The sequence below is a fragment of the candidate division KSB1 bacterium genome (assembly GCA_024655945.1).
Lineage (GTDB): Bacteria > Zhuqueibacterota > Zhuqueibacteria > JANLFK01 > Oleimicrobiaceae > Oleimicrobium.
The window spans coordinates 1-57,671 of record JANLFK010000009.1; the positions used below are offsets into that span (position 1 = coordinate 1).

A 57,671-nucleotide genomic window follows, 5' to 3' on the forward strand; every position below is an offset into this window, starting at 1 on the left:
AAATTCTCCTCCGCGACGGCAAGGGCGCAAAAGACCGGATAGCCATGCTGCCGGAGTCGCTGAAGAAACCCCTGCAAGACCACCTGCAAAAGGTCAAGGCGATTCAGGAGAAAGACTTGCGTGACGGCTACGGCCGGGTTGCATTGCCCGATGCACTTGATCGCAAGTACCCGAACGCCTCTCGCGGGTGGCGCTGGCAATGGGTCTTCCCGCAAGAGCATTGCTGGACGAATCCCAAGACCGGGCAGCAAGGGCGGCATCACGTCCATGAAGCCATCCTCCAGAAGGCGGTGGCGCAAGCGGTGAGGGAGGCTGGACTGACCAAGCGGGCGACGTGCCACACCTTCCGCCACTCTTTTGCTACGCATCTGCTGGCCGGTGGGTATGACATCCGCACTGTCCCGGAGCTTCTCGAGCACAAGGACGTGAAAACGGCGATCAGCTATACCCATGTACTGAACCGAGGTGGGAAAGGCGTTAAAAGCCCAGTTGACGAGCCGTGAGCGTAGCGTTGTGCGTGTTAGATGGAAACCATATAACATGACAGGCTCCTCACGCGAATTTGTGCACGAATGTGGGCGTCTTGAGGCCACCGAGACAGTGGAGCAACAGGGTAGAAAAGACCACCGGGGATCGGTAGCCCCGTGCCCTGATGCTGATCGCCTTGGCACTGGCATTGATTGCCTCCACAAGGCCATTGTCAATGGGAAGCTCAAAGTAGGCGAGCACCCCCTCGCGATGCCTGCTGAGCAGGGAGGCGAACTCGTGCAACGGGCGCAGTTGGGACTCCATGGCCATGGTGATGCAGTGCTCCAGGAACGCGGCTGCGTCATGGCGACTGCGTTGCTGCCAGAGATGACGGAACTGCTCCTTGAGCAGATAGGCGCGACTGATGCGGAGATTCAATCCCTCTAAGTAGCTCAGGCGTTGTCGCCCCGGCGACCAGGAGCGCTCCGGGGGACTCGGCCGTGAGGGGTCTTTCAACCAGAGGTAGCGTGTCCCCCTCAACAGCTCCGGATTGCTCTTGCGCGACGGTGTGCCTCCTGGCGTCTCACCTGGTCGACGGCATGCATGAGATGACGCACAAGATGGAACCGGTCAAAGACCAGCGGGGCGGAGGGGACCGCCTGCCTGGGGACACCAAACAGGCGTCTACTCCGCCTATGGCCAACAAGCGTCCCCACTCGGCCAACGCCAGAGTGAGCGGGTACGACAACGAGCTCTTCCCCTGGCTCTGCGGGACAGACGGTGGCGCACTGGGCGGCGGCTGCCGCAACGGGCACATTCCCGATGCCGGCCGGGGTTGAGCCCAAGGTGAATGGTCAGTCCCTTGAGGTCACCGGTGACGCTTGCGACAAAATGATCCTTGATTCCCAAAGTCCACTTTACCATCTTTTCAATCGGCATGAGAGACCTCTTCGTAGCTCTGGGTATTGCGTATTGCCCCAAAAGTCACGAATATCCCTCATGCCTTTCAAGTAGTTACCTCCACCACACCGTGCACAAATTCTGGAGAGGAGCAAGAAAAAAGGAGGACAGGAGATGAAAAACTTCCATTATGGCCTAGCTTTTTTACTGGGGCTGCTTCTGGCTCTTTGGTCTCTTGAACCAGGGATGGCACAACCCCTCCAGCATCGCCTTTTGATTGCCACATCCCGTGACTGACTTGTCTGGCAAAAGCAATCCTTGGTGGCGTGTGATTCGGCCGATGTGCCTGATGCCGTCGTTACAGCCGAAGGCAAGGTCTATCTCTATTTTTAAGGCTTGACGAAGCAAATCAAGAACGGGATGTTGGCAGATCAGGATGTCATCAAGGTGGGCATCTCGGCGGACGGGTTTCAGGATTGGACATTTCACAAAGTTGACATTCCCGGCAGTGAGAATTTTCTTGGCCGACGACCATGCGATCCAGATGTCATCTTCAAAGGGGGCCTCTTACGGCTCTATTTTACCGCTTCTCCATCCGACGCTATTCTTCCCAGAACCTATTCTGCCGTTTCTCAGGATGGCATTCATTTTACTTTGGAGGATGGGTTTCGCTTTGGCGTAAACGGACAAGCTGTTCTTGACCCTTCCTTGTTATGGACGGGCGACACCTTGCGCTATTTCGCCGGTGGGGCGCGCGATTTTGAGAACTGGTGCGCCTACTCGTTCGATGGTCTTACTTTTTTCCAACGGCCCAATCTTGATGCCAACGGGATTATGATGGCCAATGGTATCGCCCTCCCCGGAGGAGGCTATCGGTTTTATGGCTTCTCGAATAGAGCTCCCCGAGAAGGCATCTATTCTCTGTATTCTTCTGATGGAAACCAATGGACTCTGGAAGAAGGCGTCCGTCTCCCCTATGACCCGTCCTCGGAACTGGAATACGTAGAGGTCAAAGATCCGGCGATCGTCTGGATGGATTCGCTCTTCATAATGTATTATGTGACGGAAAAAAGGATGACCGGTGTGAAACCAGAGCCTCAGATACCCAAACAGATGCGATTGTACCAAAACGCCCCCAATCCTTTCAATGGTCAGACCAGGATTATTTTCTTTTTGCCCAAAAGGGATATGGTCCGACTGTCCGTTTACGACCTACAGGGCCATGAGGTGGTGGTGTTAGTCCATCCACAATGCGAGGCGGGCGAGCATTCCGTTACCCTTGATGCTGGCGATCTTCCGTCCGGCATTTACCTCTATTCCCTACGCGCCGGTTCTGCTGTTCAATCGAAGAAATTCGCGTTACTCCGCTGAAACGGCGTTGGTAAGAATCGGGGCTCCTCACCCGAATTTGTGCACGGATGTGAACCTCTTGAGGCTGCCGAGGGAGTGGAGCAATGGGCCAGAAAAGAGCGCCGTCGATCGCCGCCCCCTGGGTCTGATGCTCATGGTCTTCACACTGGCATTCATAGCTTCCACAAAGCCGTTGTCAACGGGAACCAGGGGATAGGTCAACACCTTATCGCCGAGCCTGCTCTGAAAGCAGCCGAGTTCGAGCATCGGTGCAGTGGAACCTCCACGGCTATGGTGCTTCAATGCTTCATCCATAAGCGCCGGTGCTTGAGGGCGGCTCTGTCGCCACAGGTGGCTTGGGGGCTCTCCCCGTGACGAGCCTGGTCACGCGGTGCCTTTAGATGGCCGATGCGCTATTGCTTCGGCGGGCCGCGTCGCTCTGTAGGGTAGTGCCTGGATGGCTCTTTCCTCACTCCAGGTCGGTTGGCTTGCCTTATGGGCTGGGAACGTCTTTCACGGGCTGTCTTCTTCGCGCCTCGCCCAGCTGACTGCACGCATGAGATGACCTGCAAAATGGCTCCTTTCGCAGAAGCAGCGAGGCGCAGGGTCGCCCTCTGGCAAAGGGCCTCACGAGTAGCAGCTCGGCCAGCGCACAACTGTTCAGGATGCTTTGGCTCGGAGTTGCTGCGGTGGGGTGCTGCGCGGCGGCTTCAACGGAGGCTTGAGGCGCAAAGGGTTAACCTCCGGGATGTTTTCGCAGGCGCAGCGGACGAGCGCGTCGGCAAGCGAAACCGGTGGACCAACCTCCCACGAGGTCTTTGGCGAAAATCGACGAGGGGCGAACCTCCGGGAGGTTTTTGCAGGGCGCGCAGATGGGCACGGGGCGAGCGAACGTCGCAGGCCAACCTCCCGGAGGTTTTGGGTCTCGCGAAAAAATTACTTGACTTTTGGCGATTTTTTTCGTAACATACGGCGCTTTTTGGAAGGGCTTCCAGGCCCTGCGGCAGTGCGTCTCAGCAAACGCTCGCTCAATCGCCGACGAGACCAGTCATGCCGGTGACTATCTACGATGTGGCCAGGCGCGCCGGAGTCGGCATCGGCACCGTGTCGCGCGCCATCAACGATAGCCCGCTCATCGCAGCCACCACCAAGGCTCGGGTCCTGAAGGCCATTCAGGAACTGAACTATCGCCCCCATGCCCTCGCCCAAGGTCTGGCCCGCAACAAGACCGACATGATCGCCATCATCCTGCCCATTTTCACGGGCTATTTTTTTGTCGAGCTGCTGCGCGGCGTGCAGGAAGAGGCTATCCGCCATCACTACGACTTGATCCTCTACAGCGTTCATCAGACCGACAAGTTGGAGCTCTTTTTGGAGCGCACCCTGCGTGAGCGCCGCGTCGACGGCGTGTTGCTCATCTCGCTGCCCATATCTGATCGTTACGCCCGCAAATTCGTAAGTGCCAGAGTGCCCATCGTCCTGGTGGACAGCTTCCATCCAGCCTTGGATTCCATCACTGTGGAGAATCGGGAAGGCGCGTATCAGGCGACACGTCACCTGCTGCAACTTGGCCATCGGCGCGTGGGCATGATTGTCGGCCATCTGCGCAGCTTGCCGGCGCGGGTGCGGCTGCAGGGGTATCGTCAGGCCTTGGCTGACTCAGGCGTTCCGGTGGACGAACGCTACGTGGTGGTGGTCGACTCGATCCCTGGCCAGGACGGGTTCTGCAGGGAAGCAGGTTACCGGGCCATGAGGCAACTTCTCGCCTTGGGTGATGAGCGCCCCACCGCAGTGTTCGTCTCAAGTGACGTCCAGGCAGAAGGGGCGATGCGTGCAGCCAGCGAGGCAGGCGTGCGAGTGCCTGAGGATATAGCCATTGTCGGTTTTGACGACATCGAGATTGCCGAGCTGCTCGGTTTGACCACAATGCACCAGCCCATGCTGGAGATGGGGCGCCTGGCCGTGGACAGGCTGGCGGAGCGCATCAGGCAACCGCAGGCGCCGCGCTTTGCGCGCACCTTTGCCACCAGCCTGGTGGTGCGGCGCAGTTGTGGGACACATGCTTCTGTCGAGGGCCAGGTGACCATCGCCTGAGGGGAGAAGAGTCAACCTCCGCGACAGTGGGAGAAATGTGGAGTGGCATGCAATGAGAATGGTGCACCGCTGTGTGCGTAATGCTGCGGTCGGCCTCGTGCTGATGACTCTGCCAAGTCTCGTCGGGGCAGGCACCACCGGCAAGATCGCAGGCATGGTTCTGGACGCCGAGACCGGCGAGCCCCTGCCTGGGGCAAACATCACCTTGGAAGGGACCACAATGGGGGCCGCCACCGACGGCACCGGGCGGTACGTGGTGCTCTTTGTGCCGCCTGGCACTTATACCTTGCGCGCCAGCATGATAGGCTACTCGCCGATGCGCGTGGAGAACGTGCGCGTCTCCATCGATCTGACCACAGAGATCAACTTCAAGCTGCGGAGCACGGTTCTGGAATTAGGCGAGGCGGTCACGGTGGTAGCCGAGCGGCCCATGGTGGTCAAGGACTTGACCGCGAGCACGGCCGTCATGGGATCTGAGGAGATCAAGGCCCTGCCGGTGACCGAGGTGCACGAGGCGTTGGCGCTGACTGCCGGGTTGGTGCGCGATGCCGGCGGCGGGCTGCACATCCGCGGCGGCCGCTCCGGCGAGATAAGCTACTGGATCGACGGCATCCCGGTCACTGACGTCTACGACGGGGGCACGGTCGTTGACGTGAACAAGAACATGGTGCAAGAGCTGCAGGTGGTAAGCGGGGCCTTCAATGCTGAGTACGGACAGGCCATGTCGGGGATTGTCAACATCTCCACCAAGGAAGGTGGGAATACGTTTGGCGGCTCCTTTACCACCTACCTTGGCGATCACCTGAGCACGCACGACAATATCTTTCCGCACATCAAGAACATCAACCCGGTGGCCATTCGCAACGTGGAGGGCAGCTTGGAAGGGCCCATATGGCGCGACAAACTCTCCTACTTTGTGAACGCGCGCTACATCTACTTTGACGGCTGGCTGTTCGGACAGCGCCGCTACCGGCCGCATGCGGTGACCGCCAGTGTCGTCCTGCCGGAGCAGGTGGTGGAGCAGGTGTTCCCAGAGTTTTTGGAGGAAAGCAGGGTGGTGGGACCTGGCCAGCGGGGCTTCCAGTACGTCCTGGGCACGAATGTCCTGCTGGACTCGGTCCTGACGCAGAATGAGCTCCGCGCGCGCAACATCAGTGCCGACTCGTTTGCGGTCTATTACCAGAAGCTGCGTGCCTCCCACCAGGGTGCGCGCGGCGATGGCGCCTTTGTGCCCATGAACTGGAACCGCAAACTCTACTTGCAGGGCAAGCTCATGTACAAACCGGTGCCCTGGCTGCAGCTGGCGTACAATGTGATCCTGGACGATGTCGACTACCAGGACTATCAGCGCGATTACAAGTGCAACCCCGACGGTCAGTTGCAGCGGTTTAGAACAGGACTGACCAACATCGTCAAGGTCACCCATCTCGTCTCCTCGAAAACTTTTTATACGCTCGGCCTCTCGCAGTTCAGCAAGGCGTACAAGAGCTGGACCTACGAAGACCCCCATGACCCGCGCTATGTCCATCCCGACATCGGTTTGCAAGGGGCCTACAGCTTCAAGACGGGTGGCACCGACAACGCGCGCTTCGAGCGGCGGACGGATACCTACTTAGCAAAATTCGATCTCACCAGCCAGGTGACCGCCACCCACCAGCTCAAAGGGGGGCTCGAATTCCGCAAGCACAAGGTCTACCAGCGAGACGTGACCCTGCAACCGGTTCTCACGCAGTCAGCCATCGATCCGCTCTTCGAGAGTCCTTTCATCGCCACCCGCGTTCTGCCTGATTCGACTATCTACGCCAGCCAGTACACGCATCGCCCCACCGAGTTTTCCGCCTATCTGCAGGACAAGATGGAGTTCAAGAACTTTATCGTCAACGTGGGCGTGCGCATGGACTACTTCGAGCCGGATGGCGTGGTGCTGACTGATGAGACCGACCCGACCATCTACAATCCCATCAAGCCGCAGAACCGCTATCACGACTGGGGGAGCGATGGCCGGCCAGGAACGCACGACTTGGACGGCACCGAGGGGAACGGCATCTGGGACGCCGGCGAGCCGGCCGTCACGCTGGCGGAGCGGCAGCAGTATTGGTACAAGAAGGCCAGCGCCAAGGTGCAGGTGAGCCCAAGGCTCGGAGTGTCTTTCCCTATCACGGACAGGGGTGTGATTCACTTCTCCTACGGGCATTTTTTCCAGATTCCCCGGTTCGAGCGCTTGTACCAGAACCCGGATTTTGAGTTGGGAACCGGCACAGGGAACCTGGGGGTGATCGGCAACGCCGACCTGAAGCCTGAGCAGACGGTGAGCGGCGAGATCGGCCTGCAGCAGCAACTGACCGAGGACCTGTCGCTGCATGTGACCGGCTACTTCCGCGACGTCCGCAATTTGGCCGGGACCCAGGCCCAAGAGATTGTGCTGTTCGGCGGGTTTGGGCGGTATAGCAAGCTGGTCAACAGCGACTTTGGCTTCATTAGAGGCATCATCGTGTCGCTGAACAAGCGTTTCTCGGGTGGCCTGGCCGCCTCGCTGGACTACACCATGCAGATTGCCAAGGGGACCAACTCCGACCCGGAGCAGGCACGCAACGCCCTGAGCGGCGGTGCATTGCCGGAGGTACAGCTCACCCCATTGGACTGGGATCAGCGGCACACCTTGAATGGCACGGTCTCATATGCTGGGCGAGGGTACGGGGCAAGCCTCATCGGGCAACTGGGGAGCGGCCTGCCCTACACGCCTCGCTCTACTGCCGACATCTCGACCCTGCTGACCAACAGCCAGCGCAAGCCGGGTAACCTGAACATCGACTTGCGAGCGTACAAGGAGTTCCGGCTGCGGCCCGGGGTGCTCACCCTGTTCGTGCGGGTGTTCAACGTTCTGGACAGGCTCAATGAAGTGAATGTTTACAACGACACCGGACGTGCGGGCTTTACCTATGACGAAGCGGTAGCCAGGTCAAGCAACCCTCTGCAGCTGGTGAACACCCTGGAGGACTGGTTTACCAATCCCACGCATTATTCGGAACCCCGCAGGGTAGAGGTAGGGCTGACCTTCGACTTTGGCCAGGCGCGTTAGGAAAGCGGTTTAGCGCGGAGAGTGATTATGAGGAGCCGATTCGGCATAGTGGCAGCGCTGCTGGTGGTAGGAGCGCTGGCAATGGCGGACAGGGCGCAGGCGCAGAGCGGCCGTCAGTACCGTCGCGACGCGGTGATGCGCGGCAACCTGGTGAAGACGGTCTTTGGCAATTGGGGCGTCATCGGACAGCCGGCGCAAAGAGGGAAACGCGGGGCCTGGATCTACGACGACAACGGCTATATCGGTGACGTGAGCCCGTTGGTGGGCGCCGAGGTTGTTGCCCAGGGCAAGACGTTCCATTCGGTGGTCGTCTGTCCAGTGGACCGGCCCACCACGCAACACGAGCTATCGCCTTCCGGCACCTACTGGGGGTTCGAGCCGGTGGCCGGGTACTTCAACGAGTACTCGCAAGGTGTCGCGCTCTACAGCGACCCCCGCTCGTGGCCGCCGGTGTGGCCAGACAAAATGAATGACCCCTTCGACCCCGGCTGGCCAGGCTCGTGGAACGGTTTTTTTGGCAAGACAACCACGGCCTCGGAAGAGTGCTTCTTTGTGCTGGATGACCAGAACGACGAGGAGTTCAACGTCGCGCAGTACAACCGCTGGGGCGTGGCCTTCAAGCCGGACGCGCGCAACCCCAATCGCAACGGCCTGGGCCTGCAGGTGAAAGTGCGCGGCATGCAGTGGTCGGACTTTTTGGCCCAGGACTGTATCTTTTGGCTCTACGAGATTACCAACACCAGCACCACCGACTACAGCAAGGTCGTCTTCGGCATGTTGGTGGGCACTTATGTGGGCGTCACTTCAACAGAAGATTATCGCGAATATGATGACGACTACTCGTTCTTCGATGTGGAGAAGGACCTCACCTACACGGCGGACTTTGATGATGATTGCAGCCGAAACCCACGTTGGACCGGGCCGGTGGGAGTGGTCGGCTATGCTTTTCTCGAAAGCCCAGGCAACGGATACGACGGCATCGACAACGACGGTGACGCCGACCAGCATCCGTTCATCCCAGCCACTGGGCCGTTCTTTGTGCAGGCCGACTTTCAAAAGCGCGTCATCCGCGCGGGCGACAAGGTGGTGGTGATCGACGACGACTACCATCGCACGGTGGTAACGGTACCCCCGCGCGATACCACCTTCGTCACACGCGGCGCCGCCAGAGGGGTGCCCTACCTGGTGCAGGTCAAGCCAGGCGTGACCGAGCTGGTGGAAGGCAATGTGGTCATCCAGGACGGCTTGGAGGTGGTCAACCCAAATGCCTACGATGGCATTGACAACGACCTCGATGGGCTGATCGACGAGAACTACTACCTACACTACTACCAGATTCGCAAGGATCGCACGGGCAAGGTGCTCATCGACCGCTTCAATCCGGTGCGGCACAAAGACTACATCACCGGCTTGGGCCTGAACGACCCCCTCATCGATGAGAAGCGGGACGATGGCATCGACAACGATGGCGATTGGAATGCCGAATATGACGATGTAGGAGCCGATGGGGTACCAGGCACTAACGATCCGGGCGAGGGCGATGGCCGGCCGACTCCTGGCGAGCCGAATTTCGACCAGACCGACGTGGATGAGTCTGACCAGATCGGCCTGACGAGCTTTGAGTACTTCACGCCTGCCCGTGCTTTCTCCATGGCTGACGACGAGGACCTCTGGCGGCGCCTGGCACCCGGCTATTTTGAAGTCCCCTCCTCGATCGTGAACAACAAACCGGAGCGGGGCGAAGACGGCGACTTTATCTACGGCTCCGGCTACTTCCCCCTGCGCGCGGGTGAGACGCAGCGTTTCTCACTGGCGCTGGTCTACGGAGAGGGAGGCGGCCCGCAGGTGGACATCGCTGACCTGCTGAAGAACCGCGAGACGGTGCAAAAGATCTACAACAGCGACTACCGTTTTCCGCCGCCACCGGAGAAGCCCATGCTCACCGTGGTCCCAGGCGACGGGAAAGTCACCCTCTACTGGGACCGGCGCGCCGAAGAGTCCGTAGACCCGGTGCTAAAGGTGAAGGACTTTGAGGGGTACAAGATCTACCGCGCCACCGACCACAACTTCAACGAGGTGTTCGGCGTCACCGATGCGGACGGCCGACCCATCCAGTACAAGCCCATTGCGCAGTTTGACCTGAAGAACGGCATCAAAGGCTACTTCCGCGGAAGTGCAGAGCTCTTCCAGCAGAGCCATGGCGCCTCCTTCTACCTGGGCAACGATACCGGCCTCGAGCACAGCTACGTGGACTATGACGTGGAAAACGGGCGGCGCTACTTCTACGCCGTGGTGGCCTACGACCGGGGCGATGAGACTTTAGACATCTTCCCGAAAGAGAACGACAAACGCATCGATGTGTTGCCCTCCGGTGAGGTGCGGACCTATCGCAACACGGCGGTGGCCATCCCCAATGCAGCGGTGGCAGGCTATGTTCCCCCGCAGGGGAGTATGCTGGTGCCGCCGCTGTCCAGCGTCGGTACTGGCAAGCTCTTCTACGTGGTCGTCGACGAGCAGGCACAGACCGGGCACACCTACCGCGTTGAGTTCCTGGACACGGGGAACGACGGCGTCGACAACGATGGCGACTGGAATGCGCTCACCGATGATGTGGGTTCCGACGGCAAGCCGAACACCGACGATCCCGATGGCACAGAGGGCAATGGGCTGCCTGACCCGGGCGAACCTAATGTCGACGCCCGGGACCCCGAAGAGTATTTCGTGCCCACCACCACCTTCTACTCGGTGCAGAAGGTGACTCCCGTGACGAGCACCTTTGTGGCGCGCGACACGTTCTCGGTGGCGTTGCCCAACACGCACCTTGTTGCCGGGACGATTGTGGTCAAGGACGGCAGCGGCAGGGAGGTCGCACCATCGAAGTACGAGCTGGACCTTGTACGCGGCCGCATTCGTGGACGCCAGTCAGGCGACTTGCTTTATGGAGAAGCCTATTCTGTTACCTACCAGTACCATCCGGTCTATCGCAGCCCGTTCATCGAGGGCAGCCCGTGGGTCGGCGAGACCAAGGACACCGACATCTTCGACGGCGTGCGCTTAGCGTTCAACAATGATTGGAGGGTGAGGCTGGACACGCTCGCTTCCCGCTGGAGTCACCCGGAGAAGGGATACAACTTCAAGCTGACCATTGTCGACACCTACTTTGGGGTGGAGAGGCTCATGGGCTACTGGCACCCGGCGGACTACCGCATCGAGTTCGCCGATGGGGTAATTGACACCTCGCTGGGTATCCCCAAGTATTACGTCGATCCCATCCCGGTGAACTTTAAGGTGTACAACCTCACCGATGGGCGCTACATCGACTTTGTGTTTGTCGACATGAACGGCGACGGCAAACTGACGCCCTTTGACGAGCTTATCCTTGTCGAAAACGGCCTGCAGGGGGAACAGCTGTACACTTACGACATCACCTTCACGAGCCGCACCGGCCAGGCTTTCGTCTACGGCGCCGGGGACACACTGACCATCGTGACCAGGAAGCCATTCCGGGCAGGAGATGTTTTCGAGTTCACCACGGAACGGCCCGAGCTGAGTGCTGAGCAGGCGGCGCGGGAGTTGGAACGGGTGAAGGTGGTGCCAAACCCGTACGTGGTCGCCACTGCCCATGAGCTTCCCTTGCCGCCGGCAGTGGTCAGTGGGCGCGGTGAGCGGAAGATGGACTTTATCCACTTGCCGGCGCGGGCCAAGGTGCACATCTTCACCTCCCGTGGTGAGCACGTGGTCACGTTGGAGCACGACGGCAACATCCACGATGGGGCCGTGTCGTGGAATCTCAAGACCAAGGAGAACCTGGACGTAGCCGCGGGCATCTACTTTTACGTGGTCGAGTCCCCTGTTGGCAAAAAGACGGGCAAGATTGCGATTATCAAGTAGCGCCCATTCACTCTGGTCATAAGCAGGAGTGAACAATGCGAGTGGCACGTAGTGCGTGGTTGATAGGCGTGGCAGCCCTGGCGTTGGCTGCGACAGGTACGACATGGGCCCAGACGAAAGTGGGGACCACTGCGGTGCCCTTCTTGGGCATCAGTGTGGGCCCGCGGGCGACCGGGATGGGTGGCGCCTTTGCCGCCGTGAGCAACGATGCGACAGGCCTGCACTACAACCCCGGCGCCCTTTCCCAAATGCCCAATTCGCAACTGGTGGTGGCGCACACCCGCTGGCTATTGGGCACCAACCTCAATTGGGTAGGCCTGAGCCTCAAGCTGGATGCCGACAATGCCATTGGCCTGAGCTTCACCCATCTCGACTACGGAGAGGAGGAGGTGACCACGGTCTACCTGCCGGAGGGGACAGGCGAGCGCTGGGGGGCAACCGACATGGCTGCCGCACTGAGCTACTGCCGGAACCTCACCGATCGCTTTTCCATTGGCGGCAGCGTGAAGTACATCCAGCAGAAGCTGTGGAACGAAACGGCCAGCGCGCTCGCCTTGGATGTAGGGCTCCTGTTTGTCACGCAGTTCAAAGACCTCAGGCTGGGGATGAGCATCAGCAACTTTGGCACGGATATGCGCCACGACGGCCGCGACCTCCTGCACAGGGTTGACCTGGACCCCGAGCACATCGGACACAACGAAACCATCGTGGGCAAGCTCAAGACCGAGAGTTGGCCTCTGCCGCTGTTTTTCCGCGTCGGTCTGGCCATGGACGTGCTTCGCCAACAGAACTACCGTCTCACCGTGGCGGCCGATGCCTTCAGGCCGAGCGACAACACCGAAACGGTGAACGTGGGCGCGGAGTTCGAGCTGTTCAGGCTGCTGACCGTGCGCGGCGGTTACAAATCCCTGTTCAGAAGCAGCAGCGAAGAGGGGTTGACTGCCGGCGTGGGGGTGCGCCTGGCGCTGGACCCAAGGCTGGCCTGGCAGTTTGACTACACCTTCGCGGACTTTGGGCTTTTTGAGCCGGTGCACATGGTTGGCGCCTCGGTCACCTTCTAAGGGGGGGCGATCTCACGAAGGACAGAATGACGGGGTATCTGGCCGAGGGAGGAGCAGTAAGGCGACGGGAAAGGAGGTGATGCAGGGGGGGCGTGGGGTGACATTGGTTGGGCTTCTTGAAGACGCACACGCGCGGCCCTTTGTGAAGGCGGCGTTGTGTGTCGGCAGACGCGGTGTGCGCTCGGGTTATTCCCCGGGCACGAAGGATGGAAAAAGCAAAGAGGTGGAACATGACACGTAGCAGAACGCTTGCCTTGTTGGCGCTGGCGGTAGTGTTGCCGTTGGTGAGTGGTTGCTTCACCATTCTCAGCGTTGACCAGGTCACAACGGCCACCACTGGCTCCAAGATTGTGGCCACCATCGAGGTGCGTACCGAGGGCACCGATGCCAATCCGCATCATGGCATCTTTGCGGTGTTGGTGCCCAACGACTGGACCGTTGACTCGGTGTACTATTCTGGCGACTTTGGTCCCGACTATGCGACCTATCTACCCGCAGATGTAGCTGACGGCGACCCGGGTGGCCAAGTGGACTACTGGGAGCCGGCTCTTGAGCAAAACTTCCCAAGCGGGCCGGATATGAAGTGGGTGGTTTACCAGGGGAACAACGCCTATCCGTCGAACCTGGACACCGGGTATGTCGACGTGACGGTGGAAATGACCGTCGGCAGGAGCTCTGGTAACTTCAACATTGGCTACTTCGTCACCAATGCGGCGCTTGACTTTTCCGACCGCAGCTACTATGACATCAAGCTGGATAACCCCATCCGGGTGACAAGCGGCGGCCCTGTGCGTGTCACTTTTGTGGCGAACACGGCGACGGTGCCGGACACGTTGGGGCCGAGCTCGACGGTGCAGGTGCGAGGCAGTGGTGGGCCGTTGACGTGGAGTGGGGCATCGCCGGTGTTTTTGCAGAATGTGGGTGGCGACTACTGGAAGGGGACGGCGGAGTTCACTCCTGGGGAGCGGGTGGAGTTTAAGTTTTACACCAATGCGCACGACACGGTGTATGGGGGAGCGGAGTGGGAGCACCAGGGTTGGGAGGGGGATGTGGCGACCGGCAATCGGGTGTTGGTGGTGGGGGATGCGGACACGACCTTGCCGTTGCAGTTTGTGAATGGCTGGTTGTGGGGTGCGGAGCAGTATGCGCGGCCGTGGGTAGAGGAGCCGAACAGTTTTGTGGTATGGGTGCGGGTGAATGTGCAGGGGTGGGAGGATTTCAACCCGGCGGCGCAGGTGATAGGGTTGCGGGGTTCGAACAATGTGGATTGGGGTCAGACGGGTGAGATTTCGTGGGGGCGGACGTATCCGTTGGTGCGGGAGAGCGACCATGTGAACATGGGTTCTCGGCAGTACAGTGGGGGGTATTTCTACAGTGGTGCGGTGCATGTGCCGGATCAGTATGCGGGGCATGGGATAGAGTTCAAGGTGGTGGTGCACCGTGCGGGTGCGGCGTTGGATGAGGATTGGGGCAATTTGGTGTACAATCCGAGTTTGCAGAATCACGTGGACTTGAGTGGGGTGGACACGACGGTGCACTGGTTTTGGTTTGACAACAAGCGGCCGCGCGCGGTGGAGCATCGGGATCAGGTGGTGGTGACGTGGGTAGCGGATTTGGGGCAGGCGATTGCGAATTTTGGTTTTGCGCATGGGGACACGTTGTTGGTGCGCTCGGGGTATTTTGGCACGGCGGCGGGGGTGCGCACGGTGCAGATGCGGCGGCTTGGGTTTACCTCGCGCTACACGGCCACCGACACGGTGGTGGCCACGATAGGGGGGAAGTTGGACTACCAGTACTACAAGGTGAAGAAGGGGATAGAGTATCGTGAGATTTACTATAACTTTTACTATGCTGGGGAGACGGTGGGGGAGGCGGAGCGGCGGGTGGTGGATCCGATAGGGGGGGCGGTCATCACGGTGGAGGATGTGGTGGCCAGCAAGTCGGACATACACCGGATGCCGTTGTTCCGGAACACGGCGGTGGTGGCGCGGCCGGTGACGGTGACGTTCACCTGTGATGCGCGGCCTGCGGTGTACCAGGTGTTGGCGGGGAGCACGTTGCGGGACATTCAGGGGACCTTGCATGTGACCTCAGCCGATCAGGTGGTGGCGTGGGGTTTGGCGATGAACGGGCCGGCCACGGGAGACTGGGGTACCTGGGGTGCGGGCTTGATGGCGGATCCGGCGCACCGCATGTACGATGACGGCACGCATGGTGACCTGGTGGCGGGGGACACGGTGTACACGTTGGTGTGCTTTTACTCGCCTGATTCGAACGATGTGGTGGGTCAGGAGTTCAAGTTTGGGGTAGGGGGAGGCGACAATGAGGGTGGTTATGGGAACAACCACATCGAGAACATCGACGACAGTGTGCCGGCTTCCATGGTTGCGTCGCAGTTTGGCAGCATTGATCCGGTGTTTTACAGTGCGTGGGATTATGACAATCAGCGGCCGAGGACGGGGGTGGAGGTGGTGAGTCGGGAGGTGCCGAGGGAGTATCGGTTGGGCAACTACCCGAACCCGTTCAATCCGGAGACGGAGGTGCGGTACGAGGTGGCACGGGCGGGGCGCGTGCGGGTGGAGGTGTACAACCTGCTTGGGGTGCGGATAGCGCGTTTGGTGGATGAGGAGCAGATGCCCGGGACCTACCGTGTGCGGTGGGACGGCCGCGATGAGCTGGGACGCCAGGTGGTTTCCGGGGTGTATGTGTGTCGGCTGGTGGCTGGTGAGGTGGTGAAGACGGCCAAGATGGTGTTGGTGCGCTAAGGGGCCGCTGCTCACCAGCAACGCATGAAGACCCGAGGGGAGAAGGCCCATGGCTTTCTCCCCTGGGCCTGGTTGAGTGTGTCGCTGGGGGCATCGTCCGCGCTTTCCGAACGAATTCCGATATGCATCCTCGGGGCGCGGTCAGGCCGTGAGAGCAAGAATCGTACTTGACAATTCAGGGGAATGTGGCTATATTGAAGGCGGGCGTTATCGCGCTGCGGCATGACATCGAAGTGAGCGCTTGATTTTTGGGAGCAGTCTCAGTTTTTCTGGAGGAACCATGAGGGTGCGGAGGCGTTTGCTGTGTGTCCTGTGCTTGGCGATAGCCTCGCAGCTCCTGGCCGGCACGACGGGAAAGGTCACCGGCGTGGTGAGGGACAAGGCCAGCGGCTTGCCCCTTGCGGGCGCAAGCGTGCTCGTCGAAGGAACCATGCTGGGCGCGGCCACTGGTTCAGATGGCACCTTCTTCATCATCAACGTGCCGCCAGGGAGCTATTCGCTGACCGCGCAGATGATGGGCTACAGCCGCACCACCGTCGCTGGGGTGCGGGTAAACGCCGATCTCACGACCAGGGTTGACTTTGCGCTGCCGGAGACCACCATAACTCTGCCGGAGGTCGTGGTCACGGCGGAGAGGCCTTTCATCCAGAGGGATGTGACCAGCAGCATCGCGGTGGTTGACCAGGAACGCATAGACGCCCTGCCGGTGCAGAGCTTCACCGAGGTGCTGGCCACGCAAGCCGGAGTAATCGCCCGAGGAAGTAGCCTCCACATTCGCGGTGGGCGCGGCAACGAGGTCGGGTACCTGGTCGACGGCATGTATGTGGAAGATCCGCTGTTCGGGGGTCTGGGTACCAGGGTCAACAACGACGCCATCAAGGAGCTCACCCTTCTGAGCGGCACCTTCAGCGCAGAGTACGGGGACGCACTGAGCGGCATTGTCAACATCGTCACCAGGGAGGGCTCTGATGTTGTTTCCGGCAGTATAGAGACGCGAACGAGCCAGTTCGGGATAGCCCCTTATCATGACTACGGCGAGTGGCGTACCAACGGCTACGTGAGCGGCCCGCTGCTGAAGAGCAAGCTCTCCTATTTTCTTTCCGGCGAACAGAATCAGCGAGACAGCTGGTTGCCTTTTGGCTATCGGCGAGAGGCAACGGGCTTTGCCAAGCTGACAGCGCGCCCGGCCCCTTGGCTGAAAGTCGCCATAAGCGGTCGCTACAGCGAGACCAAGAGCCAGCCGTACAACCACCTCTGGAAATACATCCCTGAACAGTACACCCGCACGCGGTCACATAGTCGACAGGCCATCTTGTCTTTGACACATTCGGTCTCTGCCCGGATGTTCTACGATGTGCGGCTGTCGGTGTTCAGTCAAGACTACTACAGCGGGGTTGACAAGGACACCTCGGAGTATGTGCCTCCTGCAGTGCGGCAGTATGTGCCGTGGGCTGGCAACGGCTACGAGTTCTACAGCAAGGCGGATCCCTTGCAGCTCACCAAGAGCAAGACGCACACCCTCGACCTGAAGAGCGATTTCGTGTGGCAGATCGGCCAGCGCAACGAGCTAAAGTCGGGCTTCGAGGTCAAGCAACACCATCTCCGCCTATTCGACATCTATGACCCCACCAGGGATTTTCCGTACATCAACGACTACAATCAGAAACCGCTGGAGGGCTCGGCGTACCTGCAGGACAAGATCGAGTACCCCTACCTGACGGTGAACATCGGCCTGCGTTTTGACTATGCCAATGCGCGCACCAAGTTCCGCGCTAGCCCGTTAGACCCTGCCAGCGAGCAGAAGGTCAAGCCCAAATGGCAGCTCAGTCCGCGTATCGGCATCGCTCATCCGGTGAGCGAGCGCACCAAACTACACTTTGCCTATGGGCACTTTTTCCAGAATCCGGAATACCAGTACTTCTACGAAAACCGGCAATACGATTTGAACGTGCGTGAGCCTCTCTTCGGGCAGCCGGACCTTGATGCCGAAAAGACGGTGGCCTACGAGACCGGGCTCGCCCACCAGTTCAGCAATGCGTTGGCCGCCCACGTGACCGCCTATTACAAGGACGTGACCGGACTGATTGGCACGCACTACTACATGCCCTACTTCTCCGGCAGATATGTGGGATACACGCTGTACGTGAACGAGGATTACGCGAACATCAAGGGTTTTGAGGTCAATGTGGAGTACCGGCCAAAGCCGGCAGTGCAAGGCTCGTTGACTTACACCTACTCGGTGGCCAAAGGGAGTGCCTCTTCCGAGACAGAGCAATATCCTGGCACGCAGGAATCCACGCTGCTCTACTTTTTGGACTTTGACAAGACACACGTGCTCAATGCCTCTCTCAGTGCCCGCTTTGGTACAGGAGAGGGCCCAGAACTCCTGGGGGTCTACCCCTTGGCCCATACTGATTGGAGTTTCATGCTGAGCGCCAGCAGCGGTTTCCCTTACACGCCTTCCGGGCGCGATGTGGGTTTCGTGATCAGGAATTCGGCGCGCATGCCCTCCAACTACACGCTGGACTGCGAGGTCGGGCGAACGTTTCCCCTGATGGGCGTGAAGGTGCGGCTCTTTGTCGAGACGCTAAACCTGACCAACTTCAAGAACGTCGTCTACGTCTATCCTGATACCGGAGAACCGGATTTTACGCGCCAGGGAAATCATTCCCTGGAATATATGCGCGACCCAAGCAACTATGGGCCACCGCGCCGCCTGCGTATCGGACTTGGCGTGCGGTTGTGAGGTCGCATTGGGTGCGTCAGCAGTGGCTCGGCCTACGAGGAACCATGCCATGCGAAGAACCCTTCTCTTTGTTCTGCTTTCGATCTTGGTGAGTGCCTCGCTTGCTGGGGCGCAACAGCTTTCCGGAGGGAAAGACAAAGACAGGGAAGCTGCAAACGACTTGGCAAAGCCTTTGGGTATCAAGGATCGGGCTGCCGGCATTCACAACGCCAGCAACATCGGCCTGTTTTTCGAGAACCGAGGCAAGCTCTACCCAAGGCGGTTGAGCCAGGGTCCCAGCGGCGAGTACCCCTACGGCAGCGGACGGCACTACATCTACCGCATCAACCCGTTCGTCGGTATTCCTGGCAATGTGATTCAAGGACGCTTCACCACCAACGAGGAGTGGGAAGCCGTAGGTGGCTACCATAACCCGGCGTTCGCAAAAGTGGCGATGAGCGACGACCCATCGTCGTGGCCGGCGACAGGTTGGCCGGTGCGGGACGCCGCCGGCAACCCCATCATCAAGTCTGACCAGGACGCTTTCTGTGTCTACAGTGACAGCAATAACACGGTGAAGCGGCTCGGGGTACATATCGCCCAGACCAGCTACGCCTTCGGTCTGAAGTCCTTAGAGGACATGATCTTTTTTGCTTTTGACGTAATCAACAAGGGCGAATCTGACTTAGATTCGCTCTATTTCGCCCTCTATGTGGACATCGACGTCGGCAACGTCTCTGGCGGCGACCCGGAGTACGCAGACGACCACGTGGCCTTTGAGGAGTCGTTGAACCTGCTTTACTTCTACGACGATGGCTACACCTCGGAATGGGTGGGCAATACTACCGGCTACTTCGGCTGCGCCTTCTTGAAGACTCCGGTGGTGGATGGGAAGCAGCTGGGAGTGACCGATTGGCACTACAACCTCTATGATGATGACATGGACCTGGACACGGTACAGTACCGTATCATGAGCTCGGATCCGCGGCTGTTTAGTTCTCCATTGGGCAACCGGTATTTCCACGTGGGCAACCTGCCGACCTTGCACTACGACGATCCAAACACAATTCCCGCCAGTGGGCTGGACGTCGTCGCCACCATGAGTTCTGGGCCGTACACGCTCAAGGTGGGAGATACGCTCACCTTCATGACGGCCATCGTCGCCGGGAAAGATCTGGGGCAGCTGCTCTCCAATACGCTCATGGCGCTGAAAGCGGCAGAACTCAATTTCGAGATGGCAAAGCCCCCTTCGCCGCCCGCGCTTACTGCCGTTGCTGGCGATGGCCGCGTGACGCTCTACTGGGACAATCGGCCGGAAAGCGAGCGGGATCCGTTTTCCAACCGGCTCGATTTTCAGGGCTATCGGCTCTACAAGTCCATCGACGGCGGGGTGCATTGGGACCAGATCGACCGCAACGAGAACCCCAATGTAGGCCCCGACCCCGTACCTCTCGCTGAGTTTGATGTGATAGACGGTATCGGGCTCGACACGGGCCTGCAGTACAGCTACGTGGACACCAACGTCGTCAACGGTTTCGAGTATTGGTACACGATCACCAGCTATGACCAGGGCGACTCCACGGTGGAGAGCCTGGAATCGCCGCGGGGCAACACCTTGGCGGCCATCAACACGGTGGCGGCCACGCCGCGCAGCGAGCCTTTGGACCTGGTACCAGGCGCTGTGGGCTCGATAGAGCACGCTGGGCCTTCGGACTTTTTCCTGGCGGTGAGCTTGGCAGATGCGCGGCAATGTGGCGGATTTCAGTATGAGGTGAGCTTCCCCCCGGTGGCGAGAATTGTCAGGGGCAATCTCAATACGCAGGCCTTGGTGACCGTGGTGGATGCAGCGCTCGTTTCCGGCGACGTTTACGGCGTTACCTTTGACGATGCAGGGCGGCTCCGTATACGCAACCAGACGCAGGGGCGCGATGTTATCGTGGGACATGCCTATGTCTCCGGGGAGACTGTCCAGTTCGAAGGCCTGGCCTTGACCCTTGTTGACCCGGATCCGGACGCACCGCCCACGCTGGTGCCGGAGCCGGGGGACTCGTTGGTCATTCAGACGGGTATCCGCGCCCAGCGTTCGGATGGAACGGAGGTACTCTCGCCCCGCATCGTGGAGTGGAAGCGCTGGCTGGCCACCACGGATGGCCTGCTCCTGCAAGTCATTCCCTCGGGGTACTTCGACCCCGTAGCCCGCGTCAGTGGAGCCGCCATGGTGGAGCTCACCCCGACAGTGGTGGACAAGTCGAAGATCATCGAGATGATTTACACCCTGAGCTTTGCCGATCCGGTGACGAGTGCGGGTGGCAAGCAGCGTGCGGTCCTTCAGGTGACCAACTGGAGCGGGCAGGTTGTGGCGCGGAGTGATTCGCTGCCCAGCGGAGGGAGCGTGGCCTTCGGAGGAATCGCTGTGCGCATCGTCTTTGACGAAAAGAGTGCACCGGGGGCAGGCAATGTCTTCCGCATTCGCACAAACATTCCCGATCCACCGCGCGCCAGCGACCGCTACACGTTTGCGGTGCAGGCGCCTTCGACTGGAGGCCGGCTGCGCGACGAGGACCTGGCGAAGGTCAAAGTGGTGCCCAATCCCTACGTGGTTTCGTCGCTATTTGAACCAGAGTTTGGCGAGCTGCGGCGCGAGCCCCTTCGCCAGATCCAGTTCATTCACCTGCCCGCAGAGTGTACCATCCATGTCTTTACCCTGGATGGCGATTTGATCAAGACGATCCACCACACCAACGGCACTGGGACGGAGAGCTGGGATCTACGGGCTGAGGGGGGACGAGAACTGAGTTCCGGTGTGTACCTGTACATGGTGAGCACCAAGACGGCACGGCATGTCAGCCGTTTCGCGGTGATAAAGTAGACAACAGAGGAGTTCATGCGCATGCAGAGGACTCTTACCCTATTTGCGGCGGTGAGCGTTGCGGCAATGCTCGCGCTCGCCCTGCCTGGCCCCGCGCAGGCCCAGAATCCTAATTTGGGCACCGCTGGGGCGCAGTTTCTGCAGATTCCGGTCGGAGCACAGGCGGTGGGCATGGCAGGGGCTTACCTGGGGATGGCCGAGGACGCTGTGGCCCTGTTCTGGAATCCGGCGGGCATCACCTACGTGGAGCGGCAGGCGGTCCACTTCTCGCACCTGCAGTGGTTCGCAACCGTCCACATGACCTCTGTGGCCTATGTGCTCAACCTTGAGCGCTGGGGAGTCTTTGGTGTCTCCGCAAACTCCTTAGGCATGGACAAGATGGAGGTGACCACCGAGCTGCAGCCAGAAGGGAGCGGCGAGTTCTGGGATGCGCAGGACGTCTCGTTGGGGGTGACGTACGCCCGCGGATTGACCGACCGCATGTCGGTGGGCGTGACCGCCAAGTACGTGCGCCAGAGGATCTGGCACGAGAGCGCCAGCGGCGTGGCCTTCGATGTGGGTACGCAGTACCGGCTGGACTTCCGCCAGCTGGTTATCGCCATGGCTATGACGAACTTTGGCGCCGACCTGCGCTTGGATGGTCGCGACCTCGATGTGGTCCACGACCGCAATGTCTCGATCCCTCGCAACCGCCTCACCCCGGCACGGCTCCAGACAGAGACCTATCCGTTGCCGTTGCACTTTCAGGTGGGCATTGCCTTCGATGTGTACCGTTCGCCTTTCCTGGCCTTGCGGGCAGCCGTGGATGCGGCACACCCGAACGACAACAACGAGCGGATCAATCTCGGTGCGGAGCTGGCCCTGCGGCAGGTCGCCTTCCTGCGGGCGGGGTATCGCTACAACTACGATGAGGAGGACTGGACGCTGGGGGCGGGAGTGCGACTACCCTTGGCGCGCTCGCGGGTGCGCGTGGACTATGCCTACTCGTTTTTCAACCTTCTGGATGACGTGCAGAGGTTCTCCCTGGGGATAGAGTTCTGAGGTGGTGCATGTGCCGGTGCGGGCGCCTGGGTGCTGTCCACACACGGGCGGATGGTGTGCAGCGGTTGTCCATGGGGGCAAAATGGGGAAAGGAGGTGATGTGGAGAGCGCTGGTCTTGGAGCAGGGGGCAGAGTTCGTGGCAACGGCGAGCAACAACAAGGCGAATGGCGAATGAGCAGGGCAAGCGTGCGCGAGCATGCGAAGATCGGTTGCAGTAGCCGAGGGAGGTAGAAAATGGAAAAGCGGGTTTTTCTCTTGGTCGCCTTGGTCGCTGTGCTGATGATGGCATCCCAATCGTTTGCACAGGCCAGGGGCGAGACAGGGGCAGTGGGATTGTATCTGACCAACGCGGGGCAGATTCGACTCTACGCGCCGAGTAACTCAGGGACGCGGCATGTGGGTCGCATCACAATGTCGGCAGGCCTCTCCATGGACGCCGTGTATGACTACGTCCAGGATGCCGACAAGGTAATCAACGCCTACAAGCTTGCCACACCCACCAAGGCCGACGTGGAGCTGTACACGGAGGCCGACAATAGCTACTCCAATCTGCCGCCGAACGTGCACGTGCGCGTGCACCTCTATGGCTGGAACAATGACAAGTTCTTTTTGGCGCGCTTTGCGGTGGTCAACATGGCTGCAGAGACCGTGCAGCTCTACCTGGGTGCCACGGTAGTGCCGATGGTTGGCGCAGGATACGACGGTACTTGCGAATGGAATGCCACCCACCGCATCGCCTACAACTATCGCGGCACCGATCCCCCACACCTGGGCGTGGCGCTGGTTTCTGGGGAGCCGTATTCCTACAAGATCCGTGACTGGCACGACTACTCGCCAGATCCCAACTCGGACCAGGCGCACGACTCCACGCGCTTCAAGATGCTGACCGAGACGGGCTTTGACGGTCCGCTGACGTTCGGCGTAGACGGGGCAATCTACAATGTTAACGCTGGTGCCTACACCCTTGCCCCCGGCGACTCGGCGGTTCTCACCTACGCGGTAGTGTACGGCGACGGGCTGGCCGATCTGCTCGCCAATGTGCAAGCAGCCAGGGCGCGCTATCGTGCTGCATTCCCCCCATCTCGCGTGCGTGTCACTTTTGTGGCGAACACGGCGACGGTGCCGGACACGTTGGGGCCGAGCTCGACGGTGCAGGTGCGAGGCAGTGGTGGGCCGTTGACGTGGAGTGGGGCATCGCCGGTGTTTTTGCAGAATGTGGGTGGCGACTACTGGAAGGGGACGGCGGAGTTCACTCCTGGGGAGCGGGTGGAGTTTAAGTTTTACACCAATGCGCACGACACGGTGTATGGGGGAGCGGAGTGGGAGCACCAGGGTTGGGAGGGGGATGTGGCGACCGGCAATCGGGTGTTGGTGGTGGGGGATGCGGACACGACCTTGCCGTTGCAGTTTGTGAATGGCTGGTTGTGGGGTGCGGAGCAGTATGCGCGGCCGTGGGTAGAGGAGCCGAACAGTTTTGTGGTATGGGTGCGGGTGAATGTGCAGGGGTGGGAGGATTTCAACCCGGCGGCGCAGGTGATAGGGTTGCGGGGTTCGAACAATGTGGATTGGGGTCAGACGGGTGAGATTTCGTGGGGGCGGACGTATCCGTTGGTGCGGGAGAGCGACCATGTGAACATGGGTTCTCGGCAGTACAGTGGGGGGTATTTCTACAGTGGTGCGGTGCATGTGCCGGATCAGTATGCGGGGCATGGGATAGAGTTCAAGGTGGTGGTGCACCGTGCGGGTGCGGCGTTGGATGAGGATTGGGGCAATTTGGTGTACAATCCGAGTTTGCAGAATCACGTGGACTTGAGTGGGGTGGACACGACGGTGCACTGGTTTTGGTTTGACAACAAGCGGCCGCGCGCGGTGGAGCATCGGGATCAGGTGGTGGTGACGTGGGTAGCGGATTTGGGGCAGGCGATTGCGAATTTTGGTTTTGCGCATGGGGACACGTTGTTGGTGCGCTCGGGGTATTTTGGCACGGCGGCGGGGGTGCGCACGGTGCAGATGCGGCGGCTTGGGTTTACCTCGCGCTACACGGCCACCGACACGGTGGTGGCCACGATAGGGGGGAAGTTGGACTACCAGTACTACAAGGTGAAGAAGGGGATAGAGTATCGTGAGATTTACTATAACTTTTACTATGCTGGGGAGACGGTGGGGGAGGCGGAGCGGCGGGTGGTGGATCCGATAGGGGGGGCGGTCATCACGGTGGAGGATGTGGTGGCCAGCAAGTCGGACATACACCGGATGCCGTTGTTCCGGAACACGGCGGTGGTGGCGCGGCCGGTGACGGTGACGTTCACCTGTGATGCGCGGCCTGCGGTGTACCAGGTGTTGGCGGGGAGCACGTTGCGGGACATTCAGGGGACCTTGCATGTGACCTCAGCCGATCAGGTGGTGGCGTGGGGTTTGGCGATGAACGGGCCGGCCACGGGAGACTGGGGTACCTGGGGTGCGGGCTTGATGGCGGATCCGGCGCACCGCATGTACGATGACGGCACGCATGGTGACCTGGTGGCGGGGGACACGGTGTACACGTTGGTGTGCTTTTACTCGCCTGATTCGAACGATGTGGTGGGTCAGGAGTTCAAGTTTGGGGTAGGGGGAGGCGACAATGAGGGTGGTTATGGGAACAACCACATCGAGAACATCGACGACAGTGTGCCGGCTTCCATGGTTGCGTCGCAGTTTGGCAGCATTGATCCGGTGTTTTACAGTGCGTGGGATTATGACAATCAGCGGCCGAGGACGGGGGTGGAGGTGGTGAGTCGGGAGGTGCCGAGGGAGTATCGGTTGGGCAACTACCCGAACCCGTTCAATCCGGAGACGGAGGTGCGGTACGAGGTGGCACGGGCGGGGCGCGTGCGGGTGGAGGTGTACAACCTGCTTGGGGTGCGGATAGCGCGTTTGGTGGATGAGGAGCAGATGCCCGGGACCTACCGTGTGCGGTGGGACGGCCGCGATGAGCTGGGACGCCAGGTGGTTTCCGGGGTGTATGTGTGTCGGCTGGTGGCTGGTGAGGTGGTGAAGACGACCAAGATGGTGTTGGTGCGCTAAGGGGCCGCTGCTCACCAGCAACGCATGAAGACCCGAGGGGAGAAGGCCCATGGCTTTCTCCCCTCTTGGTCATGCGGCGAACGAAAGGGCGGGCTGTTGGTCAAGAAAGTGCTTTCGCCAAGGTTGAGAGCCGGTGCGGCCGTGATTGGTCTCCTGAGCCTGACAACGTGGGTGCAAGGTCAGGGTCTGGTGCAGGTGACCTTTCGGCACTACCCGACCTCCACAAGGGTGGTGCGCGCCTTTGTGCCCGGAACGTTCAATAACTGGGGTCCGAACAGTAACGGGCGCATCTATCCCAACGCGCCATCCCAGATGGAGTATGTCGACTCGCTGGGTTTCTACGTGAAGCGCGTTGCTCTGACTGTGGGCACGACGCAGCAGTACAAGTTCCATGAACACTACGACCCCTCGGGCGCGCTGTGGCAGTGGTTCACCGACCCCCTCAATCCGCGCATCAACTACGCGGACAACAACAATTCCGTCCTGCCGGTTGAGCCGGCCATGGTGTTTGAACTTTGGCCGCCCAAGGACGCGGTGCTGAGCAATCAGACGCCCACGATTGTGGCCGCCATATGCGTCGTGCAGGGGGATTCTGTCCTGCTCGAACAGTCGACGGTGAGCGTCGATGGCAAGGTGTGGGGCAGCTTTGCCGGCCGCATGGTGGAGGGGTTATCTCTTCTCCGCTTTCCTCTTCGGGAGCTGACCAGCGGTGTGCATGCGGTACGCGTGGACGTGCGCACTCGGCAAGGGCGACACGCGAGTGATTCCACGTTTTTCACTTACGTGGCGGGGGCGGTGTATTTCGAGACGCCCTCTACCGACAGCTGCTGGGCCGGTGCCCGCACCATTCGCTGGCGCACGGCGCCGGGGGTGGTCGCGCGCACGGTGACTCTCTACCAAGTGGGCAGCCACCCGCTCGTGTTTCAACCTTCCGCTTCCGGGGAGTACCAGTGGACCGTCAATCTGCGCTACGGGATGAATCGCTTTGTGGTGACGGTCACCGACACCGGTGGCGTGACCAGCACCTCAGACACCCTTTGCTTGCGCTACCCGCCGCCACAGGCGCCACAGCCGCAGATTGCCTTTGAGCGCGTCGGGCGGAAAATACGCGTCTCTGGCAGGGGGAACGACCCGCAGGGCAAGAGCGTCAGTTTTCTTTGGTCCTGTCAGGAGACGAACCCGGCAGCGCTCGTCGGAGTGGAGGGGCGTAGCGATTCGACCTTCGAAATCGATCTCCCGCCCGTTCCCGGTGACTATGCACTGAAATTGACTGTCACCGACCCGGATGGGCATGTGAACTCCACAGTCAACTTTTTCAGCGTGGTAAACGACTCTGAGCTCGTGATTCCTCAGCTCTCCACTGTTCCCCTCTGGGTGGCACAGGCGTGCGTGTACTGCATGTTTGTGAGGTCGTTTACCCCGCAAGGGACGTTGCGGGCGGCCACCGATAGCCTCGATCACATCCGGCGAATGGGGTGCAACGTCATCTGGGTGCTGCCGGTGATGGACGTGGAGGGCACAGTCGATCAGGGAACAAACATTGGCTACAACATCGTCGATTTCTACCATGTCGAGCCTTACTACGGCACGGAGGATGACTTCCGCCAGTTCGTGCGCCGCGCCCACGAGTTAGGGCTACGGGTGATTTTGGACGTCACGCCCAATCACACCAGCCGTTCGCACCCATTGGCCTTGAACGTGCGCGCCAAGAAGCGCTTTAGCAGGTACTACGACTTTTATCAACACTCCATCATTCCGCACGATGACAACGGCTTAGGACAGAGTGTGTCCGCAGACGGTATCGTGTACTACTCCGGCTTTTCGGACGCCTTGCTGAACTGGAACTGGGCTGACGAGGAGGCGCGGCAGTACATGCTGGCTGTTTACACGCACTGGCTGCGCACCTATGAGGTCGACGGCTTCCGCCTTGACGTGTACTGGGGGCCACACCGTCGCTATGGGCGCGCTGCCTTCGATGAGCCGCTTCGCCAGGCCCTGCGCGCGGCAAAGGCCGATATCATGCTCTTGGGAGAGAGCAACGGCACCGGCAGCGGCTCGGAGGTGCAATATGCCGACCAAGGTGGCGGCATGGATGTGGGCTATGACTGGATGCTCAGCGGAGCGGTCGACCGCTTCCCTACCATCTCCACGCTGGACGCTCGTCTGTACAATGCTGGGTATCGACCTGGGCCAAACTCGTTCTTCCTGCGCTTCTTGGAGAATCAGGATGAAGACCGCGTGGCCTACCGCTACACCAGCATCGAAAAGACCGTGCCAGTGTCCACAGCCGTGTTCTTGAGCACCGGCATCCCTCTCTTGTACCAGGGGCAGGAGGTAGGCATGGGATATGGGATGTCTGGAAGCAGAGACTACCGGGTGCGCTCCACGGTCAATTGGCAGAACCCAGCGGCCACCGTCCTGGCCAGGCACTACCAGAAATTGGTGCACATCAGGGCCCAGTTCCCCGCGTTTGCCAGGCAGTTCGAGGACAGCAACGGCGACTTGCGCATCGATGGCGCGGACCGCTCCGTACAGGTGCGCTTGTCCACCAGTGCCGCGGATGTCTATGCCTTCGGACGCCCCTGGCAGGATCAAAACGGCGTCGTGGTCATGAACTTTTCTGGCACCCCTGTGGCCTGTGAGGTGGTGGTTCAGCCCATCTCGTGGGCAGAGTTCAGCGACCCCTTCGACCCGGCGAAGTGGTACTATCTGAACGACCTCTATGCTGGCCAGTCCTCGCCCATGCTGGGCGCGTCGTTGGACAGGCTGCGGGTGAGCCTGGCCGCCTACGGCGTAGGGGTTTTCACCATCAGTACCGTTGAGCAGCGAGTGCAGCTGCCGCCGCTCACGGTGGCCGTGGACAGACCGGACCAGGAGGGCGCGATTGTCGGCTGGCAGTTACTTCAAAACTACCCCAATCCATTCAACTCTGTGACCAAGATCCGCTACTGGCTGGCCAGTGCCTGCGAGGTGCATCTGCAAGTCTTCGATGTACGAGGCAGGAGGGTGAAAACCCTGTTTGAAGGTGGCCAATCGGAAGGGGAGCACGTGGCAATGTGGGACGGGAGCGCCGAGGACGGCAAGCAGGTTCCCACTGGACTCTACTTCGTGCGGCTGCTGACCAGGGAATGGACAGACGTGCGCAAAATGGTCTTGGTCAGATGACCCGTTGGCACCGGAGAAGGGTTGCGCACGAGGGCGCTCGGCATTTGTCTTCGGCGATCGTCTTTTTGACGATCTGCCTGGCGAGCGCACCTTCATGGGCGCAGGGAAAGGGCAGGGTGGAACGGGTCACCTTCTTCAGCCAGGCGCTGGGAATCAACAAGAGTGTCAACGTCTACTTGCCGCCAGGCTACGGCGTGCAGGGGGAGTACTACCCGGTGGTCTACCTGTTTCGTGGGCACGAGCGGGAGTGGGTGAACCGCGACGAGGAGGCCAGTCGCCGAGGCAGGAACATCCAGGACATTGCGGACGAGCTCTACGCCAAGGGGCTCATCGGCAAGATGATCTTGGTGATGCCTGGCCTCTCTTCGGACGACAACACCGTGCCGGGATTGGGCGTGAATTTCGTGCAGGTGGCAGCGGCTGGAGGCAAGAGCGGGATCGGCAGCGGACGTTTCGAGGACTTTATGCTCGATGATGTCATCCCGTACATCGACGTGCACTACCGAACGCTCCCGAGCCGCACGCAGCGAGGAGTGGATGGCTTCTCCCTGGGCGGCTACACCGCGATGATGTTTATCACCAAGCACCCGGAACTCTTCTGCTCAGCCGGTGCTTACGATGGCACGATGATGTGGGTTGACCTGGACGACCCGCGCGCCGCCGGCCCTTTGGACGACGGCACCTGGCTGGGTTCATCGCTCTTTGACCCCGCCTTTGGCAGGCCGCGGGACCTTGCCGTGATGCTCAGCTACAATCCCTGCAACTTGGTGCGCGATGCCACACCGGGCAGATTGGCATTGTTGTCCACCTGCCAGTTTTTGATTCACAGCGCCGGGAGCGAGCGGGCAGGCAACCTGCAGCGTTCGCAGCACATGGTCGACGTGCTCCGCTCCCGGGGGCTGGAGAACGCTTTCGCCGATATTCGTCTCGCAGCGAATGCCGAGCACAACTGGTGGTTTGCCGACGAGCACATGCGCCTCGTCTTGCCCCTCCACTGGCAGAAGTTCCAGAACCCGACGTGCACCATGCCTCTTCGCCTTCTCGCGCCTGAGCCGGGCAGCCGTGTGGCTGGGCCGACAACGGTGGTCTGGTCACCCGGCCTTTTGCTGGCCCGCGCGTTCACCTTCCTCTCCTTCAGCCGCGACGAAGGGCAGCATTGGTTTCCCCTTGCCACGTTGACCTCCCCGGACACGACCTTTGTCTGGAACACCGCTGAGGTCGCCGACGGCACGTGCTACCGGTTGCGGGTGCTGGTGGTGGCGGATTCCCTTGCCGGCGTGACCTCGACGCAGGGCAGATTTACCGTGGACAATCCGGGAAACGGCCCGCCGGACTTGGCACTCCTGCATCCGCAGGAAGGCGAGGTGCTCATCGGTACCCAGCTTCTCACGTGGTTTGCTGACGATGCCGAGGGTGATTCGCTGCTCTTTAGCGCCGACTATTCATCCGACGACGGCCAAGACTGGAAGCCCCTCTTTGGCTGGCAGCAGGGAGTGCGGTCATTCGTCTGGCAGACGCCTCTCTTCGAAAACAGCCCTATGTACCGCCTTCTGCTGCGCTGCTCCGATGGGACGGCCACCGTGGTGGATACCTCCTCGCGCTTTGTTGTGGATAACCCCCGCACGGTGCTCGGCCAGGCCGTAGTGCGGCACGTCGCGGGGAACGGTTCCGGCAGCGTTGTCGTTCACGTCGTATCACCGAGCGAGGTAAGGGATGCCCTTTACCGCGTCACCTTCCGAGAAAACCCCACGCGCTACGATGTGTGGGAGGTGGGGAGCGGCACTCAGGTTGTGGCCGGCGCAACGGAGGTGGACGGCGCCACAGAAGGCCCCCTGTTCGACGGCATGCGCCTCGTGGTGGCCGACTTTGCGCAGGCGGAAGTGAACGAGGACAGTACCGGGTGGGCAGTTGGCGCATCCACGCTCTCCTACCGCATCTACTTGCCGACAGTGGACTTGGGAAGTGAACTGCTGGTTGCCGTCCCCTGGCCGGCGGACTATGCCATCACCCTGTTCTCGCAGGTGGTGGATACTTCCAGCGGCTTGTGGGGCGCCCAGCCGCTGCCGATGATGTTCACGGTGCAGGAGTTGGTCTCAGGAGCTGCAGCAGAGGTCGTCTTCAACGACCAGGACGCCGATGCCAGCATTTCTGCGGGGGACGAGCTCTTCTTAGTGGCGCGCGACGAGCAGGGCCAGCCGGTGCTGACGTGGACGATCACCTTCAGCGGCCTGCCTGGCGCCTTGCCGCCCGTTCCCGGGGATGTTTTCGTGCTCAAGACCAAGAAGCCTTTCACCTCTCGGGATGTCTTTGAGTTCAGCCCGCTGAGGAGCGGGGTTGCCGCAGCCGGCACCGCGATCGGGCCGGGAGCTCTGGTCGTTAATGCGTATCCGAACCCCTTTAACGAGGCGGTGACGATCACCTGGACGCTGCCGGCGGCAAGCCTGCGGATTTTTGACCTGCGCGGCAGATTGGTGCGCCAGATGCGTCTGGCGGCCGAAGCGAGTGGCCAGCGCGCTGTGCTGTGGGACGGGGCCGACGATGGTGGCTGGCAATTGCCCAGCGGCGTGTACCTCATTCGCGTGCAAGTCGGCCAAGGCACAAGGACAAGCAAGGTGGTGCTTATGCGATGACAGGACTTTCGACGGAAAGGAACGGCTACTGAGGAGGAGGTGCGATGGTTCTGATTGACTACGTGGTGGTGGGCATCTATCTCATCGCAATAGTGATCGTGGGTCTGCTGCTGCAGCGGCGTGCCTCTGCTGGCATCGACTCGTACTTTCTGGGCAACCGGCGGCTGCCCTGGTGGCTCTTGGGGTGCTCGGGCATGGCCTCCTGCCTGGACGTGAGCGGCACGATGATTAACACTGCCTGGATCTTTGCCCTGGGCGTGAGCGGTCTCTTCATCGAAATCCGTGGCGGGGTCACGCTGCTCATGGCCTTTCTGATGATTTTCACCGGCAAGTGGCAGAGACGGGCCCAGGTGATGACTATGGCCGAGTGGATGCGCTTCCGCTTCGGCGAAGGGCGCCAGGGCGACGTGGCCCGCCTGGTGGCCGCCATCTCGACTATCGTCATGACCATTGCCATGCTCACCTACTTTGCCGTGGGTTCGGGAAAATTCATCGGCACCTTTTTGGGTATCCCACCGTTTCTTGGCATGTCCTCGGAGTTCTGGGCCGCCACCCTGATGATCGTGCTGGCGATGATCTATACCGTGGCCAGCGGGCTCTACGGCGTGGTGTGGACTGACCTGTTCCAGAGCATGTTGATTTTTGCAGTCATCGCCTACACGGCGATACTTTCCTTCCACGTCGCTTTGCCAGAGGTTTTCTCCATTTCCGTGCCGCTAAAGGATGGCGGCTTTCAGGCCGTCCAGGCGACGCGCGCCACCTGGACCAGTGCCTTGCCCCGCTGGAAGGTGGATTTCCCCGCAGACTCGGCCTATGCCATCTACAACCTGTTCGGCATAAGCATCCTTTTCTACCTCATCAAGGTGACCATTGAAGGATACGGCGGCGGCAGTGGCTTTATTGTGCAGCGCCACTTTGCGGCGCGCAGCGACCGCGAGGCAGGGCTGCTGAGCCTGTTCTGGATATTCCTCCTTTCCTTTCGCTGGGTGTTCATTGCTGCCATCGCGGTGCTGGGCATCTCCTATGGGGCAAATCACCATCTCATAAGCGACCCAGAGACGGTGATTCCGGTGGTCATTCGTGACCTCACCCACACGGGCGTGCGCGGGTTGATGGTGGCCGGCCTCATGGCCGCGGCGATGTCCACTTTCGACTCCACGGTCAACGCCGGTGCCGCCTACTGGGTGAAGGACATCTACCAGGCGTTCATCAACCCCGAGGCCAGCGAGCGCGCGCTGATGGTGCACGGGCGGGTGGCATCGGTGGCGGTGGTGCTCATTGGCCTGCTGTTCAGCGTGGTGGTCAAAAACATCAACCAGATCTGGGGATGGATCACCATGAGCATCAGCGCCGGGTTATTTATTCCGGTTCTCTTGCGCTGGTACTGGTGGCGGATGAACGGCTATGGCTTTGCCCTTGGCACAGTAGCAGGCATGGTGGCCGCCGTTCTGCAGCGCCTCCTGCTTCCGGATGTGCCTGAGTACGTGGCCTTCAGCCTCGCCAGCGGGAGCTCGCTTGTGGGGACGATCCTGGGCACCTTGGCCACCAGGCCCACCGATCGGCAGGTGTTGCGCAACTTCTACTGCACCACGCGTCCCTTTGGATTCTGGGGGCCGGTCAGGGAGGTGTTTTCCCCGCAGGTCCAGGACAAGCTGCGCGGGGAGCACCGCCGCGACATCGTGTCGACTTTCATGGCCGTGCCCTGGCAGCTTGTCCTTTTCCTGCTCTGGATGATGGTCATCATGCATCGCTGGGACCAGTTCAAATATGGGTTGGTGTTGCTTGTCGCCCTGTCGATCGGGCTTTACTTCACCTGGTTCCGTCACTTGGGCAAAGAGGTCCCTGCCCAGGGGCGAGGAGGCGCAACTGTCAGTTAAGGCGCACGCGGCCATGCGCAAGCTTCTCCTGGCGATCCTGGTGGGCTTGGTGCTACCCGGTTGTTCCCGCAACGAGCGGCGCATCATGGTCTGGACCTCGTTGCGCCCCGTGGAGCGTCAGGTGCTGGCCGCGCAACTGGCCAAATTCGCCGAGCGCCACCCGGGATGGCAGTTCGGCCAGCTCTTCTACGGGCCGGAGGAGTGCCGCACCAATTTCATTATCTCCGCCTTGGGTGGGAGCGGTCCGGCCTTGCTGCACGGCGCCAGCGACAATGTCGGCCCATTGGTGGAGTTGGGGGTGATCCAGCCCATCGAGCCGCATGTGAGCCAGGCCTTCTTGGATAGCTTCCTCACCACGCCCATTGTGGCGAACACCTGGTACCGGGGACACCTCTACCAGGTCGCCGACCGCCTGGGAAACCACCTCTGCCTGGTCTACAACAAGAAGATAGTGAAGCGAGCTCCCAGAACCATCAGCGAGCTCATCGAGTTCGGCAAGAACTTTTGCCGGGATGAAAACGGCGACGGCAAACCGGACCGCTATGCCTTGGCCTGGAACTACACCGAGCCGTTCTTCGTGGTGCCGTTCATCGGCGGGTACGGCGGTTGGATCATGGACGAGCAGAACAGGCCTACCCTGGACACCCCGGCCGTGGTCAAAGCGGGCAGGCTCATTTACGAGCTGGCGCATGTGCACAAGATCATCCCGGTGGAATGCGACTATGAGATTGCCAATGCCCTGTTCAAAGATGGCATAGCGGCGATGATTATCAATGGCCCGTGGTCGTGGGGCACCTACATTGAAAGCGGCATCGACATCGGCCTGGCCAGGATCCCCATGATTGATGAGACCGGCCTGTGGCCCACGCCCATGGTGTCGCCCTTGGGCTATTCGCTGAACGCCAATCTGCGGGGCGAACGCTTGCGTGTGGCTGTGGAGCTGTTGCGTTTTCTCACCTCCACAGAGGTGGAGTTAGAATTCACCCGGATCGCCAGCACGATACCATCGCGGGTCGACGCCTACGAGCACCCGGTGGTGCGCGACAATGAGCTGCTGCAGCGCTCCATCGACCAGCTGGTGGTGGGGAGGCCCATGCCGGTGGTCACCGAGCTGCGCATGATTTGGGATGCTATGCGTCCGAGCTACCAGGGCCTTTTCACGGGGGCCGTGTCGCCGGAGCGCGCCGCCAAGGACATGCAGCAGATGGCCCTTCGTCTGATCCGCGAGAGCAGGGATTAGGAGCATGGCCGCCTACCAGAGCCACACCAACCGCTTAGCCTACGTCTATGTGCTGCCAGCCCTCGTGGTCATGGGCGCAGTGGTTGCCTATCCGTTCGTCTACAACGTCGTTATTTCCTTCTCCAACATGAACCTGACGCACTTCCGCGACTGGCGGCTCAAGGGATTGAACAACTATGGCGCAGTGCTCAGCGATCGGCTCTTCTGGTACTTTTTGGGCAAGACCTGCCTGTGGACGGTGCTCAACGTGGTCTGCCACGTGGTCATCGGCGTGTTTCTGGCCCTGGTCCTGGACAAGGATCTGCGTGGCAGGACAGTCTTTCGCACCGTGCTCATTCTGCCGTGGGCGGTGCCGCAGTACATCACGGCGCTCACCTGGCGCGGCATGTTCAACGCGGAATACGGAGCGATAAGCTTGCTTCTGGAGAGGGCGCTGGGAATCAAGGTGCCCTGGCTCTCCACCGAGTGGGGGGCCTTTGCTGCCTGTCTGATCACCAACATCTGGCTTGGGTTCCCGTTCATGATGATCGTCGCCTTGGGCGGCTTGCAGAGCATCCCCGACGAGCTGTACGAGGCTGCAGCCATCGATGGTTCCTCCTGGTGGCATCGTTTGCGGCACGTCACCGTCCCGCTGCTCAAGCCGGTAATGGTGCCGGCGGTGACTTTGGGCGTGATTTGGACGTTCAACAACTTTAACGTGGTGTGGCTGGTGAGCAACGGGGGCGAGCCCTCTGACAAGACGCACATTCTGGTCTCTTGGGTCTACAAGGCTGGGTTCACCTATTTCCGCATGGGCTATGCCGCAGCCTTTTCCATGGTCATCTTTGCCATCCTGCTGATGTTCAGCTGGAACTTTATCAAGCGTACCAAGGCGACGGAGGCAGTGTACTGAACCGATGCGCGGGCCACGAACACTTTCGCCCCTGGGCAAAGCGCTGAGCTATGTGGTGCTGAGCTTGTTTGCTCTGTTTGCGCTCTACCCGATCCTGTGTGTCTTTTCGGTGTCGTTGCGCCCGGGCGACCGGCTGCTCAGTAAGTCGTTAGCGATCATCCCGGCGGATGCCACGCTGCAGTCCTACCAGCGCCTGCTGCTCGAGGAGCCGTTTCTGCGCTGGATGGCCAACAGCAGCTTGGTCTCGGCGGTGGTGACATTGGTGGGCGTCAGCTTGGCTGCCACTGCGGGCTATGCTTTCTCCCGCTATCGCTTCGTCGGGCGCGACCAGGCCATGGTGGCCCTCATCACCACGCAAATGTTCCCGGTGACCATGCTCCTTTTGCCGCTGTTCATCGTGCTCATCAAGCTCAAGGCTTACGATTCCTACTGGGCCCTAATCGTCGCCTATTCTGCCACTGCGCTTCCCTTCACTACCTGGCAGATGAAAGGTTACTACGACACCATACCCTTCAGCCTGGAAGAGGCGGCCGCCATTGACGGGTGCTCGCCGCTGCGCACCTTCTGGCAAATTGTGCTGCCGCTTGCTGCCCCGGCCTTGGTGATCACCGCGCTCTTTTCTTTCATGACGGCTTGGTCGGAGTATTTGGTGGCCAATGTGCTCATTCAGGACCAGGACCTCTTGACTCTGCCGTTGGGCCTGAAGATGTTCCAGTCCAACATGGAAGTGGCCTGGGGGCTCTACTCGGCGGGTGCAATCATCGTGAGCATTCCGGTGGTGGCGCTGTTCCTTTTCCTGAGCAGATGGCTGGTCTCTGGACTGACCTTGGGGGGCGTCAAGGGGTAAGAGGTTGGCTTGTGAGAGAGTGAGCGACCAAGGGGGGAGAGGTGATGGCGATGGCGAACCAGGAGCAGTACATTGCGGCCCCTGCCAGGGACGGGCGACGCTGGTGGTGGCGCTGCCTGGTGGCTCTGCTTGTGGTGTGTGCCTTGGGGATCGCGGCCGTTGCCGGCGCGTTGTGGTGGTTGCTGCATGACCTGCCCGGGGAAGATGCCATTCGCGCCTACCGTCCTGCCACGGCCACCGAGGTGCACGACCTGCAAGGGCGATTTATCTTCTCGGTGACCGCCGGGGTCAGTCGCTTGTGGCGGCCGCTGGCCCAGATCTCGCCGTGGCTGGTCAAGGCAGTCATCACCAGCGAGGACGACACCTTCTTCCAGCATGAGGGGATCCGCACGGAGATGATCAAGGAGGCGCTGGCCAAGGATTGGAAGTCCCGGCGCTGGGCACGAGGCGCCAGCACGATTACCCAGCAACTGGCCAAGAATGCTTTTCTTTCCAAGGAAAAGACCCTCACTCGCAAGCTCCGCGAGCTGGTGGTGGCACGGCGGATGGAGAAAGTGCTTCCCAAGCAGCGCATTCTTGAGCTCTACCTCAACGTCGTGGAGTGGGGCGACGGCGTGTACGGCGCCGAGGCTGCAGCGCGCTACTATTTCGGCAAGCCGGCCACTGCCATCACCCTTCCGGAGGCCGCGATGTTAGCGGGCATGCTCCCCAATCCGAAGTACCGCAATCCGTTTCTGCGCTTCGAGAAGGTCATGGGGCATCAGAAGCGGGTGCTGCATCTCATGCGCAACAACGGCGTGATTAGCGCGGAGGAGCACCAGGCCGCCCTAGAGGCGCCAGTGGTCCTGAATCCGGAGGGACCGAAGGCGCTGCGGCGCAGCTTGGCCAGGAGCGGCGACTGCTTCAAGGACACGCTGGTGCGCTACCTGCGCAGCCGGCTGGGTGAGGCGCGGCTGTTCGCGGGCCAGCCCGTGACGCTGACTCTGGACCTGGAGGTGCAGCGGGCACTGGCGTCGCGCGCCGGGGGTGAGGGGCCGCTCATTGTGGTCGCCAAGCGCGAAGGGCGCATCGTGGCCTTTGTCTGCACCGACTCCACCCATGCCCAGACGCTTCTTCTGCTCGCGAAAGCGCACGAGGTAGAGGAGGAGGCTACTTCGGCGGGCGTCGACTCCTCCAGCTCGACGTGGTTGGCTCCCCTCGGCGACTGCGCGCTCGAGGTCATCAGCGATGAGGATTTGATGCATGAAGACTTGCTCTTGCAGCCCTCCAGGGCACGGCGATAAGCCGCCTGGCGCGTGGGCGGTCTCCCTGCGCGCGATCGTGCTCGCGGTGGCTTTGAGCTGCGCGTTCCTCGTTGCCGCTTGCAGTTCGGCGCGGCGCCTGAGCGACAAGGCCGAGCACAAGTCACGCTTAGAGGCTCTTCATCGCGCCTTGGGCAACATGACCCTGGTGGGCGACTACCAAGGCGCCATGGGCCTGGTTCAGGAGATGCTGTTCTTGGACAGCACCTTCATCTATTTGGACGACTACCAGCAGCTCTACCAGTGTGGGTTACGCACCGGGCTGGTGAACACGGCCTGCGTGGCACTTCACTTTGGCAGATGGCGCGCCTCCCGCCTCAAGGACCCTGGCAACCGCGACGCCGCGCTGAGCGCGTTCCAGGGGTGGCTTACCATGCTCCACTACCGCGCAGCCGCGCGGGAGCTCACCGTGCTGGATGGGCATCTGGGAAACCTGCTCAGTCAAGGGGTCGATGCCTTTCCTTGCCTGCCTGTGGGCGGTGTGGCAGCAGTGCAACGGCGCGTCAAGACGCCGCGCGGTTACGAGGCTCCGCCAGGGGTGGTGACCGTGCAGGTCACGGTCAACGAGCAGGGCCGCGTGGTGGACTGCGCCGTGGTTGGCCCGCTGGAGCCGGTCGCCGATCAGGCGGTGATCGAGGCGGCCTATCGCACCTTTTTCTTCCCCGCTTTTGTCAAAGAGAAGCCCGTGGGTGCCACCGCGGTGGTAGAAGTGCCGGTGCGCGCCCGGGGCCAGCGCTGAGTCATCGGCACGCCCGAGCGCTGCGGCGCGTGGACCGCGGACTCAAGGCGCTCGCATTTGGGACCTGGTCCCGCCGAGCTGCTCCGCTTCTCGAGTGGATCCCCAATGGCACACCATTCGCAAGAGGAGGGAGATGTCAATGGGCAGGGCTTTGAGAACATGGGCACTTTGGCTACTCTTCCCCAGTCTTGCCACTGCCGGCTACCGCAGCTTAGGCGAGGTCAAGGGGAGCTCCTGGCAGGACAATCGCCTCACCCTTGACTGCGGTGGCCCGCAAGTACAAATCACCGTGCTTGCCTCTGACTTGGTGCGCGTGCGGCTGGGGCCTGCTGGGGAATTTGGCCCCGATTTTTCCTACGCACTGCTGGGGCGTGACTGGCCGCGCCTCTCATGCGCGGTTACCGAGGACGAGACCCAGATCGTCCTGCGCACTACCGAGCTCCAGGTGCGCATCCAGCGGATGCCGTGCCGGGTGACTTTCTGCACGGCCGAGGGGGCGGAGCTGTGCCGCGACCTTGAGGCCATGGGCATGGCCTGGGATGGCCCGCGCGTACAGTGCTTCAAGATGTTGCATCCCGAGGAGATCTTTTATGGTCTGGGGGAGAAGACTGGACGCCTCAATAAGCGCGGCAGGTCATGGGTGATGTGGAACACCGACCACCCTGGCTATGACTCCGCTACCGACCCGCTTTACCAGTCGCATCCGTTTTTCATCGCCATGCGCGGCGGGAACGCCTACGGCATATTTCTCGACAACAGCTACCGCAGCACGTTCAGGTTCGGCGCCGGAACCTCGGCCTTCTACTCGTTCGGCGCAGACGGAGGCGAGCTGGATTACTACTTCATCTGGGGCCCCAGTCTGAAGAAGATACTCACCCGCTACAGCGAGTTAGTGGGGCGCATGCCACTTCCTCCGCTGTGGGCGCTGGGCTTCCAGCAGTGCCGCTGGAGCTACTACCCGGAATCGGAGGTGCGCACCCTCGCCCAGACCTTCCGGAACAAAGGGATCCCCTGCGATGCAATCTACCTGGATATCCACTACATGGACGGCTACCGTTGCTTCACTTGGGACGCGAACCGCTTTCCTCGGCCACAGCAGATGCTGGCGGATTTGGGCGCGCTCGGGTTCAAGGTGGTGGTCATCATTGACCCGGGCATCAAGGTCGACCCCGCCTATTGGGTGTGCGCCGAGGGGTTGGCCGGCGACCACTTCTGTCGGCTGCCGGATGGCACGCTGCACGTCAGCCAGGTGTGGCCAGGGGACTGCTACTTTCCGGACTTTACCAGGCCCACGACTCGACAGTGGTGGGGCAGCCTCTATGCGGGTCTCATCGCCGACGGTGTGTCCGGCTTCTGGAACGACATGAATGAACCTGGCGTCTGGGGCGGCACATTCCCGGACATCGTCCAGCACTCCCACACCGGCCAGCTTGTCGACCATTTGGCAGTCCACAATGTCTACGGGCTGGAGATGGCCCGCGGCACTTACGAGGGTGTGCGGAAGTTGCGGCCGGACAAGCGTCCCTTCGTCCTCACGCGCGCTGGCTTCGCCGGAGTGCAACGGTATGCCGCAGTCTGGACTGGCGACAACGTGGCCAACTGGGAACACCTGCGGTTAGCGCTCACCATGTGCCTGGGCCTCGGCATGTCGGGCGTGCCGTTCGTGGGGTTTGACATCGGCGGCTTCGAGGGGAGCCCCACACCGGAGCTCTTCACCCGCTTTCTCCAGCTTGGCATCCTCACGCCCCTCTGCCGCAACCATACCTCCTATGGCACCCGCGACCAGGAGCCTTGGGCGTTTGGCGACAGCTTCGAGGAGATGAACCGGCGCGCCATCCGCCTGCGCTATGAGCTCTTGCCCTATCTGTACGACGTTTTTCGCGAGGCCTCCCTCACCGGCATTCCGGTAATGCGCCCGTTGGTACTGGAGTTCCAGAAAGACCCGGCCACATGGGAGCTCGACGACCAGTTCTTGGTAGGCGACGCACTCCTGGTCGCTCCCGTGCTCAGCGAAGGGGCGCGCATGCGGTGGGTCTACCTGCCGGAAGGGCAGTGGTACGACCTGGCCACCAACCAGCTCCATCGCGGGCCGGTCAGGGTCATGGTGGATGCGCCACTGGAGCGCGTGCCGCTCTTTGTCCGCGCCGGCACGGTGATCCCCATGCAGGAGCCCGTGAATTTCGTGGGCGAGCGGCCGGCCGCGCCGCTCATCTTGGGCGTTTATCCGGGCGACCGCTCATCTGTCGATTCGCTGTACGAGGATGCCGGGGACGGGTTTGCCTATGAACAGGGCGAGTATGCCCTGCGGCTGATTTCTCTCGCCAGGGATAGACAGGCGCTGCGCGTGGCATTGGGCCCCAGGCGGGGCACCTACCAGCCGCCGCGGAGCCATGTGCTGCTCAGAGTGAACGGCTGCGCACGAGTGCCGCGGCAGGTGACGATGCAGGGACAGGTCTTGCCGCACGTGGACAGCATGGACCGCCTGCAGAATGTGGACCGGGGCTGGTTCTACGAGGCAGAGCGGATGATCACCTGGGTCAAGCTGCCGGAGAGCCCAGGGGAAGTCAATATAGAGCTGCGATGAACTGTTCTGGGCAGGATTGGCGAGATAGTGCGGCCAGCAGGGAGCCATCATGGGTATCAAAGCGAAGCTGAACGCCTTCGACACCACCATGATCGTCGTCAGCCTGGTCATCGGCATTGGCATCTTCCGCACGCCGGCGATGGTGGCCGCCGCTACCAAGAGCACCGGCCTCTTCTTTGCCGCCTGGGTGTTGGGTGGGCTCATCAGCCTGATAGGGGCGCTCACCTTTGCCGAAATCGGCTCCCGCTTTCCCAAGCCTGGAGCCTACTACAAGGTGGTGGCGGAGTGCCACGGTTCGTGGCTGGCCTTCATGTTGAACTGGATCAACGTGCTCTTTGTCAATGGCGTGGGCGCCGCAGCCGTGGCCACCATCGGCGCCGAGTACCTCTGTCCCATTCTCCTGCCAGCTCACTCGCGTACGCACCTGGCCACACAGCTCAGCGCGGCAGGGCTCATTGTCATCTTGTTTGTGATCAACTACCTGGGCATCAGGACGGGCGCCTGGGTGCAGGACGTGCTGACGGTACTGAAGATCGTCATGATCGCGGCCATCGTCCTCGCAGCGCTGCGTTCTGGGCAGCAGGAAGGGGTGGCGGCGGCCGCCTCTGGGCGCACAAGGCCTGCTTGGCTCGCCCTGGGCACGGGGCTCATTTCGGTCCTCTACGCGTACGGCGGCTATCAATGCACCATCAACTTTGGCGCCGACGTGAAAGGCTCTGCGGCAACGATGCCCAGAGGGATCTTCTTTGGTATCGCTATCATCATCGCCTGCTACCTGCTCCTCAACGCTGCCTATCATCGTGTGCTGGGGATTGCTGGCATTGCTGGCGCCGACCTGGTCGCCGCCGAGGTGGCGCGGCGCTGCTTTGGCGAGCTCGGCCATCTGTTCATCTCGCTGGCCATTGTCCTTTCGGCGCTCGGTTTCCTCAACGTTACCCTGATGCAGATCCCGCGCGCCTACTATGCCATGGCCGCGGATGGAGTGCTGCCTGCGGTGTTCATGCGGGTGAACGGCAGGACGCAGGTGCAGGAGTTCACGCTGACCTTTTTCGTGTGCACGATTTTGCTCTCCATCGCTTTTCTGGGGACCTTCCAGCGGATGGTGGGCTACATCATGTTTCTGGACTGCCTGACCATCGCGGTGGTGGCCTCGACGGTCTTTGTGCTGCGCCGGCGAGGGGGCGGTGCAGGCTACAGGGTGCCATTGTACCCTGTGCTGCCTGTGCTGTTTGTACTGAGCATGCTGGTGGTGCCGGCGGCGGTGGCGATCACCCAGCCCATGACAGCGGTGGCGGGTGCAGGGGTGTGCCTGCTGGGCTATCCGGTGTTTGTCCTGTTGCGGCGGGTGGTGCCTCGGCGGGAGTGGTCCCAGGGGCAAAGGTAGCCGCGCCCGCGGTCTCGCCTCATTGCGCTTGACCGCCGGTTTCGATCCTAGGTAATGCGACCGGCTTTGCTCTTTGTGCTGAGCGCGCCGGTGGCAGTGGCGGTCACGCAGCCGATGACGCCGGTAGCGGCTGCAAGGTTTTATCTTGTGGCGCTTACCATCTTACCCCTGTTGCAGCGGGTAGTTTAAGATAAGCAGGAGCACCGCCCCGAGTCACCCTAGGCGGGAGAGCAGGCCACGGCCGGACACGGAGCCCCACGGCATACGGCAGACTACCCGTGGCGCCTCAGTCTTGCCCCAACAAGCCAAATTGCTTATGATACGCTTCTGGAACGGTCCTTTCTACCCAACGGTAGAAAGCCTGCGCGTCTTTGCCATCAAAGCCCTTGTCGCGCCACTGCTGCAGGCGGCGGCGGGCTTCGGCCAGCAGCTTTTCTTCCAGGGGGAGCAAGCGCTGCAGGATGCCTGTCCCTTGCTTGTTCAACAGCGCTGCCAAGTTCAGATAATTGCGCCCCGCGTCCCTGGTGAACGGAAAGCAACGCCCCTTCAGCGCCAGCGCGGCCGTGCACAGCGGCGCCTTTCCCTTGGCGTCGGCCACCAGCACCTTGGGAAGCTCCGGCCCTGCAGCTACCCACAGGGGGATCGCCACCGTGCAGAGCGGAAAGCCGAGCATCGTCCACATGGTAGTCAGAGCCGCCGGCTCACCCTGGCGCACACCCTGAACCACCACGCAGGAAGAAGAGCTGTAGCGCGGAATAAAATCGGCAAAGCTGACAAAGGCGGGTTGCTCATCGCTCTTCGGAAGATTCTGGGTCAGGTCCACGCCGGTGAGCCCGTGGCGCAGGCAGCGGCTCACCGCCCGCGTCATGAATTCCACGGTGAGGCCGTTGGCGAGGGAGGCCGTATAGAAAAGTTGCTCGGCGCTGGCGAAGCGGATCAAGCCATAGTCCTGTTTGCGCTCGCCGGTATAGGAGTAGTTCGTGCGAATCAGATAGCCGAAGGGCGCCACGACTGGATCGTTGGCGTCGAATTTGGTGAAAGAGTAGTTGCCCGTCTCAAAGTACGCGGCGCCACCCCGCGCGTCGATGACGCCAAAGTTCGCCTCCACTCCCAGCGGCTTGGGCAGCGTGCGCAGGAGCTGTTCAAAGTCGGCGACGGTGGCGCAACTCTGCAAGGCGCGCTTCATGAGCACCCCCTCCTGGTCCTTCAGCCTGGTCGTGTCGTTGACGTTCAGGTTGTAGGAGGCAGAGTTCATGATGGCAAAGCCGGCGCTGTTGCAGCCAACCCAGACCTCAGCACCTGTGGAGTCGGCAGCGTTGACCAGACCGATGTACGGGTAGCGGCCATCGGCAAAGTACACCAGCCGGCTTTCCAAGGCGTCGCTGTCGCGGTGCTTGAGGAGCAGAGGTCTGCCGTCTGGGGTGGCTTTGCCGGAGACGACGGCGGTGGTGCAAGCCGCTGCCGTCGCAGCGAACACCATGTTCAGCCCTGCGAGAAGAACCAAAATGTTGCGGTGCTTCATCGTCCTCTCCCTCAGTTGGAGAACGAGCGGTTGACGATAGAAAAAGGCAGGGGGTGACACACAGGCATGTCACCCCCAGTACAGTTCACCATTTGGTTGGATGGACGGCGTTGCGGCTCATCCGATCTTGTCGGCCAGGTAGTTCTGGATGCCCACTTGCTTGATCTGCTCGAGCTGGCTCTCGATCCAGTCGATGTGGGTCTCCTCGTCCTTGAGAATGGACTCCAAGAGCTCGCGTGTCCCAAAGTCGCCCACCTCGCCTGCCAACTTGATGCTCTCGCGGTAGCCGTCGATGGCCGCCTTCTCCGCCTGCCAGTCGTTCTGGTGCTGCTTTTCCACCTCTGCGCCGATGTGCATGGGGTGCAGCTTGCTGACGATGGGGGTGCCTTCCAAGAAAAGGATGCGGCCGATCAGCTTCTCCGCATGGCGCATCTCCTCGATGGCCCGCTTCTCGATGGCTTCATGGAGCTTCTGGTAGCCCCAATCGTCGTTCATCTCCGAGTGAACCATGTACTGGCTGATGGCAGTGAGCTCCTCAGCCAGCCGCGCGTTGAGCGTGGCAATGATTTTTTCGTCGCCTTTCATGTGAGGCCCTCCCGGTCTGGAACTTCGTAGTACACTTCCAAGTCTCTGGCTCAATTAGCTGCATGCGCCCGGCGTGCCTGCCAGGTACGCTCGGCATCCTTGTGCCTGTTCAATTATAGCAAATCGTCAGGAACAAGTCAAGCTGTTTGTGGCGCAGGAAGGCGTCGGGTCGGTGAGCAGCTTCGGCGCAGGAGCGGGTGGTCAGGGCAGCGTGCTCGACCCGCAAAGAAGGGGGTGGGCAAGGAATTTTTCTATTGCGTTTTTCCCGGCAATTCCGTAGACTATAGCCAGTTTGCCACGAGGAGTTTGCAGCATAGATTCTGGAGCTCATGGAGGACGACCTGCACATCTTGCACCTTTCTGGTTGTGCGGTGCGCTGTCGGGTGCGGCGGCACCGCCGGTCCGGCCACTTTCGCCTAACTGTGCGTCGGGACGGCGTGGTGGTGATCAGTGTGCCCGGGCGCCTGTCGCGCGAGGAGACCAGGAAGCTGGTGCGCGCGCACGAAGGGTGGATCTTGCGTCGTCTCTCCCTGCTGCGGGAACGCCAGCTTGCTTTTCCCCCCTTCAGGTTGGAGCAAGGCGCGGCCTTGCCCCTCTGGGGTCAAGTGTATCGCTTGCACTTGGAGCGTGAGCCGACGCTCCTCTGGCCCCGCTGGCGCTGTGCCGATGGCCGGCTGGTAGTCTCCGCCAGCGAGCTGAGTACGCCCATCCTCTGCGGCTGCGTGGTAGGCTGGTACAAGGCGATGGCGCGGCGACATCTGCGGGGGCGCATTGCCTACTGGGCGGGCCGCATGGAGGTGGCGCCGCGGCGGTTCGCCGTCAAGAACCAGCATTCTCTGTGGGGAAGCTGCTCGCGAAAGGGCAACCTCAACATCAACTGGCGCATCATGCTCCTCGCGCCGGAGGTGGCGGACTACTTGCTGGTCCACGAGCTGGCCCACCTGCGCGAAGCGAATCACTCGCCCCGCTTCTGGGCGCTGGTGGCAAGGTTTTGCCCGCGCTACCGGCACCTGCGGCGGCAACTTGCCTCGCTCAACCATTGGCTCGGCTTTCCGGAGGCGATGTTCATCGAGTGTTGAAGAACAGGCTATGCGGAGAATCACGCTCATGCTCAGGAAGAAGCTCCTTGCGTTGTTGGTCGCAGCGGTGGCACTGACCTCGCTGAGCTGCAACTTGCTCAGCCGGCGGTACAGCCTGCTTATCAAGTCCGGGATGATTCTGGACGGGAGCGGCGGCCCAGCATTCCAGGCTGACATCGGCGTCATTGGCGGGCGGATTGCGGAAATCGGCACCATCCGAAACGCACAGGCCGAGCACACCATGGATGCCGCCGGCCTCTATGTGGCGCCGGGGTTCATCGACGTGCACACGCACACGGACCGGGACATTGCCGAGCACCCGGACGTGCTCAACTACCTCCTGCAGGGAGTCACCACCGTGGTGGGAGGCAACTGCGGCGACTCCGAGTACCCTTTGGCAGAGCTCTTTCACACGCTGGAAGAGGAGGGAATTGCGATTAACTTTGCTTCGCTGGTGGGACACAACACGATCCGCCACATAGTGTTGGGCGATAGCGACAAAGTGGTCACGCCTGAAGCATTGGCCAAGATGAAGGAGCTGGTGGACCAGGAGATGCGCGCTGGAGCGATCGGCTTAAGCACCGGGCTCGCCTATGTGCCCGGTCGTTTTTCGAGCACCGAGGAGATTATCGAGCTCGCGAGGGCGGTGCAGCCCAATGGCGGCATCTACGCCACACACCTCCGCGACCAGGGACAGGCGATCAGGCAGGCCATAGAGGAGGCGTTGCGCGTCGGCAAGGAGGCGGGCGTGGCGGTGCAGATCTCGCACATCAAGCTCGCAGACGAAGCGGTGTGGGGTAGCTACGAGCTTATCACCCAGCCGGTGGAAGCGGCGCGCGCCGCCGGAGTTGCGGTGTGGCTGGACCAGTACCCCTACACGGCGACCAGCTCGGGTTTTGCCAGCAGCTTTCCTGCCTGGGCGGTGGAAGGTGGTCACGAGGCGTTTGTGGAGCGGCTCAAGGACGCCGCCACCTACGCGCGCATCAAGAAGGCGCTCATTGCCAGGCGCCTGACCTCGCAGCGGGGCATCGACAAGGTGGCGGCCATCTACATCGCCCGGGACAAGAACCACCCGGAGTACGAGGGAAAGAATCTGGCGGAGATACTCGCCCTGCGGGGAAAGCAGCCGACGGTAGCCAACGCTGCCGACTTGATCATCGAGCTTGAGCGTGACGACCAGCCCAGCGCCATCTTCTTCCAGATGGCTGAGGAGGACGTGGTCGCGCTCATGAAACTGCCCTACACCATGATTGCCTCAGACGGCGGCATTGCCGTGCCGAGCACCGGTTCACCGCATCCGCGGGCTTATGGCACTTTCCCGCGCGTCCTGGGGCGCTACGTGCGCGAACAGGGCGTGCTTTGCTTGCCGGAGGCGGTGGCCAAGATGACCAGCCAGCCTGCCCGGGCCATGGGCTTTGCAGACCGCGGGGCGATCAAAAAGGGCTACTGCGCCGACCTGGTGGTGTTTGACCCCGCCCAGGTAGAGGACTGCGCGACGTTTGCCAACCCTCACCAGTACCCGAGGGGGATCCGCTACGTGGTGGTCAATGGCAAGATTGCCGCGCAGGATGGGGAGATTCGCATCCGCGATGCGGGCCGTGTGCTGTATGGCAGAGGGCGAACGGGCGCGGCACACTGACGTGCCGTCACGTCCCGTTGCCACCAGAGGGTGAGTTATGCGAAGTTGCCGGAGTAATGCGTCAAGCAATGGAGGGTCGCCATGAAGAGAGTGCTCGTCTCTTGGATCGTTTTGCTCATCACGGCAACTATGTCCCACGCCGCCATCGAAGGGCGCTTCATGCAGTACCCCGACATCCGCGGCGACAGGATCGTCTTCACCTTCGAGGGGGACTTGTGGACCGTGCCGGCAAGCGGCGGCCTGGCCATGCGCCTCACCAGCCACCCGGGCAACGAGTTCTCCGCCAAATTCTCCCCGGATGGGCAGTGGATCGCCTTTTCGGCCAACTACCAGCGCGGGCCGAACGTCTACCTCATGCCCATCGACGGCGGCACGCCCAAGCGCCTCACCTACCGCGGCCAGGCACAGGTGGTCACCTGGACGCCCGACAGCAAGAAGATTGTCTACCGCGCCAGCTTTGAGAACACCTTCCGCCCCATCGTCAAGCTCTTTGCCGTCTCTATCGACGGAACCTATCCGGAAAGACTCCCGGTGCCCAGGGGCATCCTCTGCTCGTTCTCGGCCGATGGCAGCAAGATGGTCTACAACCCGCGCGGCCGGGAAGAGTACTACTGGAAAAGGTACAAGGGTGGCCAGTACCCGGACATCTGGCTCTATGACTTTCGCAGCAAGGAGTTCCGCAAGCTCACCAACTACGTGGGCAAGAATGCCTACCCCATGTGGATTGGGGAGGCGATGTACTACGTCTCCGACCAGGGCGAAAATGGCATTGCCAATATCTATCGCTATGACTTTGCCTCAGGCCAGATCACTCAGGTGACCAACTATACCGACGTGGACGTGCAGATGCCATCCACCGACGGGCGCTCCATCGTCTACCTGCACGCCGGCTACCTGCACGTGCTGGATCTGGCGTCAGGGCAGAGTCGGCGCGTGGAGGTGCAAATCCCCACCGACGGCTGGCAGCTTGCGGAGCGAACCATCAACCCCAAGGACTATATCCACAGCATGTCCATTAGTGCCGACGGCAAGACGGCAGTGTTCGAGGCGCGAGGCGACGTGTTCACAGTGCCGGCCGAGGAAGGACAGCAGGCGCGCAACCTCACCAACAGCCCGAGCACGCGCGAGCGCTACCCGCAGTTGTCCCCGGACGGAAAGTGGCTGGCCTTCTTCTCCGACCGCAGCGGCGAGTATGAGCTCTACCTCCTGGACATGCAAAACGAGGGCCCTTGGCGCCAACTGACCGATGGCCTGCGCACCACGGTCTACCACCTGGAGTGGTCGCCGGACGGCAGCAAGATCCTGTTCGGCACCAAGGACTTTTGCATCTACTACGTGGACGTAAAGACAGGGCAGCTCACCAAGGTCGCCTGCTCCAACCAGCTCAAGAACGACGAGTTCTATTGGGAAATTAGCGACTACTGCTGGTCGCCGGACAGCAAGTGGATTGCGTACTCATTCGTGCAGTACAACCGCAATAGCAAGATCTTCCTCTACAGCCTCGAACAGAAGAGCAGCTACCCGGTGACCGACGAGTTCTACGATTGCCTGAACCCCTCCTTTGACCCTGAGGGGGAGTATCTGTACTTTCTTTCCTACCGCAACTTTGACGCGCGCATGGATGTTTTCGAGGACAACCATGTGATCCCCAATCCGGTCAAGGTGATGTTGGTGCAGCTCAAGGCCGGGCAGAAGCCGCCCTTCGAAAAAGGCAGCGAGGCGGAGCAGAAGAGCCCCGCGCCGTTCCGCATTGACATAGAGGGCATCGGCGAACGCATCTTTTCCGTGCCGGTAGAAGCGGGCAACTACTTCTACCTGAAGGCAGGGAAGGGCTACCTCACCTGGGTAGCCAGCCAAGGGTTTGGGGAGGATGAGTACGACCAAATCCTTACGCCCAAGGGGGATGCGCGCTGGCTGCTGCACATCTTTGACGTGGCCGCCGGCAAGGAGGTGGTCATCGACAAGAAGATCAGCGACTGGCGTCTGTCCGTGCAAGGGGAGCACATGCTGGTGCGCAAGGGCAACGAGTACTTTGTCACCACCCCGGGCAAGGCCTACTCGGCAAAGGACCTTGGCCAGAAACTGAACTTGGAGCAGATGAGCTATCGCGTGCAGCCGCGCAAGGAGTGGGAGCAGATCTTCTCGGACACCTGGCGGTGGTATCGCGATTTCTTCTACGACCCAGGCATGCACGGCCGCGACTGGCAAAAAATGGGCGAGTTCTATCGGTCGTATGTGCCGCAGCTCCGCTCGCGCGAGGACCTGAACTGGCTGCTCTCCCAGATGGTGGGCGAGCTCTGCGTGTCGCACACCTACATCTCCGGCGGCGATAGGGGCCCGCTGCTGCCTCCCGAGGACCCGACGTTCCCCGGCCTGTTGGGCGCGGAGTTGGAGCCGTCGACGAGCGGCTACTATCGTTTCGCGCGTATCTTTGGCCCCACGGACTATGACCGAGACTTGAAAGGACCGCTTGTGCGGCCCGACATTGACCTGAAGGAGGGGGACTATCTCATCGCCATCAACGGCAGGGAAGTGCGCGTTCCGGAGAATCCCTACCAGTACCTGCAAATGACGGCCGGGCAGAAGGTGAAGGTGACCGTAAACCGGCGTCCTTCTGCAGTGGGGGCCGCCACCTATGAGGTGGAGCCCGTGCGCTCGGAAAACAGCCTGCGCTACAATCGCTGGCTTGCCGATAACATCAAGAAGGTGCTGGCGGCGAGCAATGGCGAGCTCGGCTACATGCACATCACCGCCATGGGCTCCGGCAACACGGCGCAGTTCGACAAGTTTTGGAGGGCCTTCCGCTACAAGAAGGGGCTGATCATCGATGTGCGCGGCAACGGCGGCGGCTGGACGGAGTACTTTCTCATCGACAAGTTAGAGCGCAAGATGGTGGCCTACAACTGCCTCAAGGAGATGGTGCCGTTCCGCTACCCGGGCAGCGCGTCCAACGCCCACCTGGTCGTGTTGACTAATGAGTACAACGGCTCGGATGGCGAGGCTTTTGTGGAGCATTTCAAGGCCAGGAAGTTGGGCACGGTGATCGGCACGCCTTCCTGGGGTGGGTTGGTGGGCATCGTCAACGGCCAGACCACCATTGACAACGGGCTGGTGCACCAGTCCAACAATGCCTTCTATGGCCGCGAGGGCACGTGGTGGGTCGAAAACCACGGCGCTGACCCCGACATCCTCGTGGAGAACGACCCGGCTTCGGAAATGGCTGGCCACGACAAGCAACTGGAAACGGCCATCGCTTTCCTGTTAGAGAAAATCAAGACCGAGCCGTTTGTCTTCCCGGAAAAGCCGGCCTATCCGAAGAAGTAAAAGGAGGGGCCTGATAGCGGTTGGGTGAATGGGCTGCCGGACGAGACCATGCTGGCTAGGGCTCGTTCTGGAGGCCAAAAGCAATCCTTAGCGGGAGCGCGCGGCGCGTCCGGTTCTCAGGGTGAGCGCTCATGAGCCCAATGCCGAGACAGAGTTTGAGCTGGCCTTTGGGTGCTGGCTGACTACCCAGAAGCGCTGCGAGATGTTGCTCAGGTCGAGCGCGATCGCCGAACTCTTGCTGAGATATGGACATCGAAAACCTTGTGAGATCCTCAAACGCTCGTGAGCTTCGCCATACCGTGTTCGGATTGGAGATAGACAGGCACAGTAACGCAAATCGACAGGGTCAGGAAGAGGAGGCAGCGTGAATTTCCTTGGATTGCATCTTCTCGATTGGGCGATCATCATCGTCTACTTTTCCACCATGGTCCTCATCGGCACCTGGACGCGGCGGAGAGTCAAAAACACCCGCGATTTCTACCAGGGAGGCCGCAGCTTTGGCAAATTCCTTACTACGGCGATGCACTTTGGCACCATTACCAGTGCTGACCAGGCGGCTGGCGTGGCGCGGGAGATCTACCGCCAGGGGCTCTCCGGCATGTGGTTTCAGAACCTCCCTCTGCTGTTCACCCCATTTTATTGGTTCGTCTCGATTCTCCAACGCCGTGCGCGCTATGTCGGGCCGGGCGACATCTACCTGCACCGGTTCGAGAGCAAGTTCTTGGCGGCGCTGTTTGCGCTCTATATTCTGCTCAGCGCCATTTACGGCGGTTCCATCGGATATTTGCTCACCGGCAAGACCCTGCAGGCGATGATGGTCAAGCCCGAGAGCGAATACACCGTGGAGGAGCGGCGCAGCGTCGCCGAGTTCAACGAGCTGCAGACCATGCTGCAGAAGCAGAGCTACGGCGACCTCACCGCAGAAGAGAAAGAGCGCCTGACGGTTCTGCAGGAGAAGCTGAAGCGCAACGAGCTTCACGCCTACATCTCCTATCTCAACATGGACGTGTTCTACGTGGTCTACGCGTTGATTGTGGGCAGCTACACGGTGTTGGGGGGTCTGTTTGCGGCGGTGCTCAACGATGTGATTCAGAGCATGTTGATTCTCATTCTCTCGTTCTTGTTGCTGCCGGTGGGGTTGCACGCCCTTGGCGGCTTCCAGGGCCTGCACGCGCGGGTCCCGGACTATATGTTCGAGATCTTTGGCAGCGCGGCCACCAGCGAGTACACCTGGTACTTTGTGCTGGCCATGGTGACCATCAACCTCATCATCCTGCCGCCGCGCAATTTCACCTATGGTGGTTCGCCCAAAGACGACTTTTCTGCCCGCATGGGGATGGTCACCGGCGCCTTCATCAAGCGCTTCGCGATGATCGGCTGGGCGCTGACTGGCCTCATTGCTGTCGGGTTGTATCGCGGCCAGCTTTCTGATCCGACGAATATTTGGGGACACATGACCCGCGACCTCTTGGGAGTCGGCTTTGTCGGCCTGATGATTGCCTCCATCATGGCCGCGAACATGTCCTCCATCAGCGCCAGCAGCCTGGAATGGTCGGCTGCGTTCACGAAGAACATTTTCCTGCCCTTAGCGCCGCGCGCCAGCGAGAAGCTGCAGGTGATTGTCGGGCGCATCGTCATCTTCGTGGTGCTGGGCTCGACTATCTACTTTGCCCGCATGGTGGACGACATCTTTGTAGTTTTCAAATACGTGCTCTCGGTGGGCACCATCATCGGGCCGGCGTTGTGGTTGGTGTACTTCTGGCGGCGGCTCACCACCAAGGCGGTGGTGGTGCAGATGCTGCTGTCCATCATGCTCACGGTAGTGGTGCCGAACGTGGTGCCGGCCATCAACAACAACCGCGAGAACCCACGTCTGACGGTGCAGACCCATGAGCGCGTGGAGACCATCCGGGTGAAGGCGGTGGCCGAAGATGTGGCAGCAGGCAGGGCCGAACAGGTGGGGCAGCTCATCGACAAGCAGAAGGTCAATCCGCCGGTGGGCGTGTTCTACGAGACGGTGGTGCGCAAGAACCCAGACGACCCCAACTCGCCGCTGGTGGGACAGGGCATCTTTCGCGTCCAACTGTATCTGATCTCGCTGCTGGGATTCGACTTGCGGGCGCTGTCCAAACCGCAGCTTGCCACGCTGTCGTTCGTTTTCGACATCATCTTTCCGTTCGTGGTCTTGTTCCTGGTGAGCCTGGTCGCCAAGCCGAATTCGGAGAAGGTGCTGCGCGAGTTCTACGCCTGCGTGCACACGCCGGCCGTTGCCGACATCGAGGAGGACACGCGGCGGGTACGCGCAGCCATCGAGAATCCGGAAATCGTGGAGCGCAACAAGCTCTTTCCGGGCACGAACTGGGAGTTCTGGAAACCGACCAAGCAGGACATCTGGGGGTTTGTCATCTGCTGGCTGCTGGTAGGGGCCATTATTGGCCTCTACCTGGTGGTGATGGGGATAGGCGCCTGAGTCGACGCACCTCCGCGGCGGAGGCCGGCCGTCAGCGCGGCGGCTGGCCTCCCTGGGCGGACATCCGGCTTCAAACGCGGCCTTTTTTGGCGAGCAGGTAGGAGACGACCAGCGCCCCGCCCGCCAGCACGACGCAGGAGGTGAGCGTCGCCTCGGGTTGCATGTCGTCCGGCACCAGGAAGAAGCCGATGATCAGGCCCAGGCCGATGGCGATGAGCACCAAGGCCCATTTGAGCGCCGAGGCCGCTGCCACCTCGCCGCGAAGGAGTTGCGCGAGGTCCTGGCCGGTCAGGCCCTTGTCGATGGCCATGCGGCGCGTCTTGTTGTCTGCCACCACTTTCACGATCCAGACGACGCTGGCGAAGAAGGCAACGACCACCACCATGGGCATGAGGTATTCCATTCTTCGTTCCTCCTTGTCTTTCTGGGTTATTCTTTGCGCGCCTCATTTGACCGACATGCAGGGGAAATGTTGCACCATTGCGCCATGAGGTGCAACATCCCATCAAGTTGCCGGTCGAATTAGATGCGATGAGGAGCCGAGAACAGGCCTTAGGCGCGTCAGAGCTTGTGGCAAGGGTTCTGGCAGGTGACCGCTCTGCCTTTCGCCTGCTGGTGGAGGAGTACGAAGGGCTGGTGGGGCACATTGTCTTCCGCATGGTCAAGGAGCCCGAAGACCGCCAGGACCTTTGCCAGGAGGTCTTTCTGCGCGTGTATCGCCACCTCCCGGAGTTCCGCGGCGACTGCAAACTCTCCACCTGGATTGCGCGGATTGCCTACAACAGCTGTTTGAACTGGCTGCAGAAGAAGAGGCCGCAGCTCTACGAGCGGAGCGCAGCAGATGGACCTTCGCTCGACGAGCTCCCCGCTCCTCATCCTTCGCCAGAGGAAGCCGCCACCCGGCAAGACCTGCGCGAACGCCTGGAGCAAGAGATTATGGCACTGGCAACCCCCTACAGGACAGTGCTGACCCTCTACCACGTGGAGCACATGAGCTATGCGGAGATTGGCAGGGTGATGGGTCTGCCGCAAGGCACAATAAAGAGCTACCTCTTTCGCGCCAGGAAGCGGCTTAAGGACCGACTGTTGGCCCGCTATGAACGGGAGGAGCTATGAGCGAGCACCTCACTGACCGGCAACTGCAACAATGGCTCGAGGAGGGAGCGCCAGAAGAGGGAGACGTGGCTCGTCACCTCGCTTGCTGTCGGCGCTGCTCAGCCCAGGCGCAGGCTTATCTGCGTCTGTGGGGCGACTTGGCCGTGCCGCCGGCGGTCTGCCTGCCGGAGGACTTTGCGCGACGGGTGGCGGCGCAAGCCACGCCAAGGAGCACATGGGCCGCAAGGGTGGCTGCGCTGCTGGGCCTGTTGGCTTATGCCGGGATTGGCTGTCTGGCGGCCTGCTACTACAAACTCCATCTTTTCATGTGGGCAGCCTTTGCTGCCGCCTGGTCGGCTGCGCAGCACCTTTTCGGTTCTTTCAGGCATCTTTCGCTCGCCAGCCCCTTCTGTCCGCAGCAGTTTGTGTTGCTGGCCATAGTGGCCGCGGTGCTGCTCACCGTAGGTCTGCTGGACCGCCTCCTTTCCCGCTTGATTTTGAAGTGAAGTGTCCTCCGGCCAGATCCGCAAAGAAAACAGTTGCATTTTCCCCCTCAAATGCGTACCATTTGTCCAGCCCTGAGCTGCGCGGGCTCGGACTTGCTGCTGGCACGGCGTGAAGCCTTGGAGGAATCATGCGAAAATTGTCGTTGTGCGTTGTCTTGTTCTTTTCTGTGCTCATGACCCTGGGCTGCCAGGAGCGCACCCGTCGTCCGCTTGCGCTCTACATCTCGCCACAGGGCAACGATGCCTGGTCGGGCCGGCGGCCCAGTGCCAATGCGGCCCCGAGTGACGGGCCCTTTGCCACGCTGGCGCGGGCACGGGAGGAGATCCGGGCGCTGCGCCGTGCGGGGCAGTTCCCTGCGCATGGGGTGAGGGTCTTTCTGCGCGGCGGGGACTATGCCCTGGCCAGCACTTTCGAGCTCACGGCCGAAGACTCTGGAAGCGTCGCCGGACGAGTAGTCTGGGCCAGCTACCCAGGCGAGACGGCGCGACTGGTGGGCGGCAGGCCACTCAGCGGCTGGCGGAAGGTGGATGATGGGCGCGTTCTTGCCAGGCTCAACCCTGAAGCAAGGTCACACGTCCTAGCGGTGGACCTGCACGCCTTGGCGATCAGCGAGGTGGGGCGGCGCCAGCGCTCAGGGATGGGACTTCCGGAAGTTCCCGCGCCGCTAGAACTGTTCTTTCGCGGGCAGCGAATGACCGTGGCCCGCTACCCAAACGAGGGGTGGCTGCGCATTGTGGAGGTGCCGCAGCACGGGCCGCGCTTGCTGTATGAGGGTGTAGCACACACGCCCAAGGATGGCCTGCCGCGCGGCCGCCACTATGGCCGCTTCGTCTACCCAGGGGACCGGCCCGCCCACTGGCAGCCGCAGGAGGTGTGGATGCATGGGTTCTGGTCCTGGGATTGGGCGGACGCCTATCTGCCGGTGGGCCGCATCGACACGGCCCGCCACGAGATCTATCCCGCTGAGCCGCACCACCATTATGGCTACACCAAGGAGCAGCCCTTCTACTTCCTGAACGTGCTCGAAGAATTGGACGCACCGGGGGAGTACTACGTGGAACCAGACAAAGGGATGCTTTACTTCTGGCCGCCAGAAGAAGTCCGGCCTGGCGACCTGTGGGTCTCAGAGCTGGCTGAGGACATGGTCAGACTTTCGACCACGGCCTTTGTCTCCCTCGAGGGGCTGGTCTTCGAGTTCACGCGGGGCAACGCAGTGCGCATCACTGGCGGGCATGACAACGTGCTGGCCGGGTGTGTCGTTCGCAACATTGGCAACAGTGGCGTGACCGTGAGCGGAGGGGTGCGCAACGGTGTGCAAAGCTGCGATATCCACGACACGGGAGATGGAGGGATCCGGCTGATCGGTGGAGACAGACTTTCGCTGCTCCCTGCGTCTCATTTTGCCCTCAACAACCACATCTACCGGATTAGCCGCATTAACCTCACCTACCGTGATGCCATACGGGTGGAGGGCGTGGGCAATCATGTAGCGCACAATCTTGTTCATGATGCCCCGCACGAAGCGATCTACTTCAACGGCAACGAGCACGTCATCGAATACAATGAGATCTATGACGTGGTCAAGGAGACGGGCGACGCTGGAGCAATATATGGCGGACGCGACTACACCTGGCGCGGTACGGTGGTCCGCTACAACTTCATTCACGATCTGCACGGCCCCGGTCTGTTTGGGGTGATGGGAGTCTACCTGGACGATTTCATGAGCGGCACGGCCGTGGTGGGCAATGTGTTCTATCGCGCCGGCAGGGCGGTCTTTCTCGGCGGAGGGAGGGACAACCTGGTGGAGAACAACGTGTTCGTTGACTGCCAGGCCTCGGTGCACATCGATGCACGGGGCCTCACCTGGGCCCGCAACTACTTCGACGGCGGGTACACGTGGCTGACCGACCGCATGCGCGACGTCAACTACGACCAACCACCCTTCAGCACGCGCTATCCGGAGCTCCTGGGCTACTATGCGGACAATCCGGCAGTGCCGCGCGGCAACAAGGTGCTGCGCAACGTCTCCGCCGGAGGCACCTGGCTGGATATCGAAGACGGGGTGGACCCGGGCCTACTGGAAATGCGCGACAACGTCATCGCTGACCCCGTGCTCTGCTACTGGCGCGGGCCGGAGGTGAAGGATGCTCCCACAGGCACCGTGTACAAGAACGACGACCCGCAGTTCCGCGAGGAGCTCGCAGGCAACGCGATCTTGGAAGGAGACCCAGGTTTCGTGGCCAAAGAACGCGGCGATTTCCGGTTGCGCAAGGGTTCCGTAGCCTTGCAAAGAGGATTTGTCAATCCGCCGATAGAAGAGATCGGGCTCTATCGCGATCGCTTCCGTCGCCACCTGCCGGAGAAGGGTCGCTGAGGCGTTGCTGGGCAAGTGGGAAACTTCGCGAGATGGACGAAGACACTGGCCTTGGGGCTCCGAGCCAGATGGAGCTTTCGCGTAAGCGGCACCGGGTACCTGATGGAGGCAAAATCTTCTGTGCGAGCCGTCACACCGGGGGAGCGGCAGCTTTCGTACCTTGCCAGTGGCGTCAGGGGAAAGGGATCGGAGTCACACGAAGGAGACTGGCGATTGGAACGAGCGCATCCCCGGACTGAAAACAGACTGCTGACAGGGTGGCGACAGATGGGGCTTGTTGTCCTGTTCTCTTCCCTCTGTGCGGCCACGCACCTTTGGGCGCGGATTGACCGGCCCTACGAGCCGACGGTGGTGGCCGGAGATTCGTTGCTTGCGGCAGCGATGCTGCCCGTCGCTGATGTGCGCCTTTGGGCATATCGGGCCGAAGAGGACCAGTGGCAGGCGATCCCTTTTCAGATCGACGAGGTGAATCCGCGGGTGCGGCCGTGGGACCGCTACTTTGTGGCCGAAGATTCGCTCCTCGGCATCCTGGACCTGGACGATGAGCTCGTGCTCATGGCCAGAGACCTCGGCGACAGAGCCGATAGCACGCAATGGCCCGCCACAGGCGACTCCTTGCGCTTTGAGCTGGCCTTCTTCGATTCGTTGGACGGCACAATGGGGTATGCTTATCTCTACTGGCAAGGGCCGCAGACGGGCGTGCCGAACCCTTACGGCCTGGCCTATGACAGCTTGCAGGACAGGGTCTCCAACACCAACTATCAGGTTGGCTTCAACGCCACAGGCCAGCTCGCGGACGTGGTCATTTCCCGCGAGGTAGGCGGCTCGGGCGTCGACCTTTTCGACCGCTTCAAGGTGCGGGCAATCGGGTCCTTTCTCATTTTCCCAATCTACATGGACGAGGAGCTGATCAGGGCAGAACAATGGTACGCCCGCGTGGGGCCGGTCCGCATCATCCGCAATCTCAATGGTCGTTTCCAAGGAAAGATTGCCTTGGTTGATGTCGACCAGCCGTTTACCCAAACCGTCTTCTTCTACCCCTATTCTGGTTCTTTCGAGTTGGCCGCCTTGCCCCTGGAGCAGGCTAAGGACTTGGGCGTGACGGTGTCC

36 protein-coding genes (1 of these 36 running past the window's edge) are annotated in these 57,671 nt (G+C 61.1%); 31 read left to right on the plus strand and 5 right to left on the minus strand.

What is annotated here, in order from left to right; genetic code table 11:
* The coding region (locus NUW13_11285) for a tyrosine-type recombinase/integrase (GenBank protein MCR4439604.1) at window positions 1-503 on the plus strand (503 nt) is incomplete at its 5' end.
* A gap of 49 nt (window positions 504-552) precedes the next feature.
* Here the strand turns inward: NUW13_11285 and NUW13_11290 are convergent.
* Complete coding sequence (locus tag NUW13_11290; GenBank protein ID MCR4439605.1) at window positions 553-1,011, minus strand: transposase; 459 nt, start codon at window positions 1,009-1,011, stop codon at window positions 553-555.
* Window positions 1,012-1,088: 77 nt separating this feature from the next.
* On the opposite strand from NUW13_11290, the gene NUW13_11295 reads away from it, so the two are divergent.
* Together NUW13_11295 and NUW13_11300 are read left to right on the plus strand one after the other, a co-directional pair.
* Window positions 1,089-1,307: a hypothetical protein gene (locus tag NUW13_11295; protein MCR4439606.1), complete on the plus strand. Its 219-nt coding sequence runs from the start codon at window positions 1,089-1,091 to the stop codon at window positions 1,305-1,307.
* Between the two features lie 457 nt (window positions 1,308-1,764).
* The gene (locus NUW13_11300) at window positions 1,765-2,739 is read left to right on the plus strand and encodes a T9SS type A sorting domain-containing protein (GenBank protein MCR4439607.1); all 975 of its coding nucleotides are present in this window, start codon (window positions 1,765-1,767) and stop codon (window positions 2,737-2,739) included.
* Between the two features lie 27 nt (window positions 2,740-2,766).
* On the opposite strand, the gene NUW13_11305 is transcribed toward NUW13_11300, so the two are convergent.
* Window positions 2,767-2,985: a hypothetical protein gene (locus NUW13_11305; GenBank protein MCR4439608.1), complete on the minus strand. Its 219-nt coding sequence runs from the start codon at window positions 2,983-2,985 to the stop codon at window positions 2,767-2,769.
* A 783-nt stretch (window positions 2,986-3,768) separates the two neighbouring features.
* Between NUW13_11305 and NUW13_11310 the strand changes: the two genes are divergently transcribed.
* The 20 genes from NUW13_11310 to NUW13_11405 all read left to right on the plus strand — a co-directional run bounded on the left by NUW13_11310 (window position 3,769) and on the right by NUW13_11405 (window position 41,966).
* The gene (locus NUW13_11310) at window positions 3,769-4,812 is read left to right on the plus strand and encodes a LacI family transcriptional regulator (protein ID MCR4439609.1); all 1,044 of its coding nucleotides are present in this window, start codon (window positions 3,769-3,771) and stop codon (window positions 4,810-4,812) included.
* 52 nt (window positions 4,813-4,864) lie between these two features.
* Window positions 4,865-7,891, plus strand: a complete 3,027-nt coding sequence (locus NUW13_11315; GenBank protein MCR4439610.1) for a TonB-dependent receptor — start codon at window positions 4,865-4,867, stop codon at window positions 7,889-7,891.
* Between the two features lie 27 nt (window positions 7,892-7,918).
* Window positions 7,919-11,782 carry a hypothetical protein gene (locus tag NUW13_11320; protein ID MCR4439611.1) on the plus strand — a complete coding sequence of 1,288 codons (3,864 nt, stop codon included), beginning with the start codon at window positions 7,919-7,921 and terminating at the stop codon, window positions 11,780-11,782.
* A gap of 35 nt (window positions 11,783-11,817) precedes the next feature.
* Window positions 11,818-12,843: a PorV/PorQ family protein gene (locus tag NUW13_11325; GenBank protein MCR4439612.1), complete on the plus strand. Its 1,026-nt coding sequence runs from the start codon at window positions 11,818-11,820 to the stop codon at window positions 12,841-12,843.
* A gap of 230 nt (window positions 12,844-13,073) precedes the next feature.
* Window positions 13,074-15,608 (plus strand): T9SS type A sorting domain-containing protein, encoded by a 2,535-nt coding sequence (locus tag NUW13_11330; protein MCR4439613.1) that lies wholly within the window; start codon window positions 13,074-13,076, stop codon window positions 15,606-15,608.
* 280 nt (window positions 15,609-15,888) lie between these two features.
* Window positions 15,889-18,354 (plus strand): TonB-dependent receptor, encoded by a 2,466-nt coding sequence (locus tag NUW13_11335; protein ID MCR4439614.1) that lies wholly within the window; start codon window positions 15,889-15,891, stop codon window positions 18,352-18,354.
* Between the two features lie 49 nt (window positions 18,355-18,403).
* On the plus strand, window positions 18,404-21,202 hold the full coding sequence (locus NUW13_11340; GenBank protein MCR4439615.1) for a hypothetical protein: 2,799 nt from the start codon (window positions 18,404-18,406) through the stop codon (window positions 21,200-21,202).
* A 21-nt stretch (window positions 21,203-21,223) separates the two neighbouring features.
* Window positions 21,224-22,243 (plus strand): PorV/PorQ family protein, encoded by a 1,020-nt coding sequence (locus NUW13_11345; protein ID MCR4439616.1) that lies wholly within the window; start codon window positions 21,224-21,226, stop codon window positions 22,241-22,243.
* Window positions 22,244-22,251: 8 nt separating this feature from the next.
* Window positions 22,252-22,419, plus strand: coding sequence for a hypothetical protein (locus NUW13_11350; GenBank protein ID MCR4439617.1), 168 nt, complete (start codon window positions 22,252-22,254; stop codon window positions 22,417-22,419).
* 59 nt (window positions 22,420-22,478) lie between these two features.
* Window positions 22,479-25,307: a T9SS type A sorting domain-containing protein gene (locus tag NUW13_11355; GenBank protein ID MCR4439618.1), complete on the plus strand. Its 2,829-nt coding sequence runs from the start codon at window positions 22,479-22,481 to the stop codon at window positions 25,305-25,307.
* A gap of 24 nt (window positions 25,308-25,331) precedes the next feature.
* The gene (locus NUW13_11360; protein MCR4439619.1) at window positions 25,332-28,472 is read left to right on the plus strand and encodes an alpha-amylase family glycosyl hydrolase; all 3,141 of its coding nucleotides are present in this window, start codon (window positions 25,332-25,334) and stop codon (window positions 28,470-28,472) included.
* A gap of 116 nt (window positions 28,473-28,588) precedes the next feature.
* Window positions 28,589-31,102 (plus strand): alpha/beta hydrolase-fold protein, encoded by a 2,514-nt coding sequence (locus tag NUW13_11365; protein MCR4439620.1) that lies wholly within the window; start codon window positions 28,589-28,591, stop codon window positions 31,100-31,102.
* 44 nt (window positions 31,103-31,146) lie between these two features.
* Window positions 31,147-32,979 carry a sodium:solute symporter gene (locus NUW13_11370; GenBank protein MCR4439621.1) on the plus strand — a complete coding sequence of 611 codons (1,833 nt, stop codon included), beginning with the start codon at window positions 31,147-31,149 and terminating at the stop codon, window positions 32,977-32,979.
* 13 nt (window positions 32,980-32,992) lie between these two features.
* Window positions 32,993-34,219 carry an extracellular solute-binding protein gene (locus tag NUW13_11375; GenBank protein MCR4439622.1) on the plus strand — a complete coding sequence of 409 codons (1,227 nt, stop codon included), beginning with the start codon at window positions 32,993-32,995 and terminating at the stop codon, window positions 34,217-34,219.
* Between the two features lie 4 nt (window positions 34,220-34,223).
* Window positions 34,224-35,111 carry a sugar ABC transporter permease gene (locus tag NUW13_11380; GenBank protein MCR4439623.1) on the plus strand — a complete coding sequence of 296 codons (888 nt, stop codon included), beginning with the start codon at window positions 34,224-34,226 and terminating at the stop codon, window positions 35,109-35,111.
* 4 nt (window positions 35,112-35,115) lie between these two features.
* The gene (locus NUW13_11385) at window positions 35,116-35,958 is read left to right on the plus strand and encodes a sugar ABC transporter permease (protein ID MCR4439624.1); all 843 of its coding nucleotides are present in this window, start codon (window positions 35,116-35,118) and stop codon (window positions 35,956-35,958) included.
* A gap of 44 nt (window positions 35,959-36,002) precedes the next feature.
* Window positions 36,003-37,241 (plus strand): monofunctional biosynthetic peptidoglycan transglycosylase, encoded by a 1,239-nt coding sequence (gene mtgA, locus NUW13_11390; GenBank protein MCR4439625.1) that lies wholly within the window; start codon window positions 36,003-36,005, stop codon window positions 37,239-37,241.
* Entirely contained in the window at window positions 37,201-37,998 is a 798-nt protein-coding gene (locus NUW13_11395) for an energy transducer TonB (GenBank protein ID MCR4439626.1), read from the plus strand. The genes mtgA and NUW13_11395 overlap by 41 nt, the downstream gene beginning before the upstream one ends.
* Window positions 37,999-38,137: 139 nt before the next feature.
* Window positions 38,138-40,582, plus strand: coding sequence for a glycoside hydrolase family 31 protein (locus NUW13_11400; GenBank protein ID MCR4439627.1), 2,445 nt, complete (start codon window positions 38,138-38,140; stop codon window positions 40,580-40,582).
* 49 nt (window positions 40,583-40,631) lie between these two features.
* Complete coding sequence (locus NUW13_11405) at window positions 40,632-41,966, plus strand: amino acid permease (GenBank protein MCR4439628.1); 1,335 nt, start codon at window positions 40,632-40,634, stop codon at window positions 41,964-41,966.
* Between the two features lie 286 nt (window positions 41,967-42,252).
* Here the strand turns inward: NUW13_11405 and NUW13_11410 are convergent, their stop codons facing one another.
* Together NUW13_11410 and bfr are read right to left on the minus strand one after the other, a co-directional pair.
* Window positions 42,253-43,488 carry a hypothetical protein gene (locus NUW13_11410; protein MCR4439629.1) on the minus strand — a complete coding sequence of 412 codons (1,236 nt, stop codon included), beginning with the start codon at window positions 43,486-43,488 and terminating at the stop codon, window positions 42,253-42,255.
* 117 nt (window positions 43,489-43,605) lie between these two features.
* The gene (bfr, locus tag NUW13_11415; GenBank protein ID MCR4439630.1) at window positions 43,606-44,073 is read right to left on the minus strand and encodes a bacterioferritin; all 468 of its coding nucleotides are present in this window, start codon (window positions 44,071-44,073) and stop codon (window positions 43,606-43,608) included.
* A gap of 329 nt (window positions 44,074-44,402) precedes the next feature.
* Here bfr and NUW13_11420 point away from each other — a divergent pair, with 329 nt between their 5' ends.
* The 4 genes from NUW13_11420 (at window position 44,403) to NUW13_11435 (ending at window position 52,585) form a co-directional block, all read left to right on the plus strand.
* Window positions 44,403-45,152, plus strand: a complete 750-nt coding sequence (locus NUW13_11420) for a M48 family metallopeptidase (GenBank protein ID MCR4439631.1) — start codon at window positions 44,403-44,405, stop codon at window positions 45,150-45,152.
* A gap of 28 nt (window positions 45,153-45,180) precedes the next feature.
* Complete coding sequence (locus tag NUW13_11425; GenBank protein MCR4439632.1) at window positions 45,181-46,791, plus strand: D-aminoacylase; 1,611 nt, start codon at window positions 45,181-45,183, stop codon at window positions 46,789-46,791.
* Window positions 46,792-46,872: 81 nt separating this feature from the next.
* Window positions 46,873-50,115 carry a S41 family peptidase gene (locus tag NUW13_11430; protein MCR4439633.1) on the plus strand — a complete coding sequence of 1,081 codons (3,243 nt, stop codon included), beginning with the start codon at window positions 46,873-46,875 and terminating at the stop codon, window positions 50,113-50,115.
* A 364-nt stretch (window positions 50,116-50,479) separates the two neighbouring features.
* Window positions 50,480-52,585 carry a sodium:solute symporter family protein gene (locus tag NUW13_11435; GenBank protein MCR4439634.1) on the plus strand — a complete coding sequence of 702 codons (2,106 nt, stop codon included), beginning with the start codon at window positions 50,480-50,482 and terminating at the stop codon, window positions 52,583-52,585.
* Between the two features lie 70 nt (window positions 52,586-52,655).
* Here the strand turns inward: NUW13_11435 and NUW13_11440 are convergent, their stop codons facing one another.
* A complete protein-coding gene (locus tag NUW13_11440; GenBank protein MCR4439635.1) occupies window positions 52,656-52,988 on the minus strand; it encodes a hypothetical protein in 333 nt (110 codons plus the stop codon).
* A 128-nt stretch (window positions 52,989-53,116) separates the two neighbouring features.
* Between NUW13_11440 and NUW13_11445 the strand changes: the two genes are divergently transcribed.
* From NUW13_11445 to NUW13_11460, 4 genes are all read left to right on the plus strand, one after another.
* A complete protein-coding gene (locus tag NUW13_11445) occupies window positions 53,117-53,701 on the plus strand; it encodes a sigma-70 family RNA polymerase sigma factor (GenBank protein MCR4439636.1) in 585 nt (194 codons plus the stop codon).
* A complete protein-coding gene (locus tag NUW13_11450; protein ID MCR4439637.1) occupies window positions 53,698-54,186 on the plus strand; it encodes a hypothetical protein in 489 nt (162 codons plus the stop codon). Before NUW13_11445 ends, NUW13_11450 begins: the two co-directional genes overlap by 4 nt.
* Window positions 54,187-54,314: 128 nt before the next feature.
* Window positions 54,315-56,561 (plus strand): right-handed parallel beta-helix repeat-containing protein, encoded by a 2,247-nt coding sequence (locus tag NUW13_11455; GenBank protein ID MCR4439638.1) that lies wholly within the window; start codon window positions 54,315-54,317, stop codon window positions 56,559-56,561.
* Between the two features lie 267 nt (window positions 56,562-56,828).
* Window positions 56,829-57,671 carry the 5' portion of a hypothetical protein gene (locus NUW13_11460; GenBank protein ID MCR4439639.1) on the plus strand. Its footprint extends 789 nt past the window's final position, so the window shows 843 of its 1,632 coding nt (coding positions 1-843); it begins with the start codon at window positions 56,829-56,831; the stop codon falls past the right edge of the window.

Coding starts and splice junctions, on each gene's coding strand:
- NUW13_11295 (MCR4439606.1), top strand. CDS start 1,089: ATGGAACCGGTCAAAGACCAGCGGGGCGGAGGGGACCGCCTGCCTGGG.
- NUW13_11305 (MCR4439608.1), bottom strand. CDS start 2,985: ATGCTCGAACTCGGCTGCTTTCAGAGCAGGCTCGGCGATAAGGTGTTG.
- NUW13_11310 (MCR4439609.1), top strand. CDS start 3,769: ATGCCGGTGACTATCTACGATGTGGCCAGGCGCGCCGGAGTCGGCATC.
- NUW13_11315 (MCR4439610.1), top strand. CDS start 4,865: ATGAGAATGGTGCACCGCTGTGTGCGTAATGCTGCGGTCGGCCTCGTG.
- NUW13_11320 (MCR4439611.1), top strand. CDS start 7,919: ATGAGGAGCCGATTCGGCATAGTGGCAGCGCTGCTGGTGGTAGGAGCG.
- NUW13_11325 (MCR4439612.1), top strand. CDS start 11,818: ATGCGAGTGGCACGTAGTGCGTGGTTGATAGGCGTGGCAGCCCTGGCG.
- NUW13_11330 (MCR4439613.1), top strand. CDS start 13,074: ATGACACGTAGCAGAACGCTTGCCTTGTTGGCGCTGGCGGTAGTGTTG.
- NUW13_11335 (MCR4439614.1), top strand. CDS start 15,889: ATGAGGGTGCGGAGGCGTTTGCTGTGTGTCCTGTGCTTGGCGATAGCC.
- NUW13_11340 (MCR4439615.1), top strand. CDS start 18,404: ATGCGAAGAACCCTTCTCTTTGTTCTGCTTTCGATCTTGGTGAGTGCC.
- NUW13_11345 (MCR4439616.1), top strand. CDS start 21,224: ATGCAGAGGACTCTTACCCTATTTGCGGCGGTGAGCGTTGCGGCAATG.
- NUW13_11350 (MCR4439617.1), top strand. CDS start 22,252: ATGTGCCGGTGCGGGCGCCTGGGTGCTGTCCACACACGGGCGGATGGT.
- NUW13_11355 (MCR4439618.1), top strand. CDS start 22,479: ATGGAAAAGCGGGTTTTTCTCTTGGTCGCCTTGGTCGCTGTGCTGATG.
- NUW13_11360 (MCR4439619.1), top strand. CDS start 25,332: ATGAAGACCCGAGGGGAGAAGGCCCATGGCTTTCTCCCCTCTTGGTCA.
- NUW13_11370 (MCR4439621.1), top strand. CDS start 31,147: ATGGTTCTGATTGACTACGTGGTGGTGGGCATCTATCTCATCGCAATA.
- NUW13_11375 (MCR4439622.1), top strand. CDS start 32,993: ATGCGCAAGCTTCTCCTGGCGATCCTGGTGGGCTTGGTGCTACCCGGT.
- NUW13_11380 (MCR4439623.1), top strand. CDS start 34,224: ATGGCCGCCTACCAGAGCCACACCAACCGCTTAGCCTACGTCTATGTG.
- NUW13_11385 (MCR4439624.1), top strand. CDS start 35,116: ATGCGCGGGCCACGAACACTTTCGCCCCTGGGCAAAGCGCTGAGCTAT.
- mtgA (MCR4439625.1), top strand. CDS start 36,003: ATGGCGATGGCGAACCAGGAGCAGTACATTGCGGCCCCTGCCAGGGAC.
- NUW13_11395 (MCR4439626.1), top strand. CDS start 37,201: ATGAAGACTTGCTCTTGCAGCCCTCCAGGGCACGGCGATAAGCCGCCT.
- NUW13_11400 (MCR4439627.1), top strand. CDS start 38,138: ATGGGCAGGGCTTTGAGAACATGGGCACTTTGGCTACTCTTCCCCAGT.
- NUW13_11405 (MCR4439628.1), top strand. CDS start 40,632: ATGGGTATCAAAGCGAAGCTGAACGCCTTCGACACCACCATGATCGTC.
- NUW13_11410 (MCR4439629.1), bottom strand. CDS start 43,488: ATGAAGCACCGCAACATTTTGGTTCTTCTCGCAGGGCTGAACATGGTG.
- bfr (MCR4439630.1), bottom strand. CDS start 44,073: ATGAAAGGCGACGAAAAAATCATTGCCACGCTCAACGCGCGGCTGGCT.
- NUW13_11420 (MCR4439631.1), top strand. CDS start 44,403: ATGGAGGACGACCTGCACATCTTGCACCTTTCTGGTTGTGCGGTGCGC.
- NUW13_11425 (MCR4439632.1), top strand. CDS start 45,181: ATGCTCAGGAAGAAGCTCCTTGCGTTGTTGGTCGCAGCGGTGGCACTG.
- NUW13_11430 (MCR4439633.1), top strand. CDS start 46,873: ATGAAGAGAGTGCTCGTCTCTTGGATCGTTTTGCTCATCACGGCAACT.
- NUW13_11440 (MCR4439635.1), bottom strand. CDS start 52,988: ATGGAATACCTCATGCCCATGGTGGTGGTCGTTGCCTTCTTCGCCAGC.
- NUW13_11445 (MCR4439636.1), top strand. CDS start 53,117: ATGAGGAGCCGAGAACAGGCCTTAGGCGCGTCAGAGCTTGTGGCAAGG.
- NUW13_11450 (MCR4439637.1), top strand. CDS start 53,698: ATGAGCGAGCACCTCACTGACCGGCAACTGCAACAATGGCTCGAGGAG.
- NUW13_11455 (MCR4439638.1), top strand. CDS start 54,315: ATGCGAAAATTGTCGTTGTGCGTTGTCTTGTTCTTTTCTGTGCTCATG.